Source organism: Gordonia sp. WA4-43, assembly GCF_020520305.1.
Lineage (GTDB): Bacteria > Actinomycetota > Actinomycetes > Mycobacteriales > Mycobacteriaceae > Gordonia > Gordonia hongkongensis.
Genome location: NZ_CP084736.1, coordinates 57,672 through 115,342, shown reverse-complemented (window position 1 = coordinate 115,342; position 57,671 = coordinate 57,672). Strand labels below are relative to the sequence as shown.

Genomic DNA, 57,671 nt, shown 5'->3' with positions numbered 1-57,671 from the left:
CCGCCCGGGACCCGCAGGCGCTCGAGTTCATCATCGGCCACGAGGTCGGGCACATCGCCGCCGGGCACACCTCGTACTGGCGACAGCTGTCGACGATCGTCGGCATGAACATCCCGGTGCTCGGCGCCGCCCTGTCCCGCGCGCAGGAGTACAGCGCGGACAACTACGGGTACTACGCCAGACCCGGTGGGGCGCCCGGGGCGATGGGGGTCCTGGCCGCCGGCAAGTACATGCTCTCGGCGGTGGACTTCGACCAGTTCGCCGACCGGGCGACCCACGAGCGCGGGTTCTTCACCTTCCTGACCAACGCGATGTCGTCGCATCCGGTGCTGACCTGGCGGGCAGCCGCACTCCGCGACCGGACCCGCGCGGGGGCGATGCTGCTGCGTCCGAGTCAGATCGTCCGGGGCGTCGGGAGTGGAAACGTGGTGGCGGTGCCGCCGCCTCCCCATCCGGCGACGCTCACGCCCGACGGACTGCCCAACGGCATCGAACCGCCACCACGCTTCTGACGTACTGAACCGCTGGCGTGCAACCGAAGCCGATCAGTCGAACTGCGGATCCTCGTTGCGCGTGCGCTTGAGCTCGAAGAAGTGGGGGTAGGACGCGAGTGCGCGCGCACCGTCCCACACCGTCCCGGCGTCCTCGCCACGCGGGATCCGCGACAACACGGGGCCGAAGAAGGCGACGTCGTTGACGTGGATGGTGGGCGTCCCGACATCGTCGCCCACCTTGTCCATTCCGGCGTGGTGGCTCTCGCGGATGACCTCGTCGAACTCGGTACGGTCGGCGGCCTCGGCGAGCGAGGCGTCGAGGCCGATCTCCTCGAGCGCGCCCGCGATGACCTCGTCGAGATCCTTGATGCCCTGGTTGTGGATGCGGGTCCCCATCGCCGTGTACAGCGGCGCCAGGATCTCGTCACCCTTCTGCGCCGCGGCGGCGGCGATGACCCGGACCGGACGCCAGGCGTGCTTGAGGCCCTCGCGGTACTCCTCGGGGATGTCCTTGCCCTCGTTGAGGACGGCGAGGCTCATGATGTGGAAATTGACCTCGATCGGCCGGACCTTCTCGGCCTCGAGGATCCAGCGTGAGGTGATCCAGCACCACGGGCAGAGCGGGTCGAACCAGAAATCGACGCGATCGGTGGGCTGGGCCTGCTCTGACATGGAACATCCTCTCGAGAGTCGACATTGAACACGTGCCGCCGACGATCGGCCGGTGGCGCCGTCGGACGGCTCAACACCCCGGCGGTTCGAACTGTTCCCGATGCGCGGAGCAGTCGCCGGCGCTGTGGATTCGCGGGGCCCGGTCCGGGCACGGTGTGAGATGGTGCAAGAACCGCCGAGGAAGAGGACCCGGGATGCCGTCGTCGCCACCGTCCGATCCGGACGAACCCGCCCGGGTGGTCGCGCGTCTCCGGCCGCTCGAACCCCGATCTCTCGGACAGCGCTCGGCACAGATCGTCCGGGCCGCCACAAGACTGTTCCAGGACGCGGGATTCCGAAACGTCAGCATCGAGCAGATCGGCGCCGCGGTCGGTCTCACCGGGCCGGCGGTGTACCGACATTTCCCCGGCAAACACGACATCCTCTCGCAAGCGCTGACGACGCAGGTGGAGCTCGTCGCGACACTCATGGCCGACGCCGAGGAGCACGGCCGCTCGCCGGTCGAGCAGCTCGCACTTCTGCTCGACGGGCTCGGTGACCTCACCGCCCATCGGGACGTGTCGACGCTGTGGCGTCGCGAGCAACGCCATCTGCAGCCGGCCGAACTCGATGTGATGAGAAGCTATTTCGGCCAGCTGAGCGAACACTTCGCCTCACTCATCGCCGCGGCGCGTCCCGACGTCGTGCCGTCGGAGGCGGCGATGCTGGGTGCCGCTGCACTCAGCGTGTACTCCAACACCTCCGAGATGCGGGGCTCGTTGTCGCCCGCCCGCCTCATGGAGGTCCAGCGCGCCGTGGCGGACTCCATCCTCGCGTGCCGGCTGCCGGGGCCACCGGAGCCGGACCCCGATGCCGAGCGCGCACCCGCGCACCGTCGCCCCGCCTCCCGTCGCGAGCGCATTCTCGACGCCGCCACCCAGTTGTTCTCCGAGCGGGGCTTCACCGACGTCCGCATCGACGAGATCGCCCGTACCGCCGATGTCTCGATCGCGACGCTCTATCAGGAGGTCTCTGGCAAATCCGATCTCCTGCGGGCGGTGCTGTGGCGCGGTGTGCAGGGCATCCTCTACGTCACCGCCCATGCGTTGAGCCGCGCCGGTTCCGACGACCCGCTCGACGTGCTCATCCGCGTCTTCGTCGAGTACGCACTCGACGTCCACGGCCGCATCATGCCCGTCTTCACCAGCGACCTCATGTATCTCCCGGACACCGAGCAGACGCAGCTCCGGAACGCGCAGATGGATTACCGGGCCGAATGGATCGACGCGATCCGGTCCCGTAACCCACTGCTGACCGCGGCCGACGCGAATGCGCTCGCCCAGGCGTTGTTCGGCTACACGTGCGAGATCATCGAGTCGCCGCAGCTGTGGTCCCGGCCCGGGGTCGCCGCCGAACTCGAGACGATCGCACGGGCGATCCTGAACCCCGCCGGACTGCGTGGAGCACCGCCGGAGTCCTGACCTGGATAAGCTGGCCTGCGTGACTGCTCCGAACCTCACCAGAGACCAGGCCCGCGACCGCGCAGCGATTCTCGACGTGTCGAACTACCAGATCGACCTCGACCTCACCGACGGTTCCGGGGCGCCCGGGACCGAGACCTTCCGCTCGACGACGACGGTGCGGTTCACCGCGACGGAGGGCAGCGAGACGTTCGTCGATCTCGTGGCACCCACGCTGATCTCGGCCACCCTCAACGGAGCCGACCTCGACGTCTCCGGTTTCGACGAATCAGTGGGTATCCCGCTGTCGGGCCTCGCCGCCGAGAACACGCTCACCGTGGTCGCCGACTGCGCGTACTCCAACACCGGCGAAGGATTGCACCGGTTCGTCGACCAGTCCGACGACTCGGTGTACCTGTACTCACAGTTCGAGACGGCCGACGCCAAGCGGATGTTCGCTTGCTTCGATCAGCCCGATCTCAAAGCGACCTACACGGTGACCGTCACCGCTCCCGCGGACTGGAAGGTCATCTCCAACGCCGCGCACGCGGAGGCTCCTGGCGAACCGGACGGCTCCACATCCGCTGTGGTGCACCGCTTCCGGGAAACAGTACCGATGAGCACCTATCTGGTCGCGCTCATCGCGGGGCCGTATGCGGAGTGGACCGACGTCTACTCCGACGAGCACGGCGACATCCCGCTCGGCATCTACTGCCGCGCATCGCTCGCCGAGCACATGGACGCCGAGCGCCTGTTCACCGAGACCAAACAGGGCTTCGGCTTCTACCACCAGAACTTCGGGATCCCGTACGCCTTCGGCAAATACGACCAGCTGTTCGTCCCCGAGTTCAACGCCGGCGCGATGGAGAACGCCGGCGCCGTGACCTTCCTCGAGGACTACGTCTTCCGGTCCCGCGTGACCAAGTACCTCTACGAGCGCCGCGCCGAGACCGTCCTGCACGAGATGGCCCACATGTGGTTCGGCGACCTGGTCACCATGCAGTGGTGGGATGATCTGTGGCTCAACGAGTCGTTCGCGACCTTCGCGTCCGTGCTGTGCCAGGCCGAGGCGACCGAATACGCCAGCGCCTGGACGACATTCGCCAACGTCGAGAAGTCCTGGGCCTACCGGCAGGACCAGCTGCCCTCGACCCACCCGGTCGCGGCCGACATCCCCGACATCGCGGCCGTCGAGGTCAACTTCGACGGCATCACCTACGCCAAGGGCGCGTCGGTCCTCAAGCAGCTCGTCGCGTACGTGGGTCTCGAGGACTTCCTCGCCGGGTTGCGCAGCTACTTCGCCGCGCACCAGTTCGGCAACGCCACCTTCGCCGATCTCCTCGGCGCATTGGAGAAGTCGTCGGGCCGGGACCTGTCGGACTGGGGCGACCAGTGGTTGCGCACCACGGGCATCAACGTCATCCGGCCCGACTTCGAGGTCGACGACTCCGGCGCCTTCACGCGGTTCACCATCGTCCAGGACGGCGCCGCCCCGGGCGCCGGCGAGACCCGGGTACACCGACTGCGCGTCGGTGTCTACGCCGACAACGGATCCGGTGCCATCGAGCAGACGCACAGTGTGGAACTCGACATCGAGGGCGAGCGCACCGACGTCGCCGACCTCGTCGGTGTGCATCGTGGAGATCTGGTGCTGCTCAACGACGGTGACCTCACCTACGCCTCGGTTCGGCTCGATCCGGAGTCGCTGGCGACGGCGACCGCCCGGATCGGCGACATCAGCGATCCGATGCCGCGCACCCTGGTCTGGTCGGCGGCGTGGGAGATGACCCGTCAGGCCGAGATGCGTGCCCGTGACTTCGTCGAACTCGTTCGGCAGGGCATCGCCGGAGAGTCGGAAATCGGTGTGGTGCAACGAGTTCTGCTGCAGGCGACGACCGCCATCGAATCCTATGCCGACCCGGAGTGGGCGGCCACCACGGGCCGTCCCGGATTCAGCTCGCGCATGCTCGAACTCGCCAGCGCGGCCGAGCCGGGTTCCGACCATCAGCTGGCGTTCGTCAACACCTGGCTCGGCGGCCGGATCAACGACGACCAGACCGAGGTGGCCCGGGCGCTGCTCGAGGGCGCGGATCCCGCCGACCACGGGCTCGAGGGTCTCGCCGTCGACACGGACCTGCGGTGGAAGCTGGTGACCGCGCTGGCCACCGCCGGGGCGATCGACACCGATCCGGAGTCGACCCCGGTCATCGACGCCGAGGCCGAGCGGGACAACACCGCCACCGGCACGCGTTCGGCGGCGCTGGCGCGGGCGGCGCGTCCGCTGGCAGAGGCCAAGGCGGACACCTGGACTCGCGCCATCGAGGACGACGCGCTGTCGAACGTGTACACCCGCACCATGATCGGCGGATTCGCCCGTCCCGGCCAGGGCGAACTCCTCGAGCCCTACGTGGAGAAGTACTTCGAGGCGGTTCCGAAGGTGTGGGCACGCCGGTCGAGCGAGGTCGCGCAGACCGTCGTCATCGGCCTGTACCCGAGTTGGGCGATGTCGCAGCAGGCCCTCGACCTCGCCGAGGACTTCCTGTCCGGGGACCATCCGTCCGCGCTGAAGCGGCTGATCTCCGAGGGCCGCGACGGCGTGGCCCGCTCGCTGCGGGCGCGCGCCTACGACGCGCAGGAGAGCTGAACCCCGCGGACGCCGGGTTCAGCGCCGTCGCCACCGGTAGCGCACCTGCGGGCGGCCCGCCGAGCCGTACTCGGTATCGCGTTCGAGTACGTGGTCGTCGGCGAGCCGCTCGAGGTAGCGCCAGGCGGTGACCCGCGACGATCCGAGGGCGCGCGCCACTTCCGAGGCGGTCAGCCCGTCGGGGCTGTCACGGACCGCCCTGCTGACCGCGTCCTCGGTCTGCGGCGCCGCACCCTTCTTCGCCGATCGACGGGTGTCGCTCGTGCGCAGCTCGGCGAGCGCCCGGTCGACGTCGCGCTGACTGACCGCGTCGGCGTCGCCGGTGAGGGCTTCGCGGTAGCGCAGGTACTGCTCGATCTTCTCCCGGAACGCGGCGAAGGTGAAGGGTTTCAGCAGGTAGAGCAGCACCCCGCGCGACATGGCGCTCCGGACGGTGGCGAGGTCACGCTGGGCGGTGATCGCGATGACGTCGGGCGCCGGGCGGACACCCGACAGCGCCGACGCGAGGTCCACGCCACGTGCGTCGGGCAGACCCAGGTCGAGCAGCACCAGGTCCACCGGTCCGGCGGTGGCCATCCGCAGCGCCTCCTGCGCGGTGGACACGGCACCGACGACCTCGAATCCGCCCAGCCGGAAGAGATAATCGCGATGCGCCTCGGCGATCACGGGTTCGTCCTCGACGATCAGGACGCGGATCATCGTCCGCGCTCTCCCGCGTCGGCGCGCACGCGTACCGAGATGACCGAGCCGTAGGTGTTCTCGGCGCTCATCGTCCCGTGCCGACGGGCGACGACCTGGGCGACGAGGGCGAGACCGAGGCCGCGCCCGGCGGCGTCACCTCCGGGCTTCGTCGAGTAACCCCGAGTTGTCGCCAGGGCGAGCAGGTCGGCATCCATGCCGCTGCCGCTGTCGGCGACGACGATGTCGAGTACGCGGTCGTCCCCGACGACCGTCACCTCCACCCACGGGTCCGCGGGGTCGCAGGCGTCCAGGGCGTTGTCGATCAGGTTGCCCACGACCGTGATCATCTCACCGGGCGTGAGGAGCCCGGTGGCGGCGTCACTCACCTGCGAATCCTCGGTCAGGGACAGCGCAATCCCGCGTTCGGCCGCCTGCGCCGTCTTCCCCAGCAGGAGGGCGACCAGCGCGGGCTCGGCCACCGCCTGGGTCATCCGGTCGATGAGGTGCTGGGAGAGCTCGAACTCGGTCGTCGCCAGCCGGATCGCCTCGTCGGGCCGGCCCATCTCCACGAGGGCGACGATCGTGTGCAACCGGTTGGCGGCCTCGTGCGCCTGCGATCGGAGGGCCTCGGCGAACCGCGTCATGGAGTCGAGTTCGCCCATCGCCTCCGAGAGCTCGGTGCGGTCACGGATGGTGACCACCGACGACGCGCGCCGGCCGGCCACCGGGGAACGACTCACCAGCAGTCCCCGGCCGCGGTCGGCGTAGGTCACGTCCGTCTCCTCGTCGCCGTCGGTGAGGAAGGCGGGCAGGTCCGCGGGGGCCGTGTCGGGTCCGATCTCGAGCAGGCGGTGCGCCTCGGCGTTGACGAGCGCCGGTCGTCCGTTTTCTACGACGACCAATCCTTCGCGTACGGAACGCAACACGGCATCGTGATGGTCGTACATCAGTCGTAACTCGTCGGGTGCGAGCCCGCCGGTCTGCCGCAGCAACCGTCGCCGGATCCGCCACACGCCGCCGACCGCGGTGAGCAGTGCCGCGAACGCGGCGAGGGCGATCATCGGCAACTGGCCACGCCACGCCGACGTCAGCGAGCGCTGGGTGATCCCGGCGGCGACCATCCCCACCACCCGGCCGTCGGCATCACGGACGGGGACGATCGTCCGGATCGACGGGCCCAGCGTGCCGGTGTAGTTCTCGGTCATGGTCTGCCCGCGCAGTGCCGCGTCGATGCTCCCCAGATACGGTTCGCCGATCCGCGCCGGGTCGGTGTGGGTGTAGCGGGTCCGGTCGGGCGCCAGCACGGTGATGAACGCGATCCCGGTTGCCGCGCGCACCCGCTCGGTGACCGGCTGCAGCACCGCGCTGGGATCCGGAGATGTGAGGGCGGCGACGGTCGACGGCGACTCCGCCAGGCTGACGGCCACCGCTGTCACCTCGGCCCTCGCCGCGCGGTCCGCGTCGATGCGGGCGTCGACGGCCGCCAGAACGCTCTCGGCGACGACGACCACCGCGAAGACCGCCAGTGCGAGCGCGGCGACCTGTCCGGCGAGCGTGCGCGGGTACCACCGCATCCCTGCCGACCTCGTTCCTGTCCGAAGTGATGACTCCGGACGTGCTGGGTATGAACGTAATGAACACAATCGTGACCCGCGTCACCACATCGGGCCACAATCCTCATCACTGTTGTCCGAGGTGTACGAGGAGAGAATCACCGATGAACATTCGAGGCAGGTCCGGCGACTCACCTTCCGGGGACGGTTCCGATCCCATCGTGACCACGCCCGACGATACGGCCGACACGCCATCCAAGACCAAGCGCGACCGCACCCATTGGCTGTACATCGGTGTCATCATCGCGGTGATCGCGGGCGTCGTGGTCGGGCTCGTCGCGCCGGGCGTCGGCAAGGACCTCGGAGTGCTGGGGACCATGTTCGTCAGCCTCATCAAGATGATGATCGCCCCGGTCATCTTCTGCACGATCGTGTTGGGCATCGGCTCGGTTCGCAAGGCGGCGACGGTCGGCAAGGTCGGCGGACTCGCGTTCGTCTACTTCCTGGCTATGTCGACGGTCGCGCTGGCCATCGGCCTGGTCGTCGGCAACATCATCCAGCCGGGCGACGGCCTGAACATCGATTCGGTGTCGGGCAAGGGCCAGGAACTCGCCGAGGACGCACACGAGTCCGGCGGAACCCTCGACTTCATCCAGGGCATCATCCCGGAATCGATGCTGTCCGCGCTGACCGAGGGCAGTGTCCTGCAGGCGCTGTTCGTCGCGCTGCTCGTGGGGTTCGCGATCCAGGCGATGGGCCGCACCGGCGAACCGATCCTCACCGCGGTCTCCTACTTCCAGAAGCTCGTCTTCAAGGTGCTCACCATGGTGCTCTGGGTGGCCCCGATCGGCGCGTTCGGCGCCATCGCCAGCGTCGTGGGACAGACCGGCTGGGCCGCGGTCCAGCAGCTGCTGACGCTGATGCTCGCGTTCTATCTGACCTGCCTGGTGTTCGTGTTCGGCGTGCTCGGAGTGCTGCTGCGCACCGTGTCGGGCGTCTCGATCTTCAAACTCGTCAAGTACCTCACCCGCGAGTACATCCTGATCTTCGCGACGTCGTCCTCGGAGTCCGCGCTGCCTCGCCTGATCGCGAAGATGGAGCACCTCGGCGTGGAGAAGACCACTGTCGGCGTCGTGGTGCCGACCGGGTACTCGTTCAACCTCGACGGCACCGCCATCTACCTCACGATGGCGTCGATTTTCATCGCCGACGCGATGGGCGACCCACTGTCGGTCGGTGAGCAGATCGGCCTGCTCGCGTTCATGATCATCGCGTCCAAGGGCGCCGCCGGCGTCAGCGGTGCGGGCTTGGCCACCCTCGCCGGCGGATTGCAGGCCCATCGCCCCGACATGCTCGACGGCGTCGGCCTCATCGTCGGCATCGACCGGTTCATGTCGGAGGCCCGCGCGGTCACCAACTTCTCCGGCAACGCGGTCGCGACGCTGCTCGTCGGCTCGTGGATCAGCACCATCGACAAGCAGCGCGTCGACGACGTGCTGTCCGGCCGGGATCCGTTCGACGAGAGCAACATGGTCGACGACGAACTCGACGACGACCCCACCGCTCGCGGCGCCCACGAGAAGGTCCTCACCCACTGACGACCCGCGACGACGAAGGCCGCCCCACCGGAATGGTGGGGCGGCCTTTCGTACGTCCGGGGTGTGCGAGCGATCAGCCGCCGGCGGCGGCGGTGGCCATCACGCGCAGCGAGGCGATCAGCCCGTCGATCAGATTGCCCTGGCGGAAGCCGGTGACCGCGGCGGTGACACCGAGAGCCGCGACGCGATCGTTCACGCGGGTGGACACCTTGTTGCCGGAGACGATGACCACGTCACGCGAGTTCGGCGAGACGGCGATGAGGGTGCCGTACGCGGGCTCGGGCGATTTCGCGAGGATCGCACGGGCGCTGGTCTCCAGCTCACCGTCGAGGTCGCCGATGTAGACCGAGAAGCGCACGAGGGCCTTCTCGCTGGCGGCCTTGAGCGTCTCGTCGAGCGCGATCAGATCCTTCTTGCTGAACGGCGGCGTCGTCGGAGCGTCGGCCGGGTAGCGTGCCGCGGAAATGCGACCGCTGTTGGTGAAGACGGCGCCCAGCGGCAGTTCGGCGGCCGACCGGGCCGCGACCTCGGCGCTCACATTTGCGTGCGTAACCTCACCATTTGCCACTGGCCGAGCTCCCATCGACGTCGCCGGGTTCCGCATGCCGCGGAAGTGCCATCGGTTCGATGTCGGTGGCACTGAAGAGAAGCGGAGCGTGTTCCCACTGCTGGTCGAGGGTGTATTCCTCGACCTTCGGGTACTTGACCCCGGAGGAGAACACCATCGCGACAACACAGAGCAGAACAGCAAGCACCGTGAGAATCGTGACTGGCACTCCGATGGGGACGATCAGGCTGTCGACGTCCATGTCACCCTTTCGATGGTCGCGCCGGACCCGCCCGGTTGTCGGCGCAGGTCATCGTTGATCAATCTAACCCACTGGCCGCCGCCCGGCCCACGGGGGCCTACAGCGCGTCGTAGACGTGTGAGGCGATCCCGTGCGACCGGATCACACCGTCACGCGGCGCCGGCATCGAGGTACTGCAGCCACGCCGGATCGATGTCCTTGATGGTGGCCAGCAGACGCCAGTGCCTGCCCTTCGGCACGGTCGGGACCGTCCGCAGCGTCCACCCCAGCTCCCCGAGCAGACGATCCGCCTTCCGGTGATTGCACGAGGCACAGCACGCCACGCAGTTCTCCCAGGTGTGCGTCCCGCCCCGACTCCGCGGGACCACGTGGTCGATCGTCGTCGCCCGCGCACCGCAGTAGCCGCACCTGGTCAGGTCACGACGCATCAGAGCGGCCCGGGTCATCGGCACGGTCGCCCGGTACGGCACGTGGACGTATCTGCGGAGCCGGATCACGGTCGGAACCGGGACCGCGCCACCCACGGAGTGCACCGCCTCGCCCTGTTCGTCGGCGTGCACCAGATCGGCGCGATCACGGAGGATGAGGACGACCGCACGCCGGACCGTCACGGCCGTCAGCGGCTCGTACGTGGCGTTGAGGAGCAGCACCCGGCGGCGTGTCCAGGCCCCGGCGCCGGGAGCGGAGCGAGCGGGCCGAATGTCACCCGCGACGGGAGCGCAGCGAGCGGGACGGATCTGCCCGCGTCCCGTCTTCCCGTGTGATCTGTGCGTCATCTCGCCTCCCGCCACCCCGACGAGCACAAGTCCACCACGGTGACGGTTCCCGTGACAGCTGTTTCACGGTGTCCGGCCAGCTCACAGGGTCGGCCCGGCGTCGGCGTTGAGACACCGCGCCCGGGTGAGGACAATGGCGAGGGTGACTGGCGAACCCAACACATCCCCTCCGACCCCACCGGCGCCGGCAACCCCCGCGCGGACCTTCTACGACGAGGTCGGCGGTGCCGAGACGTTCCGGCGACTCACGGCTGTGTTCTATCGCGAGGTGGCGCGCGACGAGGTGCTGCGCCCGCTGTATCCCGAGGAGGACCTGGGTCCGGCCGAGCGTCGGATGCGGATGTTCCTCGAACAGTACTGGGGCGGCCCGCGAACCTACTCCGATGAGCGCGGCCACCCCCGACTCCGCATGCGTCACAACCCCTTCCGCGTCGGGCCCATCGAGCGGGACGCGTGGCTGCGCTGTATGCACACCGCGATCGCCTCCATCGACGACGACACGCTCGACGCACCCCACCGCCAGGCGCTGATCGACTACATGGAGATGGCGGCGCAATCGATGATGAATTCACCCATCTGAGAGCGTTTTCTGTCCCGACACGCCGCCCGACTCGCCGACTGACCTGGATTTCTCCGAGAAAACTCAGGTAGGGCACAATGACCACGGTGAGCGATGAGACACCAGAGGTCGTCCCCGCCGAGCCATCCGCCGGGGGTCAGCCCGACGACGTCGCGTTCGACGACGGCGCGATCGAGTCCGACGTCGATGCGCTCGAGGAGCCGGCTGCCGGCGAGGCCGTCGTCGCCGCCGACGCACCGGTCGCACCACCCGTTGTGTCGCAGCTGGATCCGGCTGACACCACGTGGTGGAAGTCCGCGGTGTTCTATCAGCTCTATCCGCGCTCGTTCTCCGATGTCAGCGGTGACGGCGTCGGCGATCTCGCCGGTGTCATCGACAAACTCGGCTATCTCGAACTCCTCGGCATCGATGCGATCTGGCTCAGTCCGATCATGGCCTCTCCCATGGCAGATCACGGTTACGACGTCTCCGATCCCCGGGACGTCGATCCCCTCTTCGGCGACCTCGACGTCTTCGACGAGCTCATCGCCGAGGCCCACGAACGCGACATCCGGGTGACGATGGACCTCGTCCCCAACCACACGAGTGACCAGCACGAGTGGTTCCAGGCCGCGCTGGCCGCGGCCCCCGGCAGTCCCGAACGCGAGCGGTACATCTTCCGGGACGGCCTCGGTGACGACGGCGACGAGCCGCCGAACAACTGGCACAGCATCTTCGGCGGACCCGCCTGGACCCGGGTCACCGAGGCCGACGGCTCGCCGGGACAGTGGTACCTGCACATCTTCGCCAAGGAGCAGCCGGACCTGAACTGGGAGAACCCGGACGTCTTCGCCGATCTCGAGAAGACGCTGCGCTTCTGGCTGGATCGGGGTGTCGACGGCTTCCGCATCGACGTCGCGCACGGCATGGCCAAACCCGCGGACCTGCCCGACATGGACCTGTCGGCGACCAAACTGCTGCAGAACTCCGACGACGACCCGCGTTTCAACAACTATGCGGTGCACGAGATCCACCGCAAGATCCGCAAGGTCCTCGACGAGTACCCCGGGGCCGCCAACGTCGGTGAGATCTGGGTCAGCGACAACGAGCGATTCGCCGAGTACCTGCGTCCCGACGAACTGCACCTCGGGTTCAACTTCCGGCTCGCCAAGGCGCCGTTCGAATCCGGTGCGATCAGGGAGGCCATCGAGAACTCACTCGACGCGGTGTTGTCGGTGTCGGGTACTCCGACGTGGACGCTGTCCAATCACGATGTCGCCCGCGAGGTCACGCGATACGCCGTCGCCGACCCGGAGACCGGGGCACTCGACCTCGAGCGCGGCACGAGGCGCGCACGAGCGATGCTCGTCGTCGAAATGGCCCTGCCCGGAACGGTTTTCCTCTACAACGGGAGCGAACTGGGACTGCCGAACGTCGACGACCTGCCCGACGACGCACTCCAGGACCCGGTGTGGGAACGGTCCGGACGCACCGAACGCGGGCGGGACGGCTGCCGCGTCCCGATCCCCTGGGAGGGGACCGAGCCGCCCTTCGGGTTCAGTGCGACGCCCGAGACCTGGCTGCCGATCCCGGAGTCGTGGCGCGCGCTCACCGTCGAGGCCCAGCTCGAGGACGTGGGGTCGATGCTGTCGCTCTACCGCGCCGCCATCGACCTGAGGGTGACCCGTCCGGAGTTCACCGGTGAGCACCTCGAGTGGTACGGCGCGCCGGAGGGATGCCTGGCGTTCCGTCGTTCCGAGGGTCAGCTGGTCTGCGCGCTGAACGCCGGCGATGAGCCGGTGCCCCTTCCGCCCGGCGAATTGCTGCTCGTCAGTTCGCCTCTCGTCGACGGGATGCTGGCGCCGGACGCAGCGGCCTGGCTGGTGTGACTGAACTCGGGCAGCCGGCCGCGGACCACGTGAGGGGCACGCAGGCACCTCACCGCCGTCGATAGCAAGCAAGACAATCGTGAAACGCTGCTAGAAGGGCGGCGGGTTGGCGTCGTTCCAGCGCTTCTCGGCGCGTTGGTGGCGTCGGAAGTCGTTGTCGCGCTGCTTGGTGAGTCGGTCGCGGGCGGGGTGATCGGGTGATCGTCTGGGGAAGAGCTTGTTGAACAGGTCGCGTCCGCTGAAGGCGTTGCCGACGAACATGTGACCGGTGGGTGTGGTGAACCAGGCGGTGCGGGACTCGTCTTGGTGGTCCTGCCAGCTGGTGAAGGTCTTGATGCGGTGATGGAAGCGGCACAGCGGTTTGAGGTTGCGCGCATCGGTCGGGCCACCGCGCCGCGGGTCGGTGTGATCGAAGGGTTCGGTGTGGTCGAGGTCGATCTGCCAGACCGGGGCGTTGCAGCCCGGGAAGGTGCAGCACAGTTCGCCGGCACGCACCAGCGCCTGCAGCTTCTTCGACGGGGTGTACCGCGTTGTCGAACTGTCTGCCTCGGGAGCCGATGCCAGTGGCGCGGCGGGGGTCGGTGCGGGATGGATGTAGGTGCGTCGCGCTTCGGCGAGGAGTTCTCGCGCGGTGTCGGCGTCGATGATGCCATGGCGGTCGAGGAACGCGGGATCGTCGTCGAGACCGATCAGGGTCGACAGGTTCACCACGATGTGAAAGGTCGCGCGCGGCGCCAGCGAGTCCGACGCCGAGTCGGTCGGCGCGGCCGGGTCATCGGCAGCGGTGTCGGGGGCTGACGGGTCGACGAAGGTGTCCGCATCCACCATCTCAGCAGCTGGTGCAGGCGGCTCGGCGGTATCCACTGTCGCTGGGTCGAAATCTGGTGCTGTGTCGGGTTCGGTTGCGGCAGGTCGACAGTCGTCGCATAGGCAGGTGATGGCGGCTTCGCCGCGCGAAAGTGCTTTGAGGGCATCGACCCGGCGATTGGCCAACTTTCGAGGGTCACCGGCGTGGACCGCGGTGGCCATCGCCGTCAGGCGGGCGTCGAACTCGGCGGCATCAGCATCGGGCAGCGTCCCGGAGATCCGGGACTGCCCCGGCGTGAACCGATCGGGGGTGACCGTCACCTTGCGGTCGGACTTCACTCGCTCCTTGCGTCGGCGGATCGCGTCGGGTGCCCACTTGGCGACGATCGAATCGACCATGGCGGTGAACCGGGCCGTCGACATCGGTGGGCGGGCGAAGATCGCTTCGGCGAGATGGGCGTCGACGGTCTGCATCTCTTCGTCGTCGGTGATGAGATCGGTGCGCTTGAGAGCGATGAGGAAGCGGCGCTTGTCGATTCGACCGCACGCCAGTGCGTGCCCGGTGAAGGAGAGTCGGTAGCGCAGTGCGTCGCCGGCCTCGATGAGGTCTTTCGCCTCGGCCGGTGTCACGGTGAGGGTGGCGCCGACTTCGGCGATGGCTTGTTCGAGACCGTTGGGCCCGAACTGCTCGTAGGGGTTCTCGCCGGCGGCCACTCGCGCTGATAGGTGCTCGAAGGCTTCGATGGAGTCGAGTTCGCCGCTGTGCGTCTCGGCGCGGCGCTGCGCGTAATCCATCTCGCGTTCATCGTGAATGAGGCTGGCAACGACCATCATTCGATGCGCGGACGCTGCCGCCAAGCCCGCGCAGTGGTTGAGGACCTCGACGAGTTCGGATGCGGAGAGTTCATGGTCGGGACGAAAGCGCGGTTCGACGGACTCCTGTGATGGGTCCACCGCCGTGGATCCGGCCCCCGCCCCCGATGACATGACACCATCGTACTCGAAAATATGTTCGAGTCAAGGCTTGATTTTTCCAAGTCCCGGACGTCCTACAAATCGAACCACGACGTACTGACAGGCCTCCGACTTCGAGATAATCGTGTCTGCGTGGCGGCCAGTGCGAATCACCATGGCTGGAGCTCAGGCGACAAGAGAGATCATCGTGAGACACACCGTTTAGTTCAGGACGGTGACCGCGAGATCGCGGTGCCGGCGCTGGTACACCGAGCCGAAGCGTGCATCGATCCGAATCCACGCCGCCGACATCCGGATTCGTACCGGTTCGTCGGCTGCGATCGCCCCGGTGTCGGAGGTCTCGGTGACCGCTCGTCCGTCCGCGTCGCGGATGAATCCCATGCCGGTCAGGGCGAAGACCGATCGCATGCTCACCGCGGCCCGCAGCGCACCCTCCTCCGACGTGACCTCGAGGACATCCTGATCGAGCAGACCCGTTGCGGGACCGTGCCCGCTCCCCTCCTCGCGCGCCACCCGGGCGCCTTCCCGAGACAGTTCGACCACGCTGCGGGCGGGTACGTCGTCGATGTGCCGGAACCCGATCGCAGCGGGAAGCGCTCCGCGCCAGGCACTGTCGAGGGAGAAGCCGGGATCGACCGCGGCGCCCGGGCCGGCCGATTCGACGGTCGCACGCAGTGTCGAAGCGTCGCACACGATGTCGGTCGGCGCGATTCGTCCGGTCACCGATCGGGTGGCGAGGACGTCGAACCCGGTATGTGCCCACAAGGCCACCAGACCGTCCGAACGCGCGACCACCCGGACGACGGCGGCATCGTCGAGACGTACTGCGTGCGAGAGGAACGCGAGGGCGTTCGATCGGTCCGAGGACGCGAACTCGATGAACCGCTCCATCAACTCGGCCCGCCGCGTGTGGCCGATTCCCCGGCAGGGCGGCGGAATCCGGCGAGGTAGTCCTTCTGTTCCGGGGTGAGCCGGGCGATGCGCTGGGCCGCCACGTCGAAGGCGACGAGCTGCGTGCTGGCGACCACGGCGGGTCGAGAGGCGGGGTCGGCACCCGCCGCGCGCACTTCGTAGCCGACGGTGAAGTCGACGGCCCGCAGGCGTTCGACGAACATGGTGACCTCGATCGGCCCCTCGGAATGACGCAGCTGCGCTTGATATCTCACGTGTAGGTCGGCGACGAGGCAGCCGTCGCGCAGGGGCGCGGTCGGTCGGCCGTCGTAGAAGAGCCAGGGAATGCGCGCCTCTTCGAGCAACGTCACCATCCGGGCGTGGTTGATGTGCGCGTAGACATCCATGTCCGACCAGCGCACCGGCACCTTGACCAGGTATCCGTCAGCGGTCGTGGTCCCGGCGTCCTCGTTGAGCACGTGCGTCATCCCCTGTCTGATCGGCGTCGGCGTGCAGCCCTGGCGGCCACCCCGGCCCAACCCTACGCACTACCCGCCCCGGTCAAGCAGGCGCGATCTCCACCGGCAGACCGTTGAGGACGACGGTCCCCGAGAGCGGGTCGAGCAGGGCGCCGTCGTTCAGGTCGTTCACGTTCACACCCGGCTCGGCGGCGGCGACGCCCAGTCTGATGCCCTCGACATCATGGCCCCACCCGTGCGGCAGCGACGCGACCCCGGGTCGGATGTCGGTGGTGATCTCGACGGGCACGGTCAGCGAACCACCCGCACCACGGACCTTGGCGACATCGAAGATGCCGAGTCGGTCGGCATCGTCAGGATGCATGAGCAGGGTGCAGCGATTGGTGCCGCCGGTGAGGGCCGGGAGATTGTGCATCCAGCTGTTGTTGGACCGCAGGTGGCGGCGGCCGACCAGCAGCAGGCTGCCGTCGGCGGCCGGCGCCGGGTCGCGCCCGGCGTCCACCGCTGCACTCAGGCGCGCGAGGTCGCCGATGAGCGGGTCGGGAGCGAGTTCGATCTTGCCGGACGCCGTGCGGAGCACCCCGGGCAGGCGCGGCCGCATCGGCCCCAGATCGATACCGTGTGGCGCGGCCAGCACATCCGCGAACGTGAGGCCGTCGCGGGAGCCGAAGGCGTCGCCGTACGCCCCGAGGCGGAACAGCATGTCCAGACGACGCTGGTGCCCGGGCGCGTCGGGCAACATCGCGACGAGCGAGGCGACGTCACGGCCGGCGACGGGCGAATAGGGGTCGGTGACCTCCTTCGACAGCGTGGCCGCGATGACCTGTTCGTCGACGAGCCCCGGGTCGGCGTCGACCCCGGCCCCGGACAGGCCCAGGATCAGCCGGCAGACGATCTCGATCTCGTCGGGACGGCCCACCGGGAGCGGCAACACGGGCGGCGAGTAGCGGGCGGTGGCCCGGACCGCCAGGTTGTTCAGGATGGCGTCGAAATGCGGACTCTGCGATGGGCGCGGCGGCGGCAGCACGACGTGTGCGTGCCGCGTCGTCTCGTTCAGATAGGGGTCGACGCAGACCACGAACTGTGCGTCGTGGAGTGCGCGTCCCAGTCGTGCACCGTTGGGTGCGGACAGGACGGGGTTGCCCGAGACCGTCACCAGCGCCCGCAACCGCCCCTCGCCGGGCGTCTCGAACTCCTCGGCCATCGCGACGGCGGGGAGCTCTCCGCCGACCTCCGCGTGACCGGAGACCCGGCTGCGCCACCGCCCGGTACGGAACCCCCGGCCCGCACGGGCCGGGCGGGGCGACGGAGCGGTCGGTGCGAGCGGGAACATCACTCCCCCGGGCCGGTCGAAGTTGCCGGTGAGGATGTTCACCACGTCGATGAGCCAACTGCCGATGGTCCCGAATTGCACTGTGGTGGTGCCCATCCGGCCGTAGACGGCGGTCGATTCCGCCGCGGCGATCGACCGGGTGAGTGCCCGGATGTCGGCGGCCGCCACACCACAGAACGACGCCACCCGTTCGGGAGTGAACTCGCGCATCTCGTCGCGCAGCGCCTCCACACCGAGGACATGCGCGGCGATCCCGCCGAGGTCGTCGGCCACGAGATCCTCGTCGAACAGGCACTGCACCACCGCGCACAGCAGCGCCGCATCCGTTCCGGGCCGCGGCGCGATGTGGGTGTCCCCGAGCTTCGCCGTGCGGGTGCGAGCCGGGTCGATGACGGTCAGGCGGCCGCCCCGGCGGCGCAGCGCGGTCAGTTTTCCGGGGAAGTCGGCGGCGGTGGTCACACTGCCGTTGGAGACCACCGGGTTCGCTCCGATGATCACGAGATGATCGGTGCGGTCGAGGTCCGGGACGGCGAAGGTCCCGGCATGACCGACGAGGTAACCGGTGGCCGCCTGCTTCGGCATCTGGTCGAGGGTGCTGGCGCTGAACACGTTGCGGGTACCGAGTGCCCGGATGAGCAAGGGCGCGTACATCGTGCCGGCGACGGTGTGCGCGGACGGATTGCCGAGGTAGAAGCCGATCGACTCGCCGCCGGAGGTCGAGATCACCTCGCGCAGCCCGTCGACCGCAGCGGTGAGCGCTGTGTCCCAATCGGTTTCGATGAGCCGACCATCGCGCCGGATGAGCGGACGGTCGAGGCGATCGGGATCGTTGTCGAGCTGGGCGAAACTCGCACCCTTCGGACACAGGTAGCCGGCACTGAACACGTCGTCGGCGTCACCGCGCGCGGCGGTGACGATCTCGCCGCCGATCGCGCGGTCCCGGCCGATGGTGAGGGTCAGACCGCAGGTGGCCTCGCAGAGCGGGCAGATGCGCGGTGCGGTTCGGGTCATGTGCTCAGGCTAGGCGCTCGGCACACCTGACCGCGATGGATTCGACGACGGCAGCCGTCGCCTGCGCATCAGCGGATCACGCTCCGCAGCTGCCGGGCCGCGACGGAGAGCGTGGCCAGATCCGCGGTCCCCGTCTCCTCGATCTCCCGGAGCACGCTACGTACCCGGCTCAGCCGGTTCGACCGCGAGGACTCCCACTCGGCGATCTTGTCGGCCGTGCTCTCGCCGGGTTCGCTGACCTCCAGGATCCGCAGGGTCAGCGCACGGAGCGCACCGTGCATGTCGTCACGCACGGCCAACCGGGCCAGCGCATGCCATCGATCGCCGAATTCGAGTCCCGACACCGCCGTGAGCAGCTGTTCGAGACCGAAGTGCTCCATCACCCCGAAGTAGAGGTCGCCGACCTCGCCGGCGTCCCGGTCGGCGATCTCGGCCGCGTCGATGATGTCGAGCAGACAGAAGCGGTGCAGGCTAGCCGCGACGCTGTGGGCGAGGTCCTCGGGAACGCCGTGCTCGATGTAGGTGTCGGCGCGCTCGGCGACATCGCGTGCCGAGCTCGGCCCGTACCAGTCGTCGATGACCTCGGACAGTGCTGCCACCCGCTCGCCGTAACGGGTGATCTCGGCGGCCATGGCCAATGGTTGCGGCCGGAAGGCGAGCAACCACCGCGAGGCGCGGAACAGCAGACGGCGCGCGTACAGCATCATCTCGTCGACGGCCTCGACCGGAGCCGGTGCATGCCGGATGCCCTCGAACACCTCGTTCATGCCGAACACCTTGTTGGACACCACATACGCGCGGACGCCCTCCTCGGTACTGCAGCTGCTCCCCTCGCTCAACCGGAACAGGTGGGTCATCCCGGCGTGGTCGATCACGTCGTTGACGAGGGTCGTCGCCACGATCTGACGCCGCAACCGGTGTCCGCTGATCGCGTCGGAATACTCGGTGCGCACCGCGTCCGGGAAATAGCGCGCGACGCGGGGTGCGAACACGTCGTTGTCGGGGAGGTCGGTGGCGAGCAGGTCGGATTTGGACTCGAGCTTGACGTGCGCCATGAGCGTCGCGAACTCGGGCGACGTGAGACCGCGGTGGAGCTCACCGCCGACCCGCTTGCGCAGCTCGCGCGGCTCGGGCAGTGCTTCCAGGCGTAGGTCGACGCCCCGTTTGGCGGCGAGGTGTTCGAGCATCCGGGCGTGCACCTCCACCCGCAGCAGCTCGAATGTGCGGCAGAATCCGAGCTCGGAGTTCTGCGAGATGTTGTCGGCGAGAACGAGTTCGGCCACCTCGTCGGTCATCGACTCCAGCAGGGGGTCGCGTTCGTCGGCGTCGAGGTCGCCCGCCGAGACCGCCGCGTCGAGCAGGATCTTGATGTTCACCTCGTGGTCGGAACAGTCGACCCCGGCCGAGTTGTCGAGGGCATCGGTGTTGATCCGACCCCCGGCGAGGTCGAACTCGATGCGCCCGCGTTCGGTGACCCCGAGGTTGCCGCCCTCCCCGATCACCTTGGCACGCAACTCGTTTCCGTCGACGCGGATCGCGTCGTTGGACTTGTCGCCGACACTCGCATGTGATTCGGTCGACGCCTTCACGTAGGTCCCGATGCCGCCGTTCCACAGGAGGTCGACCGGAGCGAGCAGGATCGCGCGTATCAATTCGGGTGGTGAGAGTTCTGTCGTGCCGTCTTCCATGCCCAGCGCGTCCACCATCTCAGGGGTGATCGGGATCGACTTGCGGTCGCGCTCCCACACCCCGCCGCCGGCACTGATGAGGTCGGTGTCGTAGTCCGCCCACGACGACCGCGGTAGGCCGAACAACCGCTTCCGCTCGGTGAACGACGCCGCCGCCTCCGGATCGGGGTCGACGAAGATGTGCCGGTGATCGAACGCGGCGACGAGCCGGATGTGCTCGCTGAGCAGCATGCCGTTGCCGAACACGTCGCCGCTCATGTCGCCGATCCCGACGACGGTGAAGTCCTGCGACTGTGTGTCGGTCCCCATCTCGCGGAAATGCCGCTTGACCGACTCCCACGCGCCCCGGGCAGTGATACCCATGGCCTTGTGGTCGTATCCGGCCGACCCGCCGGAGGCGAAGGCGTCGCCGAGCCAGAACCCGTACGACTTCGACACGTCGTTGGCGATGTCGGAGAACGAGGCGGTGCCCTTGTCGGCCGCCACCACCAGGTAGGTGTCGTCGGAGTCGAGCCGGACGACCCCGCGGGCGGGGATGACCTCACCGGTCGCGAGGTCGATGTTGTCGGTCACGTCGAGCAGGCCGGCGATGAACTGCCGGTAGCACACGATCCCTTCCTCCCGCTGCGCCTCCCGGTCCCGCGCGGCGTCACCGGTCGGCGGCGGCGGCCGTTTGACCACGAAACCGCCCTTGGCGCCGAGCGGCACGATCACCGCGTTCTTCACCGCCTGCGCCTTGACCAGGCCGAGGATCTCGGTGCGGAAATCCTCCCGGCGGTCCGACCATCGCAGGCCGCCACGGGCGACCGAGCCGAATCGGAGGTGCACCCCCTCCACGCGCGGTGAGTAGACGAAGATCTCGTGCAGCGGACGGGGTTCAGGGGTCTGCGGGATGTCGCGCGGACGGAGTTTGAACGAGATGACCGGACAGTGATCGGAGTCCGACGACCCGCCGTCGACGAAGTAGTTCGTGCGGTCGGTCGCCGACAGCACCGCCGCGAACGCGGAGACGATGCGGTCGGCATCGAGGCTCAACACGAGTCCGATCTCCTCGTCGAGCTTGTCGCGTACCCGCTTTCGGCGCTGTTCGTCGGCGGTGTCGGGGTCGAACGACGCGACGAACAGGTCGACGAGGCCGCGGGTGATGGCGAGGTGCTGGCCGAGGACGCTGGCGACGTGGGCCGAACTGTACGAGAACCCGCATTGACGCAGGTACTACCCGTAGGCGCGCAGCATCGCCGCCGACCGCCAGTCCAGGCCCGACCTGATGACGAGTTCGTTGTAGGCGTCGACGTCCGCACCGGCGAGCCAGATCCGGCGGAACGCCTCGGTGAACCGGTCGGCGAGGTCGTCGGTGTGGTCGAGGTCGACGGTCATCCCGGCCGCGAGTTGGACGCTGAATTCGTAGGCCCAGCAGACGGTGTCGTCGAGCCGATGAATCTCGTACGGGTGCTCCTCGAGGACGTCGAGACCGAGACTGTGCAACACCGGCAGGACATCGGTCAGTGTCGCCGACGCACCGCAGAGGTACAGCGTGAAGATCCACCGGTCCGGTTCTCGCCCGTCGGTCGCCGTCTCGGCGGCGTCGAGGGTCACGTCGATCTCACCCGGTTCCAGACCCACGACGCGGATGAGGTCGGCGAGGGCCGCATGCGGCTCGCGGAGCTCCTTGTAGTCCTCCGACAACGAGGACAACTGGCGCAGCAGCACGTCCGGGCCGCCGTCGAGTGCCGGGACGTCTTCTGCGACAGCCAGTTCGCGCACCCGCTCGTCCCAACCGCGGATGGCGGCGACCAGCGCCGCCTGCACGCGTGCGTGGGCCGGTGATCCGGTGTCGACCGAGCCGAGTTCGGCCGCCGTCGTCGGGTCGATACAGACCAGCACCTGCAACAGTGCCAACGGCATCTCGCTGACACGCGCCGTGTACTCCAGCCCGGTCCCGTCCACCTCGGCGACGAGCGCGCGCTCGAGGGCGAGACGGGTGGACGTGTTGTAGCGGTCCCGGGGCAGGTAGATGAGGGCGACGGCGGTGCGTCCGTCGAAGTTGGTGCGCAGGAACAGCCGCAGCGACCGCGTCGCCACCGCGTCCAGCATCTCGGTCAGGCGGCGTTCGAGCTCGTCCTCGGTGGACGAGAACATCTCCACCAGCGGATAGTTCTGCAGCAGCTCGATCATGGACTGACCGGCGAAGGAATCCTCCTCGACGCCCGCCTGCGCGAGGACGTCGTGCACCTTGGCGCGCAGGACCGGGACGTCGAGCACCGCCTGATGATTGCCGGCGGAGGTGAGGGTACCCAGGAAACGATGCTCGCCGTCGTGTTCGCCATTCGCATCGAACGTCGGAACCTGCACGAGCACAGGGAAATTGGTGCGCTGGATGCCGGTCGCCACGAACACCCGGCTGACCCGCGGGACCAGCGGACGATCAGTCACCGACGGGAAGTCGCGGCTGACGGAGTCGGTTCGCCACACACCGAGACGGGCGGCGTCCCCGGCGGGCCCGTCCCCGCCCACCCGCACATGGCCCAGCGGGTGGAAGTGGTTGCCGGCGAACCACTCGAGCAGTGCGGCGTACTCACCACGGTCGGCGTCGGAGACTCCGGCCCCCGGCAGCGGCGCCTCGGCCATCCCGGCGGCGCACTCGGCCATCCGAGAGCGCATCGCCGACGCATCGGCGTCGACGTCGATGACCCGCGAGACGACCTCGCGGAGGTCGTCGCGCAGCGGTTCAGGATCGATGCCCGGGTGACGTGCGAGGCCGCAGACCGCGATCCAGGACTCCGGGGTCGTCTCGCCGGAGTCGACGGCGACGAGTGTGCCGTCGGGGTCCCGCTGAACGGGTATCACCGGGTGGTCCATGCGATCGACGGTGAGGTCGTGCGCCTCGACCGTGGCCAGGACGGCTTCGACGAGCATCGGCATGTCGTCGTTGACGACGAGGATCTCGACGGTGCCGCCCTCGCCCGCGGTCACTCCGACGAGCGCCTCTCCGCGGCGGCGGACCCGCGCGTCATCGAGATGTCTGCGCACCCGGTCGGCGGCCGACTCACCTGCCGACCCGTCGGTCCGCGACCTGAAGTAGTGGTCCACCGCGTCCGGAACGAGTGACGTCACATCTGCCGATGCTAGTCACCCGCGCCGGGCGGAACCGGGATTAATCGCGAGTCAGTTTGCGGTGCGTGACCCGGTGCGGGCGGGCGGCGTCGGCGCCGAGGCGATCCACTTTGTTGGCCTCGTAGGCCTCGAAGTTGCCCTCGAACCAGAACCACTGCCCCTCTTCGACGTTGCCTTCCCACGCCAGGATGTGGGTACAGGTGCGGTCGAGGAACCAGCGGTCGTGGCTGATGACCACGGCACACCCGGGGAACTGCTCCAGCGCGTTCTCCAGCGAGCCCAGGGTCTCGACGTCGAGGTCGTTGGTCGGCTCGTCGAGAAGGATCAGGTTGCCGCCCTCTTTCAGGGTGAGCGCGAGGTTCAGGCGGTTGCGCTCACCACCGGAGAGCACCTCCGAGCGCTTCTGCTGGTCAGGGCCCTTGAACCCGAAGGCGCTGACGTAGGCGCGCGAGGGCATCTCGTTCTGGCCGACCTCGATGTAGTCGAGCCCGTCGGAGACGACCTCCCACACCGTCTTCTTGGGGTCGATGTTGGCGCGGCTCTGGTCGACGTAACTCAGCTTGACCGTCTCGCCGACCTTCACCGTGCCCGAATCGGGCTGCTCGAGGCCGACGATCGTCTTGAACAGGGTCGTCTTGCCGACGCCGTTCGGACCGATCACACCGACGATGCCGTTGCGCGGCAGGGTGAACGACAGGTCCTTGATGAGAACCCGGCCCTCGAAGCCCTTGTCCAGGTGCGAGACCTCGACCACGACGTCGCCCAGGCGCGGCGGCGTCGGGATCTGGATCTCCTCGAAGTCGAGCTTGCGGGTCTTCTCCGCTTCGGCCGCCATCTCCTCGTAGCGTGCGAGGCGGGCCTTGTTCTTGGTCTGGCGGGCCTTGGCGCCGGAGCGGACCCAGGCGAGCTCTTCCTTGAGCCGCTTCTGCAGCTTCTGGTCCTTCTTGCCCTGGACCTCGAGACGCTCGGCCTTCTTCTCCAGGTAGGTCGAGTAGTTGCCCTCGTAGGGGTGCAGCTTGCCGCGGTCGACCTCACAGATCCACTGCGCGACGTGATCGAGGAAGTACCGGTCGTGGGTCACGGCCAGCACTGCTCCCGAGTAGTTCGCGAGGAACTGCTCCAGCCACAGCACCGACTCGGCGTCGAGGTGGTTGGTCGGCTCGTCGAGCAGCAGGAGGTCGGGCTTCTGCAGCAGCAGTTTGCACAGTGCGACGCGGCGACGTTCACCACCGGACAGGTGGGTGACCGGCGAATCGGCCGGCGGGCAGCGCAGCGCATCCATCGCCTGCTCGAGCTGGGAGTCGAGGTCCCAGGCGTCGTTGTTGTCCAGGTCCTCCTGGAGCTTGCCCATCTCTTCCATCAGCTCGTCGGAGTAGTCCGTCGCGAGCTGTTCGGCGATCTCGTTGAAGCGGTCGAGCTTGACCTTGATCTCACCCATGCCCTCCTCGACGTTCTCCTTGACCGTCTTCTCCTCGTTGAGGGGCGGCTCCTGCAGGAGGATGCCGACGGTTGCGTCGGGGTCGAGGAACGCCTCGCCGTTCGACGGCTGGTCCAGGCCGGCCATGATCTTCAGGATCGACGACTTGCCCGCGCCGTTGGGTCCCACGACGCCGATCTTGGCGCCCGGGTAGAAGGACATGGTGACGTCGTCGAGGATGACCTTGTCGCCGTGCGCCTTGCGAACCTTCTTCATCGTGTAGATGAACTCAGCCACGTGAAAACTCCTTCGGACCTGCTCGATGCCGTGTGATCTGTCTGCCGCGGACGCGGGGGGTGGGCGCCCGGGCGCACACACAATGGGGTCCAGCCTAGTCGCCGTCGCACGACGGGCGACGGTCCGGTGCGTCTGCGCCGGTTCGGTGCACCGTCTTTCGCGGGTTGACGCGCGGGTGGGCAGGTTTGTCGGCAGAATGTCGTGGGGACAAGAACGGGGGGATGGGTGAGCGCCGTGCCGGTGTGCGGCGGCGAGGCGATGGGAGCGGTCGATGGGTGCGGTACCCAGATGGACGATCGTGTCCGTGGTCCTGGGTGTCATGGTCGGGTCGATGGGCGTCGTCGCCTGCGAGCCGGCGCCGCGCGAATGTCCGCCGACCATCTCTCCCCTGCACGGCCCGGCCGGGGACTGCCTGCGGTTCGGTGTCAGCACCCCGAGCGGCCCGCTCCGCCCGGCCGAGGTCGCCGCGGTCACCGACCTCGTCGGGGTCCGGCCGACCGTCAACCTGTTCTTCGAGGACTTCACCGCGATCCCCCCGATCGCCGCACTCGACGCCGTGGTCGCCTCGGGTGCCGAACCGGTGGTCACCTGGGAGCCGTGGCGCCACCTCGGTGGTGACGACTACGACTGGGGCGCGTTCACGATGTCGTCGATCGTGGCCGGAGCCCACGACGACTACCTGTACCGCTGGGCCGACGAACTCGTCGCCTGGGGCGGGGTCGTCTACCTCCGGTTCGCGCACGAGCCGAACGGCGACTGGTACCCGTGGAGCCCCGCGGGCGGGACCTCCCCCGAGCTGTACATCGCCGCGTGGCGCCATGTCCACGACCTCTTCGCGTCCAAGAACGCGACCAACGTGAAGTGGGTGTGGGCCCCGAATGTCCCCCTTTCCGACGACGCTCCGCTGTCACGCTGGTACCCGGGCGACACCTACGTCGACGTCCTGGGGATCGACGGCTACAACTGGGGCGCGGTGCCCGGCCACCGATGGACTCCGCCGGCGGAGTTGTTCGCCGATTCGTTTGCACAGCTTCGTAACTTGTCCTCCGACACACCGATACTCGTCACAGAGGTCGGGTCGACAGAAGCCGGTGGTTCCAAAGCCGACTGGATCGCCGACCTGGTGACCTACCTCGACGACGCCGACGACGTCACCGGCTTCGTCTGGTTCGACCACGACAAAGAAGCGGACTGGAGATTGGGCAGCACGGCAGCAGCGGGCGCCGCGATGGCGCATGCACTCGAGAAAGCGGGACTGAGGTGACCCTGGTGGACGCGCACATCGATGCCGACATCGAAGAGGCACGACTGCATTCGATGCAGCAGTTGAACGTTCTCGACTCGCCCCCGGAGGATCGGTTCGCGCAGATCACCCGGATGGCGAAAGCCGTGTTCGGCGTACCGATGTCGACGGTGTCGCTGCTCGACCGGGACCGGCAGTGGTTCAAGGCGGTCGACGGCATCGAGCTGCAGAACCTGCCGCGGGAACAGACGGTGTGCCAGGTGACGGTCGCGCGCGCCTACGACCACCCCGACGATCCGGCGCTGATCATCCCCGACGTCTCGAAGGTCCCGGCCTTCGCCGCGATCCCGCAGATCGCCGCCGACGACGGAATCCGCTTCTACGCGGGATATCCGCTGTACGGCCCCGGCGGACATCCCGTGGGGACCTTCTGTCTCTATGACACCCGGCCGCGGGAACTCACCACCGATCAGGAGGCGGCGTTCCGCGAGCTCGCCGCATGGGCGCAGCGGGAGATCGCGAACAGCGACGACCTGGAACGCGCAGCACTGGTGCAGCGTCAATTGCTGCCGCCGCCCCTCGGAGTCGTCCCCGGATGGTCGATCGCGGCGATGTGCCTGCCCGCCTTCGCCGTCGGCGGGGACTTCTACGATCACTACCCCTGGAGCGACGGCCTGGTGTTCACCGTCGCCGACGTCATGGGGAAGGGACTCGGCGCGGCGATCCTCACGGCGACGGTTCGATCGGCGATCCGAGCCGCATCCCGCGCACTCGACGCCGCCGGACATGCCGCGGCCGACGCCGACCTCGCGAAGGTGGTCGAGACGGTGGCCGATCAGCTCGCCGACGACTTCGCCGGCACCGAGACGTTCGCGACCGCGTTCCATGCACGCCTGCACACCGACGAGGGGCAGCTCGAATACGTGGACGCCGGCCACGGTCTGTCGATCGTCCGCCGGGCCGCCGGAGGTGTGGAGTCGCTCCCCGGGGGCGGTCTGCCGATCGGCATCCTGCGCGACGACACCTGGGACTCCGCCCGGGTCCACCTCGATCCCGGCGACATGGTCGTCATCACCTCCGACGGGCTGCTGGACCTCTTGCCGTCTGGTGACGAGTCGGCGTTGCAGGCACTCTTCGCCGACACCTCGACCCCGTCGCAGGTGTGCTCGATGGTGAGCGAACTGGTCGCCTCACGGCCGCCGATCGACGATGTGACCGTCGTGGCCATTCGTCGAGACGATGCGGGATGAGCGAGAGCGTCGAGGAGGCCACCCTCGCACGCACGGCCCCGTCGCCGTGGCTGCGGCTGGTGATCGTCGCCGCCGCGATCCTCGGGATCAACTACATCGTGTGGCGCTGGCTGGCCTCGGTGAACTGGGACGCCTGGTGGATCGCGGTTCCCCTGGTCGTCGCCGAGACCTACAGCCTGATCGACTCGCTGCTGTTCGGGCTGACGATGTGGCGGCTGCAACACCGCCCCGATCCGCCTCCCCCGCCCGAGGGCGCCACCGTCGATGTCTTCATCACCACCTACAACGAACCCCTGGATCTGGTGATGAAGACCGCTGTCGCCGCGAAGGCGATCACCTACCCGCACACCACGTGGATCCTCGACGACGGTGATCGAGCCGAGCTCGCCGAGGCCGCGGCCCGGGCGGGCATCGGGTACATCACGCGATCGTCGAACTGGCTCGACAAACCGCGGCACGCCAAGGCCGGCAACCTGAACAACGCCCTGATGCAGACCGACGGCGAGTTCCTGCTCATCCTCGACGCCGATCAGATCCCCGAACCGCAGATCCTCGACCGCACGCTCGGCTATTTCCACGACGACAAGATGGCCCTCGTCCAGACGCCGCAGTATTTCGTGAACGTGCCGCCCGGCGACCCGCTCGGCAGCCAGGCCCCGCTGTTCTACGGACCGATCCAGCAGGGCAAGGACGGGTGGAACGCCGCGTTCTTCTGCGGATCCAACGCCGTGCTGCGCCGGGAGGCGCTGATGCAGCTCGGCATCACCCAGTATGTCTCCGCCGTCTCCGACGGCATCGATCGCGCCCTGCGCACCGCGCGTTCTGTCCTCAAGTCGACGCGCAAGCAGGTCGGGAAAGACAACCCCACCGCCTCGGCCGCGCTCGACGCCGTCGACGAGGCCGTGAAAGACGCTCGCGCGCAGCTGAAGAAGAAAGAGCCACTGGCCGAGATCACCTATCGCTTCCAGGCGCGCGTCGACGAGGCGGCACGCGGGCTCGTCGACGCCGACGTCGAGGCCATGCGCGCCGACCTCGAGGCCATCGAGGCGCTCACCGAGCTGAGCGAGCAGGAAGCCGGTGCCGGCGCCGTCGACTACGACGCGCTCGCGGTCCTCGCCGAGCGGGAGTGGTCGCCGCTCGGCGCCATCGAATCGATCCGCGCCATGGTCGCGGCGGTCGACGTCGGACGATCCGACGAGGCCCAGCCCATGTTGCCCCTGGCCACCATCTCGGTGACCGAGGACATGGCGACCTGTATGCGGCTGCACGCCCTCGGCTGGAACTCCGCCTACCATCACGAGAATCTTGCCTTCGGCCTGGCGCCCGAGGACCTGAAAACGATGGTCACGCAACGGCTTAGGTGGGCACAGGGCACGATCCAGGTCATGCTGCGGGAGAACCCGCTGGTACAGAAGGGCCTCACCCTCACCCAGCGACTCATGTACTGGGCGACGATGTGAAGCTACCTCGCCGGTTTCGCGGCCATCGCCTACATCGCGGCACCGGTGGTCTACCTGGTGCTGGGCATCCTGCCGGTCGAGGCCTACAGCTGGGACTTCTTCCTGCGGCTGATCCCGTTCCTGGTGGTCAACCAGATACTGTTCCTGGTGGTGGCACGAGGCACGCCGACGTGGCGCGGCCAGCAGTACAGCCTCGCTCTGTTCCCCGTCTGGATCAAGGCGTGCACCACCGCATTTCGCAACGTCTACATGAACCGTCCGCTCGGTTTCGCGGTGACCCCGAAGACCAAGCAGTCGCAGGATGCGTTGCCCTGGCACATCGTTCGGCCACAGCTGATCGCGATGGCGTTGCTCGTGGTGGCCTCGGTCATCGGTGTCGTGCAGCTGTACCGGGGCGCCGTCTCCGTTCTCGGCGTCGGCGTGAACCTGTTCTGGGTAGTGTTCGATCTGGTGATCCTGAGCGTTGTCATCACCGCGGTGCGGTACCGCGGTCCCGATGAGGAAGGGCAGTGATGGCGAATTTCGCAACACGTACCGTCGACGGCGGCGCCGTGGCGATCCGGCCCGAGGGCCGGCTCAACATGGTTGTCGCCCCGCGACTCCGAGACCAGTTGCACGAGTTGGTCGGGTCCGGTTCGGCCCGGATCGTCGTCGACCTGTCCGGCACCGACTTCATCGATTCCTCGGGCCTGGGCGCACTCGTCTCCGGGTTGAAGGTGGCACGCCAGGCCGGCGGCGACCTCCGGATCGCGGCCCCGACGCCGCAGGTGGTCACCGTCCTGGAGTTGACCAATCTCAATCGCGTTCTGCGCGTCCACCCGTCGGCCGACGACGCCTTCGACGGGGCCTGACGGGACCCGTCCCACTCACCCAGAGATCGAGGCCCCGGCGATGACCGAGAACACCGCGACCCGCACCCTCGAGGAGATCACCTCGCTCGAGACCATGGACCACATCCACGCACTCCTCGCCGATTTCCTCGCGGAGTGCCCCATCGACGACATGGACGCGATGCAGTTCGAGCTCGCCGTGGCCGAGATCGGCGCCAACATCATCGAACACGCCGGGGACGGCGCAACCGTCACCCTGCGCCTCGAGCTGGAGGTCGCACCGGACCGGATCGAAGCCCGCTACTCCGACGACGGCAGTCCCGCCCGCGTCGATCTCGACGCCGTGAACCTGCCCGACGACTTCGCCGAGCGTGGCCGCGGCCTGGCCATCGCGATCAACGTCCTCGACGAACTCGCCTATCGTCGTGCCGACGGCAAGAACCACTGGCGACTGGTCCGGAACCGTTCGGACTGAGTCGTAATCGGCTCAACCCCACGATCGTGCGTTCACGCCGCCGACTCGCGGGTCTCGGGCGCGGTTGCGACGACCGGCGCGTCGGCCGCGCGCCCCTGGGCGGGCGTGCCCCGATACGTGACGACGCAGCGACTCAGGTCGAGTCCGACGGCCACGGCCGTCATCTCGAGATCGGAGCGACGTGAGCCGTCCGCCGACGGGTACTCGTTGGTCTTGATCTGACCGTGCGCGATCACCGGTCGACCCTTGGCGATCGCCAGGCCGACCCCGGTCAGCAGGCGCCGCCAGCAGCTGACCGTCAGGTACAACGTGGGTCCGTCCGACCACTCGCCGGTGTTCTTGTCGATCCGCCGCGAGGTGCACGCCACGCGGAAGGAGATCACGTCCTCCCCGGTGGTCGTCTGCCGCCGACGGGGATCGGACACTACGGTTCCGATGACGGTCGTGTACGTCTCAAACATGGTCGTCTCCTACGGTTGTCGGCCACGGGAAGGTGTGGCCGCACCAGCATCACCCGCAGCGGGGCCGTCAACCGTCGAGGCCGCACGACTGTGGAGAACTCGACGGGTTACCCACAGATCGCGATGCACCTGACGCTCGCCGCCCATACACTTCGCAGGGTGCGCATCCGAAGGCTCCTGGTAGGTCTCATCTCAGCGGCAACAATGCTGGTTGCCCCGCCCCTCGCAGGCGCTGCGCCGGTCGCTTCGCCGACATTGACCGGTCTGACCGAGGCGATCGCGGGCCGGCTCGCACTGGCTGACACCGTCGCCGCGACGAAATGGGCGTCCGGCGCGGCCATCGACGACCCGGCGCGCGAACAGGTGGTCCTCGACACCGTGTCGCAGCTGGCCACCGACCGCGGTCTCGACCCCGCCTACGTACGCGGTGTGTTCCGCGATCAGATCGAGGCTAGCAAGACCGTCCAACGCGGACTGTTTGCGCAGTGGCGGCTGCCTGGGCAGACTGCTCCACCTGCGACGTCCGATCTCGGTCCGGTCCGGACCGCGATCAACGAGTTCACCGTGGCCATCGTCGACCAGCTTGCCGCCGCAGGCGAACTCGTGACGAGCTTCCGGTGTCCCCCAGAGCTGATCACTGCGACCGGCCGCACCGCTGCCGATTTCGGCTTCGATCCCCTGCACACCGGCGCCTTGATCCAGGCCGGGTCGTCGGTATGCACGGTGTCGACGGGGTCCGGCTGAGACCTGTTGCCGCTCAACCGCGCTTGTTGAGTTCCTTCAACATCTCGTTGTAGCTGCCGAGGTCCGCGTCGTGGTCGCGGTCCGCGTTGCGGTCGAAGCGTCGCGCCAGCTTCGTATCGCTGCGCTGCCACTGCACGAACAGCGCGAGCAGGACCACCACCAGGGGGATCTCGCCTGCGGCCCAGGCTATTCCGCCCCCGACACGTTGGTCGTCGAAGAGGCCGTAGTTCCACGGGAGATTGAGCCCGCGGTAGTAGGTCTCGGCGATGACCGCGGTCGTCATCATGAGGGCGATGCCGAAGAACGCGTGGAACGGGATCGAGGCCATCACGAGGCCCAGCTTTGCCACGGGTGACACCTGACGCGGGGCCGGGTCGATGCCGATCACCAGCCAGTAGAAGATGTAGCCGCTGATCAGGAAGTGCAGATTCATCAACAGGTGCGCCGCGTGGTACTGAACCACGGACTCGTACAGACCGCCGAGATAGAGAACGTAGAAGCTGCCGACGAACATGACCGCGGCGATCAGCGGATGCGTCAGGATCCGGGACGGCGCCGAGTGCACGCCCAGCTGAATCCACTCGCGCGGGCCCGGCGGATTGCCCCGACCGGCCGGCGGCAGTGCCCGCAGGGCGAGCGTGACCGGGCCACCGAGCACCAGCAGGACCGGCACCATCATCGACAGCAGCATGTGCGCGATCATGTGGATGCTGAACATCGCCGGGGCGTAGCGGCCCAATCCCGATGACGTCGCCAGCAACAGCAGCAGACACCCGAGGAGCCACGCGACGGTGCGACCGACCGGCCAGGCATCACCCCGGCGCCTCAGGCGGATGACTCCCCGGAGATACACGACGGCGAGCACGATCGCCGCGAGCCCGAAGATCAGGTCGAAGCGCCACTCGGTGAGAAGGCGGACGAACGTCGGCGGCCCGTCGAGGTCGTAACCGATCGCGTTCTCGGTCGCCGAGATCTGGGTGGTGTCCACGAGTGGAGGCGGCGTACGGCTCAGGCCGACGGCCAGGCCGAAGGTCGCGGCGAACACGGCGAGTTCGACCAGTCCGAAGCGGACGAACAGCGACGGCTTGTCGTCGGCGTCCAGTTGGGCGATGGTGACACGACGATGCCACGCGCCGAGTCCGCCGAGCACGACCAGGGCCACCACCTTGGCCACGACCAGACGGCCGTAGGTGTCGGTGAACAGGTCGCCGAGCGGCACCCGCACCAGGGCGTTGACGACACCGCTGGCCCCCACGACGAGGATGCACCAGAACGCGACGCGCGAGAACCGGCGCACCGCCAGGGCACGCCATCGTCCGTCGGCGAGGGCGTAGACCACGACCGCGGCGAGACCGCCGAGCCACAGGGTCGCGCCGATGATGTGCAGGATCAGGCTGTTGGTGGCGACGTCGTGGTTGCCACCCGACGAGGAGTGGCCCGCGAGCGCGGACGGCATCAGGCTGAACACGGAGAACGCGATGACCGCGATGGTCGGACCCCAGTGCAGGGTCATCCGGGCGATGATGGCCGCGACCAGTGCGAACACCGCGGTCCAGAACCAGGTGCGCACCTCCGCGACCTGGCCGTAGGCGGTCAGCAGGTTCGCCGGGCGGATCGCCTCCGCCAGCGGCGCCCCACTGACCTCCGACGCCGAGAACGGCATCGACAGCAGAGCGGAGACCGACCACGTCAGCGCGCTCGCCGCCGCGATCCGGATGGCGCGGTAACCCCCGACGTCGAGGACGCCGCTCGCCTGGGGCGGCACGAAGAACGCGGCGAACACGGCCGACCCGAGCGCGATCGCCGCGGCGAACTCGCCGATCGCGGTCAGAGCAGGTGCGCCGTAGGTGGTCAGCGGCCCCGGATCGGGCACACCGGTCAACCGGAGCGCCGACGCCGCGGAGATCGCGGTGACGGCGACGGCGACGATCGCGGCGAGCCAACCCGATGCCCACAGGATCGCGGTGACGACGCCGCGCGGTTCGTTCATCGCGTCGCGATGCTGCTCCGCGGAGGCGGGCGTCGACGTGCGGGTCATCCTCCAACTGTAGGACCGGCCACTGACGTGATCCCAATTCGACCTGGCCCGCCGTGGCGCACGGCATAGCGACGACGGTGTCGTAGACTCTCTCTGCCCGGCCGCTCGTGCGCCACGTCACGCTCGCCGGTCAGCCTCCGTAGCTCAGGTGGATAGAGCAAGGGCCTTCTAATCCCTAGGTCGCAGGTTCGAGTCCTGCCGGGGGCACGTCATGTGCCTGTCGCCGATCGCTCGAAGTGGATCGGGAACCGTTCGGGGCACGCCGTGCGTCATAGTCCTGCCCCACACCTCGGTGGGTCGCGACTCCCTGGAGGATCATGACGCTCCCCCGCTCTCTGTCCGGTTTTCCGCCCCTGTCATCTGGTCGACGAGACCAGACGGGTTCAGAGGCATCGCTGTTCGGTGTCCATCCCGCCGAGGTCGAGGGCATCGCGCGCACCTGGCAGGCCGCCGCGATCGCGATCCACGCCGCGGATGTCGAGGCCGTCGGAGCGGCGCTCGGACCCTCGAGTCGCGTCGTGCGTGCCCTCGCCGCCACGATCGGACCCGCACGGCTGGCGGTGGACTCCATCGGTGAACGCCTGATGACGATGAGCCAGATGCTGCGGGCGTTCGACGCGACGACGGCAGACGCCGACGCGCGGTCGGGCACTCGGTTCCGCTCGCTTCGGAACCGCTGATGCGACCCACCCTCTCGCAGTTGCGCGCGTGGGATCCGCAGTCGATCGCCGCCGCCGGGTCCGCTGCCTCGACGCTCGCCGAGCGCATCGACACCGGCATCGGTCGCGCGGTGCGTGCCTTCGACAACGCCTCGAGGTGGTCGGGCGGCACGCACGATGCTGCGCACCACGCCATCTGGGCGGAACACGATCATGCCGGCGAGGTCCGCAACGTGGTGCAGATGATCGCCGACGAGGCCACCGATGCCGCCGCCGACCTCGGCTACGCCCGCGACTTCGCCCTTGGTGTCGTCCGGGGAGCCGAGGGGCTGGGCTTCACCGTCTTCGACGACGGCGAGGTGACACATCCAGAGCACGAATTCGACGGTCAGGCCGCCCTTCTCGCGGAATCCATCGCCGAGGCGCTCGACACCGTCGACGCCCTCGACGAGCGCTACGGTGCACGACTCGAGACCTTCGCGGCCGACCTCGCGTCGATGACGGCGGGTCAACCCGACGTCACGCTGCCCGGCGGCGCCGAGATGGACGCGGATCAGGCAGTCCGCATGTTGGAGACGCTCACGCCGACCCAGGTCCGCGATGTCATCGAACAGATGGGTGCCGACGACGTCCGACGCCTGGTGCAGGCCGACCCGCACGTCGTCGGGAACCTACCGGGCGTCCCGTTCGCGATCCGCGCCCAGGCCAACGAGATCAACATCCGCAACGCACTTCTCGACGAGATGGCGGCCGGTCGCGCGCACGGGCGAAGAGCTCGGACCCTGCGCGGACTCCTCGAGCCCAGCCCCGACCCGATCGCCGACGAGAAACCCCGCGGCGACGACGGACTCGTCGAGCGGACCTTCATCACCTTCGTCAACACTCCGCGCGGACGCATGGTCGAGATGATCGGATCGTTGCGGCCCGGCACCCCGAACACGGCGACCTACGTCCCCGGGACCGGCACGAACCTCGACACCGTGGTCGGCCACAACCGCACGGCCGCAGCCGAACTCGCGGCACGCACCGGCGGTCCGGTCTTCCTCTACCTCGACGGCGACCTCCCGCCCGACCTCCGCGCGGCGGCGAGTCCGAGCTTTGCCGCGGCCATGGCGCACCGCCTGGAGTTGTTCGGAGCCGAACTCGACGCCGAGATCGCGCACCTCGCACCCGGTGCGACCACCACCTACATCGGTCACAGCTACGGCGGGTCGGTCGTGGGATCGGCCGAACAACTCGGCCTGTCCCCCGACCGCGTCATCTACGCGTCGTCGGCGGGCACCGGAATCTACGACACCCCGCATCCCGACGGCGTGGATCGATACTCGCTGACCTTCCCGGGCGACCCGATCCACTACGTCCAGTCCTTTCCCGGGAACCCGCACGGCCACGACCCCGACACCGCGCCCGGCGTGATCAGGCTCGACACCGGCACAGTCGAGCTCGACGAGCGCACAGTCGACGGGGGTCTGGTCACCCACGGTGCCTATTGGAACGACCCGGAATCCACGGCCTTCCAGAACATGGTGAAGGTCATCGTCGGCGCCGAACCCGACCTCTACGTCCCCCGCAAGCCCGACATCGCCGAACTCCCGCCACCGGTCGGCGCACCTGCTCCCCTGTGGTGGCTCTATCTCTTCAACGATCGCGCCGACGGGGACATCGACCTACCGGGGCCGATTCCCGACATCCCGCTACGGCTGCCGTGGTGAGCCGCGACTCGAACACACGCCAGGCTTTCGAGTAGTCGTCCGTTTGATCCCGGTCCTCTCGCGACCGTCCACCTGCGAACCTCAACTCGACTCCTGGACCTCGATCGAAGTCCATCAGTCGAGTTGAGGTTCGTCGGTCGGACACCTATGCGTCGCCGTGGTGAGTGTCCGTCCGGCCGACGTCGACCGTTCCCCGCCACCCGCCGATGAGGCGCATGGAGTGATAGATGACCAGTGCCGCGACCGAGCCCAGCGAGATGCCGGCGAACACGAGGTCGCCGACCTGCCAGGTGTAGTCGGCGATGCCGATGATGAGCGGGATCGCCGCGGTGAACTGGTTGATCGGCTTGGAGAAGTCGACCTTGTTGGTCACCCAGATCTGGACGCCGATGACACCGACCAGACCGTAGAGCGCGGTCGTGACACCGCCGAGCACGCCGGGCGGGATCGCGGCGATCACGGCGCCGACCTTGGGCGACAGTCCGAGCAGGATCGCCGCGCCGCCGGCCACCCAGTAGGCCGCCGTCGAGTACACCTTGGTCGCCGACATCACACCGATGTTCTCGGCGTAGGTCGTCGTGGCCGACCCGCCGCCGCTGCCGGCCAGCATCGTGGCCACTCCGTCCGCGGCCAGCGCGCGACCCATGGTCGCGTCGTAGTCCTTGCCGGTCATCATCGCGACCGACTTCACGTGGCCGATGTTCTCGACGACGAGCACCAGCACCACGGGGAGGAACAACGGCAGGACACCCAGGTCGAACGTGGGCGTCTGGAAGTCGGGCAGTCCGATCCAGGCGGCGTCACCGATGGCGGAGGTGTCGATGTAGTCGTTGTCGCTGTCGGTCCGGTCGAGGATCAGCGCGAGGACATATCCGGCCACGACGCTCAGGAAGATCGCCAGGCGCCCGAGCAGCCCGCGGAACAGCACCGCGGAGGCCACCAGCAGCACCAGCACGATCGTCGCAAGGACGGGATCGGCGACGAAGTTGTTCTTGGCCGCCGGCGCTAGATTGAGCCCGATCAACGCAACGATCGCGCCGGTCACGACGGGTGGCATCAGGGTCTCGATCCATCGCACACCCGCGAAATGACTGATGAGCCCGATGACGACGAGCAGAGCGCCGACCGCCACGAGCCCGCCGAGCGCCGACGACGCCCCGTCGGAGGCGACGGCGGCCGTCACCGGCGCGATGATGGCGAAACTCGAACCCAGGTAACTGGGCAGGCGGTTGCGGGTGATCAGCAGGAACAGGATCGTGCCGACGCCGGAGAAGAACAGCGTCGTCGACGGTGGGAACCCGGTCAGCACCGGGACGAGGAAGGTCGCGCCGAACATGGCGACCACGTGTTGCAGGCCGATGCTGACCGTCCGAGGCCAGGTCAGCCGTTCCTCCGGTGCCACGACCGCGTTGTCGGTCAGCTTCCAGGACAGCAGATTCCGAGACGTCGTCTCCGGTTCACCCATGCCGAACAGTGTGCGGCACGGATGCTGACGACGCCTCACTTCGGGTCTCCTCCGCCGATGCTGCACGGACGGCATATGCAACTCGACTCATATACACCTTGTTGCATAGTGCGTTGTTGCAGTGTTAGCTTGCTCTCATGGCGCTCGAACACGCGATTCTGGTGTCGCTGGCCGAGCGACCGGGAACGGGCTATGAGATCGGTCAACAATTCGACCGCAGCATCGGCTACTTCTGGTCAGCCACGCACCAGCAGATCTACCGGACGCTGAAGAAGCTCCTCGACGACGAACTGGTCAGCGTCGAGTCGATCAGTCAGGACGGTCGTCCGGACAAGAAGGTCTACACGATCTCCGATGCGGGGCGAGACGCCGTGGCCGACTGGGCGATGAGTCCGACCCCACTGCAACCGCTCCGCAGCGACATCGGCGTGAAGCTGCGGGCCGCGGAGTTCGGCGACCTCGCCGCCATCATCGGCGAACTCAAGGCCCACCGCGACGAGCACCTCGCGCAGCTGAAGCTCTACACCGGTTTCCAGGCCGACTACTACCCCGATCCCGACACGCTCACCGGCCGCAAGCTGCACCAGTACCTCGTCCTCCGCGGCGGTATCCGCCAGGAGCAGGGATACATCGAATGGTGCGACGAGGTCATCCACGGACTCGAACGGGAATTGACCCAGAGCTGAGTTCGCCGGTCCCGCAACACCTTCGATACCGCCAATCCGTCCACCCAGGTTCACCGAGATGAAAGGTCGCGCCATGTCAGCCCCGACGGCACAACCGAACCAGCACTATCCGCACCTGTTCACGCCCCTGCAGATCGGCGGCATGACCATCGAGAACCGACTGGTCATGGGTTCGATGCACACCGGTCTCGAGGACCGGTTCTGGGACACCGACAAGCTGGCCGCGTACTTCGCCGAACGCGCCAAAGGCGGTGCGGGACTGATCATCACCGGCGGCTTCGGCACCAGCCGGACGGGTTTGCTCGCCTTCGCCGGCGGCAAGATGACCAACGTCGTCGACATGACCCGCCACAAGCGCGTGACCAAGGCCGTGCACGACGAGGGCGGCAAGATCGCGATGCAGCTGATCCACGCCGGCCGCTACGGATACACGCCGTTCAAGGTCGCTCCCGGCACCGATCCGTCGCCGATCCACCCCTTCAAGCATCTGAAGATGACCGAGCCGATCATCCGCCACGTCATCAGGTCGTTCGGGCAGTCCGCCAAGCTGGCACGCAAGGCCGGCTACGACGCCATCGAGATCATGGGCGGCGAGGGCTACCTCATCAACCAGTTCCTCTGCCCCCACACCAACGACCGCACCGACAAATGGGGCGGCAACACCGAGAACCGCCAGCGTTTCCTGGTCGAGGTCATCAAGGAGATCCGCCGTCAGGTCCCCCGCGACTACCCGGTGATCCTGCGTCAGTCGATCGCCGACCTGATCCGCAAGGGACAGACCTGGGACGAGGTCGCGCTGATGGCCCGCAAGGCCGAGCAGTACGGCGTCGACGCCATCAACACCGACATCGGCTGGCATGAGGCCCAGGTTCCCACCATCGTCACCTCGGTGCCGCGCGGGGCATTCGTGAAGTTCACCGAACGGCTCCGCGACGAGGTCTCGATCCCGCTGATCGCGGCCAACCGCATCAACACCCCGGAACTCGGCGAGGAGATCCTCGCGAACGGACGCGTCGACGCCATCCAGATGGCCCGGCCGTTCCTCGCCGATCCCCACCTGGCGAACAAGGCCCGCGAGGGTCGCTCCGACGAGATCAACACCTGCATCGGCTGCAACCAGGCCTGCCTCGACCACGCCTTCGTCGGCAAACACGTGTCGTGCCTGGTGAACCCGATCGCGGGACGCGAGACCACGCTCATCCTGGGTCCGACGCGAAAGGCCAAGCGCCTCGCCGTGATCGGCGCGGGCCCGGCCGGCCTGTCGGCCGCCGTCGCCGGCGCCAAGCGCGGCCACAAGGTCACCCTGTTCGAGGGCGGCGACTCCATCGGCGGCCAGTTCTCCATCGCCGCACGCATTCCCGGCAAGGAGGAGTTCAGCGAGACGATCCGCTACTTCGCCCGTCAGATCGAGGTGCTCGGTATCGAGGTCCGGCTGAACACCCGGGCCGACGCCGAGCAGATCATCGCCGAGAAGTTCGACGACGTGATCGTCGCGACCGGCGTCGTGCCGCGCATCCCGAGCTTCCCCGGCGTCGATCACCCGATGGCGATGTCGTACGCCGACGCCGTGCTCGGACATCGGGAGATCGGCAAGCGCGTGGCCGTGATCGGTGCCGGCGGCATCGGTTTCGACGTCAGCGAGTTCCTCACCACCGACGAGTCGCCGACGATGAATCTCAAAGAGTGGGAACAGGAATGGGGCGTGACGGAGGATCCGGAGAAGCCCGGCTTCGTCACCAAGCCGCGGCCGCTTCCGCCGGTGCGTCAGGTCTACCTGGTCCAGCGCAAGGTCGGTAAGCAGGGCAAGTCCCTCGGCAAGACCACCGGATGGGTCCATCGCGCGACGATGAAGATGAAGGGCGTCGAGCAGATCAGCGGCGCCACCTACGACAAGATCGACGACCAGGGGCTGCATCTGAGCTTCCGCGACGACGAGGGCAACGTCACCGACACCCGCGTGCTCGAGGTCGACAACGTGGTGATCTGCGCGGGCCAGGAGTCGGTACGCGATCTGGTCGATCCGTTGACGCTGGCCGGGGTCACGACGCATGTGATCGGCGGGGCCGATTACGCCGGCGAGCTCGACGCCAAGCGCGCGATCCGGCAGGGCACCGAGGTCGCCGCCGGCATCGACTGACGCTCGGCCTCGGCGCGAGAGGCGGCGGCTACCATTGCGACATGCCGGTACCGCCGCCCTCCGCCACCGTCCGTGCCGTCGTCACCGGGGCCTCGTCCGGGATCGGGCGGGAACTCGCACGCGCGCTGGCCGCCCGGGGTCATTCGGTCATCCTCGTCGCCCGCCGGGGCGACCTTCTCGAGGAACTCGCCGGCGAACTCCGCACGGCACACGAGGTCTCGGTCGAGGTCCGCGCGGTCGACCTGTCGGACCCGACGAAGGTGGAAGTGCTCGCCGCCGAATTCGCGGGCCGCGAGATCTCGATCCTCTGCAACAACGCGGGCATCGCGACCTTCGGACCGGTCGCCGACCTCGACGCCGACTACGAACGCGCGCAGGTCCGCCTCAACGTCAACGCCGTCCACGACCTCACTCTGGCGGTGCTCCCGCAGATGGTCAGGCGCGGCTCGGGCGGCATCCTGATGGTCGGGTCGGCCGCCGGAAACATGCCGATTCCCAACAACGCGACGTACGCGGCATCGAAAGCCTTCGTGAACAGCTTCAGCGAGTCCCTGCGCGGCGAGGTGTCCGGGCAGGGCGTGCATGTCACCCTGCTCGCGCCCGGCCCGGTCCGCACGCACACTCCCACCCCGGACGAGGCGTCCATCGTCGACAAGGTCGTCCCGGACTTCCTGTGGCACTCCTCGGCCAAGGTCGCCGAGATGAGTCTGGACGCGTTGGCGCACAACAAGATGCGCGTCGTGCCCGGCACCCTGTCCAAGGCGATGTCGGTGGCCGGCGGGTACACACCGCGCGGGGTGGTGGCCCCGATCGTCGGTGGGTTCTACCGCAAGTTCAGCGCGGAGTAGGTATCGCCTGGGCGCCGTTCAGCGCCGCCGGCGACGCCCCGTGCCGAAGATCGCGCGACTGAACTCACGTCCGGCCGCGCTCGCCGCCGATCGCAGGAAACTCTGCATCGGCTTGCTCGTGAGCACCTCGGTCAGGAGCCCCGGCTCCTCCGGCATCGGCTCCGGGGCGGGCGTCGGCGGCACGGGTGCCGGTGCGTCGGCGGGCTCCCCCGGTGCGAGGGTGTTCGCGGCCAGGATCTCGTACGCCGACTCGCGGTCGATGGGCGTGCCGTACTTCGCGTACAACGGCCCGGCTTTCGCCGCCGAGGTGACGACGTCGGCGCCGATGGCCTCCATCGCCGACCGGGGCGCTCGGACCACCGTCCACGCGACCGGGGTCGGCGCACCGCGCTCGGACAGCACGGTCACGACCGCCTCGCCCGTACCGAGAGAGGTCAGCACCTGCTCGAGGTCGTAGACCTCCGACACTGGGTAGGTCTTGACCGTCGTACGCAGCGCCTTCTGGTCGTCAGGGGTGAAGGCCCGCAGCGCGTGCTGGATCCGGGCACCCAGCTGGGACAACACTTCTTTCGGGATGTCCGTCGGCAGCTGGGAGCAGAAGAACACGCCGACGCCCTTCGACCGGATCAGTTTCACCGTCTGGACGACCTGGTCCACAAAGGCTTTCGACGCATCGTCGAACAGCAGATGCGATTCGTCGAAGATGAAGACCAGCTTTGGTTTGTCGAGGTCGCCCACCTCCGGCATAAATTCGAACAGATCGGCCAGAATCCACATGAGGAAGGTCGAGAAGAGCGCGGGGCGGGCCGCCTGGGTACCGAGCTCGAACAACGTGATGATGCCGCGTCCGTCGGGCGCCGTCCGGATGAGGTCGGCGGGATCGATCTCGGGTTCGCCGAAGAACGTGTCACCGCCGTCGGCCTCGAGATTCGACAGCGCCCGCAGGATCACGCCGGCGGTCTGCCGCGACACCCCGCCGATCCCCTTCAGTTCGGCCTTGCCCTCGTCGCTGGTGAGGAAGGCGATGACCGACCGCAGATCCTTCAGATCGAGAAGCGGCAAGGCCTTCTTGTCCGCCCAGTGGAAGATGAGGCCCAGCGTCGACTCCTGGGTGGCGTTGAGCCCCAACACCTTACTGAGCAGGATCGGCCCGAACGAGGTGATGGTCGCACGGATCGGTACCCCGATTCCCTCCGCACCCAGCGAGACGAACTCGACCGGGTGCGCTGCCGGTTGCCAGTCGTCGCCGGTCTGGTGGGAGCGTTCGGCGATCTTGTCGTTGCCCACGCCCGCTCGGCTGAGTCCGGACAGGTCGCCCTTGATGTCGGCCATGACGACAGGAACGCCGTTGCTCGACAGTTGCTCGGCGATGAGCTGTAGCGTCTTGGTCTTTCCCGTCCCGGTCGCGCCGGCGACGAGACCGTGCCGGTTCATCATCGAGAGCGGGATTCGGACCTTCGCCGCGGGATCCACCTGCCCCGCCACCGAGACGGCGCCCAGTTCGAGTGCGGCGGTGCTGAACGCGTATCCGGCGGCGATGTGCTGCGCCGGACTGGAGGCTTCGGTCACGAGCACACGATAGACCTCGGGGGCCGATGTCCCACGGATTCGCGCGCGAGGTTGGCTAAGGTTGTCGGGTGCAGGACAAACTGGTGTGGATCGACTGCGAGATGACCGGACTCCGACTCGAGTCGGACAAACTCATCGAGATCGCGGCCCTGGTGACCGACGGCGACCTCAACATCCTCGGCGACGGCGTCGACGTCGTGATCCACGCCGACGACGAGGCGCTGGCGTCGATGCCCGACGTGGTGACCAAGATGCATGCGGCCTCGGGTCTCACCGAGGAGGTGCGGGCGTCCACCGTCACCCTCGCCGAAGCCGAGAAGCTGGTGCTCGACTACATCCGCAAGCATGTGACCACCGCCGGCGCGGTCCCCCTCGCGGGCAACTCGATCGGTACCGACCGTGGATTCATCACGCGGGACATGCCCGAACTCGACGCCTACCTGCACTACCGCATGGTCGACGTCAGCTCGATCAAGGAATTGTGCCGGCGCTGGTACCCCAAGGTCTATTTCGGCCAGCCCGAGAAGGGGCTCGCGCACCGGGCCCTCGCGGACATCCGCGAGTCGATCCGGGAACTCCGCTACTACCGGGCCGCGGCGTTCGTGCCCGCCCCCGGCCCGGACACCGATACCCTCGCCGAGATCGTCAAAGACCTCGGCCCCGCATGAACACGCAGGTCGGGTTACCGATTGGAGTTCTGCGGCACCGACCCGCTAGAGTGTTGATGGCTCTGAGACCCGGCGCTGACGCCCAGGTTTCCGACGCCGATGGTGGATGTAGTTCAGTTGGTAGAGCACCAGGTTGTGATCCTGGCTGTCGCGGGTTCGAGTCCCGTCATCCACCCCGACGAAGCCCCGTCTGCGATCCGCAGGCGGGGCTTTTTCGTGGCCGTGATGCAACACGCTGTGCATCAGAGCGATCCGGATGACACCACACGTGGGCCTGGTTCTAAGATTCCCGGCACCCGGTGGACCAGCGTCTGGGTGATGGCCGCCGTAGCTGCCGCACGGTATCCCCAACATCGACGTTCGACGCACGCACCCGCTGGGTTGCGCGCGTGGGAGAAGGTCTCAGCCGCTTATGAGGTCGCCGTACCCGCGACGCTCGAAACTTCGGACGAGGCGCTTCGACGGTTCATGGTTCGCGAGCCAGTCACTCAGAGCGTGGCGGCGTTCGCGCTCGTCGGCGCGTCCCAGGCCGAGGTCGGCGAGGAGCGCGTCCAGTGAGGCGGGAGGCTGCGGGGTTCGTCCGACAGGGGTGAACGCGGAATCGTCCCAGAGTCGTTCGTTGGACATCACGCTCACCTCACTTCCACGGTCACTTCGGTCAGTCCTTCTTCAGTGGCCTGTACACCCACAATGTACAGCGCGGACGCTCCAAGCAGGAGTTCTCGCTGATTCGCAAGCTCCGGGTGGCCCACCGGTGGCACCCACAGGGCTCGTGTTCCTCGTGTGGCTAGCACTCGCAGGAGCACCGGGGCGCTGCCGGGGTCCGTGAACCCCACGTGATCGGCTTCGTCGTCGTCGAACTCCCCAAGTTGTTCGCGCATCCGCATCTGTACGCGCTGGTAGAAGCGGTCCGTACCCTGCCAGCGTCTGACCGCTTCTAGCTCATCGCCGGTCAGATCGAACTCGAAGTCGTCGTTGAGCACCTGTTCGAGTTGGGCGGCGTCTTCGTGGGTGGGGCCGCCGAGCGGGGCGCCTCCGGAATGAGTAGAGGACGGCTCGCCCGGGGGCGGAAGGGTGGGCGGTGCGTCGTCGGCTGCGGTGTCGATCTGTGGATCGTAGTCCGCGCCGTCGCCCGGTGTGGGTTCCTCGACCGAGTTGTTCGTCAATCTCATTCGGCGTTTGTCTGCTCCCACAGGACCATGTCGTTGACGTCGTTCGCGCGCTACGTCTCATGTCCCGAATCTCTTTTCGCAGCGCTGTCGATATCCGGAATCGCCGTACGTCACCATGGTGTCGGACCGATCCGGTTCGGCATCATGGCCACATCAGTCGGCCGAGACTGGAGGAACGATGAAGTACGCATTGCTGCTCATGGGACATGTCAACGATCCGGCCTGTGGTGAGGACGGTGGCGCCAGCCCCGAAGAGTTCTTCGCCTTCGACGAGGAGATCACCAAGGCCGGTGTCGTCGTCAACTCCTTCGCGCTGGAGGACGAGCGCGCGGTGGTGCACACCGACGACAGCGGCGAGCGGGTGGTCGCGTCGTCCGGGCCGTTCGCCGAGGTGCGGGAGTTCGTCGGCGGGGTGTACGTCATCGACGTCGCGAACGTCGACGAGGCGATCGAGTGGGCCCGCCGCAGCCCCGGTTCGGCACCCGGCGGCCATGTCGAGATCCGGCCGCTCGCACCGTACTGAGCGATGACGAACAATTCACACCGTTCGGCGGCCACGGATTCCGCAGGGTCCGTGGTCCGCCGGGCGGTGTCGGCCGTCGATCGCGACGTCCGTTCTCGTGTACTCGCCACGCTCACGAAGAAGTTCGGCGATCTCGACCTCGCGGAGGACGCGTTGCAGGACGCGATCGCGCAGGCCCTGATCACCTGGTCGCGTACCGGAGTCCCGGATTCACCGGAGGCATGGCTGACGACGACGGCCAAACGCAAGGCGCTCGACGTGGTGCGGCGTGAATCCGTCCTCGCCGGGAAACTGGCCCGCCTGCACACCGAGAGCGAACGTGCCTCCACCCCTGCGGAGTTCGCAGACCCGGCCGAGGCGCCGCCACCGGGGTTGCCGGACGAACGCCTCGGCATGTTCTTCGCCTGCACCCATCCCGTGCTACGCGCCGAGGACCGGATCGCGCTCACCCTCCGGTTCGTCGCCGGGCTGACCACCGCGGAGGTCGCGCATGCACTGCTGATCCCGGTACCGACGACCCAGCAGCGAATCGTGCGCGCCAAGAAGCGGATCGGCGCGCTGGGTGTTCCGTTCGCGCCGCCGCGCGAGGGCGATCTCCCGCGTCGGCTCGGCGGGGTCCTGCGAGTCATCTACCTGCTGTTCTCCGAGGGGTTCGCGCGCTCGACCGGGGACGCGCACATCCGCGACGATCTCACCGGAGAGGCCGTCGCCCTCGCGCGCACCCTGCGCGCACTGCTCCCCAACGCCGAGACGACCGGACTGCTCGCCCTTCTGTTGCTCACCCAGTCCCGCCGGCCGGCTCGACTCGACTCCGACGGCCGACCGGTTCCGCTGGATGACCAGGATCGCCGGCTCTGGGACCGGGCGCTCGTCGCCGAGGGCGTCGCGCTCGCCGAACAGGCTGCGGCACAAGCAGACGCCGGTCTGTACACGATCCAGGCGGCGATCGCGGCCGTGCACGCCGAGGCCGCCACCGCGGACGAGACCGACTGGACCCAGATCGCCGTCCTGTACCGACTCCTCGAAGTGCACGATCCCGGACCCGTGGTGCGCGTCGGTCGCGCAGTCGCCGTCGGACGCGCGTACGGCCCGGCGCGCGGTATCGCGTTGCTCGATCGATTGCAGTCGGACACACAACTCGACCGGTTCCGGCCCTTTCACATCGCCCGTGCCCTCACGCTGAGCGAACTGGGCGACGACCGCGGCGCGGCGATCGCGTACCGTCGCGCGCTCGAACTGCCCGGCAACGGCGCCGAGGACGACTATCTCGCCGACGCCCTGTCCGGGCTGGATGTCTGACCGGCAGACTTCGGCCTCGACACCACCGGGGGACCTTCGTCCCCGAAAGTCCTCGAAGCCGGGCGCATGGGCATGCCTCGCAGTAACGTTCACCACATGCCTTCCTACTGGGTCATGCCTGCCGTTGCCCTGATCTCGTGCATCATCATCGGGATCGGGTTCATCATCGGGATCCCGGGCGGCGACGACAACGACTGAGTTCGACGTCCTGAACTGATCTCGACCACACGGCCGCGCCGTCAGGGTGTGTGCCGCGATGACACCGCACGTCTGCCGGTGTCGTCCGACGCCCGGAAGGACGGCACGTGGACCTCACGCGCAGACAGTTGATGGCCGGTGCCGCGGCGACCGCCGCCGCGGCCGGGCTCGGGTCCGGCCTGTCCGCCGCCCCGGCCGGCGCGTCGCCCCCGGGGTCGACGAGTTACCTCGTCGGCTGCGGCATCGGAGATGTCACCGGCGCGGTCGCCGGCCAGGGCATGATGGGGTATTCGAATCCCGAGCAGGTCGCGGCCGGGCTCCTGCAGCGTTGCTGGGCGCGGGCCTACATCATCGTCGATCCCGCCACCGGGCGGCGCGTCGTCTTCCTGACCGCCGACCTCGCGTGCCTGTTCCAGTCGCACCACATGGGCCTGATGGCCAAGCTGCGCAACCGATTCGGCTCCTTGTACACCGAATCGAACGTGAATCTGAACGCACAGCACACGCACGCCTCCTGCGGCGGCACGTCCTGGGACTACGCGTATTCGCTCGCCGCGTTCGGGTTCAAGAAGAACTCCTACGACGCCGAGATCGACGGCATGTTCGCCGCGATCGTTCGCGCGCACGAGAATCTCGCGCCCGGCAGCGTCACGATCGGCCGCGAGGAATTGCACAACGCCAGCCGGAATCGATCCCGGGTCGCCTTCGACGCGAACCCGTCGGCAGACAAGCGGCACTTCCCCGATGCGATCGACCCTCAGGTCACGGTGCTACGACTGCGGCAGCACGACACCTCCGGCGGCCGGGATGTCGGTGCCATCACCTGGTTCCCGACACACGGCACGTCTCTCACCGACCGCAACGTCCTCATCGCCGGCGACAACAAAGGTTACGCAAGCCACCTGTGGGAGCGCACCCAGCCCGGGTTCGTGGCCGCCTTCCCGCAGACCAACTCCGGCGACATGACGCCGAACCTCGCACTCGCGCAGTTCGATCCGCGCGGACCGACATCGGACAACAGACGCAACTGCGAACTCATCGGCGAGCGTCAGTACATCGCCGGACGGCGAGGCTTCGAGGCGGCCCGTCCGATGACCCGGGGCGGCGTCGACTCCATCGTGCGGTACGTCGACATGTCGGCGGTCCGGATCTCCGGTACCTACACACCCGACGGCCGACCGGCGTCGACCACCCCCGCGATGATGGGCGCCGGCGCGGTGGCCACCAGCAGCGAGGACAACTACGAGAAACCGCTCCCCTTCCTCGTCGAGGGCATGACCAATCCCCTCGTCACCGCGCTCGGCGGAGACCGCGTCCCGCCGATCGCGCCGTGGATGCGAGACATGCAGGCGCCCAAGCTGATCGCGTTCCCGCTCGGTCTGCTGCCGCCCTCGGGCTGGATCCCGTCGGTGGTGCCGCTGCAGCTCATGCGCATCGGCGAACTCGTGCTCGTCGCCGTACCCGCCGAGGTCACCATCGTCGCGGGTCTGCGGCTGCGTCAAGTGGTCGCCGGCGAACTGCGGACCGACGTCGACAACGTCCTCGTGCAGGGGTTCGCGAACGCCTACACCCAGTACGTCACGACGCCCGAGGAATACGACCTGCAGCACTACGAAGGCGGCGAGACCCAATTCGGGCGGTACACCCTGTCCGCCTACCTGCAGGAGTTCGCCGCGCTCGCCGCGGCCATGTCGTCCGGACGCCGGATCGGCCGTGGTCCGGCGCCGGTCGACAAGTCCGGACCGCAACCCGACCTGGTGCCCCCGGTCCCCGCCGACCGTCCGATACCGGGCCGACGCTACGGCGACGTCCTGCGTGAACCCGACGCCACGTACCGCCCCGGTTCGATCGTGACCGTGCAGTTCGTCGGCGCGCATCCCAACAACGACTTCCGGCACGGCCGGACCTATCTCGAGGTGCAGCGGCGTACCGGCAGCGAGTGGACGACGGTCGCCGACGACAACGACTGGTCCACGGAGTTCCGGTGGGCGCGCCCGGCCGGCAGCACCGACACGTCGCGGATCACGATCACCTGGCGGTCGCCGACGGACGCGTCCGGGATGTACCGCATCCGCTACTTCGGGGACAGCCGCGATGCGAACGGGTCGACGAGGCCCGTCTCCGGGACGAGTCGCACGTTCCGCGTCGGGTCCCGCTGACGCACGGACGCCACCGACCGCGCTGCGGTTCGGTGGCGTCCGAAGGCGTGCTGAGCGTCAGGCGTTGTCGGCGTTGCCCTTGCGCCACACCGACCACGGGATGTTCCAGTCGCCGAGACCATCGGTGCCCGACAATGTTCCGCCCGTGGTGTTCTTCACGATGACCGGGTCGCCGCGGAGGGTGTTCTCCATGACCCAGAGAGCGTTCTCCGGACTCAGGTTCAGGCAGCCGTGACTCGTATTGGTGTTCCCCTGCGCCCACACCGACCATGGTGCGGAGTGGAAGAAGATGCCGCTGTAGGACATCCGGGTCGCGAAGTCGACCGGGGTGCGGTAACCGTTCGACGAGTTGACCGGCACGCCGTACGTCGACGAGTCCATGATGATGTGGTCGTGCTTGTCCGAGACCAGGTAGATGCCGTTGTCGGTCTCGTCCCCGGCCTTGCCCATCGACGTCGGCATGGTCCGGATGACCTTGCCGTCGCGTTCGAAGACGACCTGCTTGGTGTTGTCGTCGGCCGTGACGATCATCGAGCGTCCGACGGTGAAGTTGGTCCGCACGTTCTCCTGGCCGAAGAGTCCGTCACCCAGGTCGATGCCGTAGGTGTTGACCGCGACCCGCACCTTGGTGCCCGGCTTCCAGTACTCCGCCGGCCGCCACCGGACCTCGCTCGGGCTGATCCAGTAGAAGGCCCCTTCGACCGGAGGGTCGGTGGTGATCCGGATGGCGCGCTGCGCCGCACGACGATCCGCGATCGGCTCGTCGAACTTCACCGCGACCGGCTGTCCGATACCGACGGTCTCGCCGGGACTCGGTGTCAGATACGCCTGCGTCAGGTTGTTGGGGCTGCTCGTGGTGAAGGTGACCTTCTTGGTGACCGCACCACCGATGCCCACCGCGTCGGTCTCCAGGGTGTAGGTGCGGTTGTAGCCGAGGGCCTCGTTGCTGACCCACACCGTGTCGTTGTCGGCGAGGGTGCCCTTGACGGGGGTGCCGTCGGACTTCTTGATCAGCACCCGGCTGATGGTGCCCTCACTGGTCTTCACCTTGATGGGCGCACCCGGCTGCACGCCGACGGCGTTGTCGTTCAGGGGACGTTCGGCCCACTCGGTGATCTCGAGACCCGGCTTGAGCAGGTCGTCGAAGAGACTCGAACTGCTGACGTTGTCGGAGTACGACGCCTCCTGCGTGCACGACGTCACCAGCGCGACGATTGCCAACATCACACCGCTGACGATCAGCGGCATCCGCCGAGTACGACCGATCCCCATCTCACTCCCGCCTGTCGACGCCCCGACCCCGAACCGGTCGGTCACGCTGCCCCGCAACCTTGAGAACACTGCACACCCCGAATCCGAAACGGACATTCCGAACCCCGATGTCGCGGACCAGTGTACGAGAAATCGGACCGAACACTTCGGCCGTCATCCATTCGAGCGGCGTGTTGCGCACCCGAAACGCCGAACGTACACCTGCCGTTCATCGACCACCGGCCGCGGTCGAAACCGTCTGAGACGCCACAAGACGCCTCGCTCGATGCGAGGCGTCTTGAGTACTCTGTGCGCCATCAGGGACTCGAACCCCGAACCCGCTGATTAAGAGTCAGCTGCTCTGCCAATTGAGCTAATGGCGCTTGGCGGTGCGAGATGGAACCTTACAGGACCCCCGCGGCAGAAGTGAAATCGCCTGGTCGGAGCGGCTTCTGCCGTTCGACGGGCCCGTGCGGACGAGCTCGCGCCGCCGATTGCTGGATCAGCGGGTCATCTCGAGGCGACCTTGCGGACGACGACGAGCAGGACCAGGGCGCCGACCCCGGCGAGTGCGTACTTCACCGCAGGCGTCTGCAGTGTCGCGAGAGCCTTCGACTTGGCGTCGTCGGCGAGCCGCTGGGGGTTGGCACGCTCGGCCAGCGCGTCGAGCGTACTGGCGAGGTCCTCACGGGCCTTGGCGATGTCCTGCTCGATACGTTCGGTATCTCCGGCCACGTTGCATCCTTCCGGCGCTTCTCGTTGGTCTTCTCACTTCCCGGCCGCCGCACGACCTCTCGGCGCCGGGGACGAACCGCCAGATGGCAGCGTCTCGATGCTACGACATCCCGGCATCCGGGCATGTCGCCATGCACTAGCCTGGCTCTCATGGCTGAGACCACCACCCGACTGTCCGTGGGCGACACGGCGCCGTCGTTCACGCTGCCCGACGCGAACGGCGACCCGGTCTCGTTGTCGGACTACGCCGGCCGCAAGGTCGTCGTCTACTTCTATCCCGCAGCGGCCACCCCGGGGTGCACCAAGCAGGCGTGCGATTTCCGCGACAACCTCGGCGAGCTGAACGAGGCCGGGATCGCGGTCCTCGGCATCTCCCCCGACAAGCCCGCGAAGCTGGCGAAGTTCGTCGAGGCCGAGGGCCTGACGTTCCCGTTGCTCAGCGACCCGGAGAAGAAGGTGCTCACCGAGTGGGGCGCATTCGGGGAGAAGAAGATGTACGGCAAGACCGTCACCGGCGTCATCCGGTCGACGTTCCTGGTCGACGCCGACGGCACGATCGAACTCGCGCAGTACAACGTCCGGGCCACCGGACACGTCGCCAAGCTGCGCCGCGACCTGTCCGTCTGAGCCGGCCCCGATGCCCGAGTCCGCCGAACCGCTGGTGCCGCGCAAGCGGCCCACTCAGGAACGCAGCAAGCGCAAGTTCCAGGCGATGCTCGAAGCAGCACGCGAGCTGTTGATCGACGTCGGGTTCGAATCGCTGACCTGCGAGGAGATCGCGACCCGGGCCGAGGTCCCCATCGGCACGCTCTATCAGTACTTCGCGAACAAGTACGTCATCGTGTGCGAGCTGGACCGCCAGGACACCGTCGACGTCCGCGAGGAACTCACGGCGTTCTCCTCGGAGGTGCCGTCCCTGGAGTGGCCCAGCCTGCTCGAGAAGTTCCTCGATCACCTGGCGGCCCTGTGGCGCACCGACCCGTCGCGGCGGGCGGTGTGGCTGGCCGTCCAGTCGACACCGGCGACCCGCGCCACGGCGTCGCTGAACGAACGGGTGCTCGCCGAACAGGTCGCGCGGATCATCGCGCCGCTCACGCCGTCGCAGCGCGAACGCCGCGAGATGATGTCCCAGGTGCTCGTCCACACGGCCTACTCGCTGCTGAGCTTCTCCGTACAGGACGGCCACGACCACGACGAGACCGTCGCCGAACTCAAGCGGATGCTCGCGGGCTATCTGCTGCTCGAGGAGTCGACGACGGTCTGAGAGCCGTGCGGGCTACCTGCCCTCGAGGATGGCCACCGCCGCAGCGGTGTCCCCGTCGTGGGTCAGCGACACGTGCACGGTCGTGTCGCGCAGATGCTCGCCGATCTCGCCGGACAGGCGGATGGCCGGACGGCCCCACGTGTCGGTCACGACCTCGATGTCGCTGTGCCGGATCAGCGGCAGCAGCGGAGACCGCGAGAAGCGGCTCACCGACCACGCCTTCACGACGGCCTCCTTGGCCGCCCAGCGGGCGGCCAGATGCCGGGCGTCGTCGCCGGTCCCGGCGGCCGAGTCCCGACGCTCGCCGACCGTGAACCGGTCGGCGAACGTCGTACCCGGCTGCCGGAGCTGCTCGCCGAACTCCGGGATCGACACGATGTCGATGCCCACACCGAGCACGCTCATCCCTTGGGAGTCACTCGCGCCGTTCGCGTCACCGGGTGTCACCGACCACCCGCCACCGGCTCACCGGCGACGTAGACGTCGGCGCCGTCCAGACGGGTCTGCGGGTCGAGGAGCATGCCCGCCTCGGCGTCGTGCTCGTCGACCGACTCGTCGAAGCGACGGTTCGGCGGACGCTGGTAGGCAGGCTCGCCACCGCAGATCGACTGCAGGAAGCGCTGACTGCCCTGGCGGGTCCGCTCGTCGGCGCGCTGACGATAGGCATCGCGCTGCTCCGGGTTCAGCGAGGCGATGAACGCCTCCGGGTGCACCACCGCGATCAGTCCGGACACGTGACCGAAGCCGAGGCTGGTCAGCAGACCCGCCTTGAGCGGGAACCGCTCGCCGAGCTGCAGGGTCTCCCGCGGCCAGACCAGGTGCGGGTACTCCGCCATCTTGTCGTCGACACAGTCGAGGCTGCGGTTGGGCGGGATCACGCCGTCACGCAGGATCTGGCACAGGCCGATGAGCTGGAAGGCCGCCGCGCCGCCCTTGGCGTGACCGGTCAGCGACTTCTGCGACACCACGAACAGCGGTGCGCCCTTGCCGCGGCCGATGGCCGCCGCGAGCCGCTCGTGCAGTTCGGACTCGTTCGGATCGTTCGCCTTGGTGGAGGTGTCGTGCTTGGACACGACCGCCACGTCGTCGGCGCTGACGCCGAGCGAACCGAGCGCACGTGCCAGCGGCGAGGACAGCGAACCGCGAGCCGCGCCCAGGGCACCGAGACCCGGAGCCGGGATCGAGGTGTGCACACCGTCGCCGAAGCTCTGCGCCCACGCGACCACACCGAGCACCGGCAGACCCATCTCGGCCGCGACATCGCCGCGGGCGAGCAGGATCGTGCCGCCGCCGGCCGACTCGACGAACCCGCCGCGTCGGCGGTCGTTGGCACGCGAGAACCGGCGATCGTCGATGCCGCGCGCGGTCATCTTCGCCGAGTCGGCGGTCGCCGACATCGCGCCGAAGCCGACGATGCCCTCGATACCCAGGTCGTCGAAGCCGCCCGCCACCGCGAACAGCGCCTTGCCGAGGCGGATCTTGTCGACGCCCTCCTCGACCGACACCGCTGCGGTCGCACATGCCGCCACCGGGTGGATCATCGCGCCGTAGCTACCGACATACGACTGGACCACGTGTGCCGCAACGATGTTCGGCAGGGCCTCCTGCAGGATGTCGTTGGCGTTGGCCTCGCCCAGCAGGGTGTTGACGTACAGGTCGCGCATGGAGGTCATGCCGCCCATACCGGTGCCCTGCGTGTTGGCGACCAGACCGGGGTGCACCCAGCGCATCAGTTCGCTCGGCGTGAAGCCCGACGACAGGAAGGCGTCGACCGTGGCCACCAGGTTCCACAGGGCGACCCGGTCTATCGACTCGACCATGTCGGGGCTGACGCCCCAGCGGGTCGGGTCGAAACCGGTCGGGATCTGCCCGCCCACGGTCCGGGTCAGCGCGAACTGACGCGGGACGCGGATCTCGGTGCCCGCCAACCGGGTGACCTGCCAGTCGCCGTCGGCGTTCTGCGTGACCCGGGTCTTCTCCGGGTTGGCACTGGCGAATGCTCGCGCCTCGGCCTCGGAGTTGACCGTGAAAGTCAGGTCCTCGTCGACGAAGACCGAGGTCAGCAGCGGCGAGGTGTTGTCGACCATCGCCCCGTCGTCGGCGTAGCGGCGGATACCGCAGCGGGCGACGACCTCGTCGTGGTACCGCTCGGCGATCTCGCTCTCCGGCACCGGGTCTCCGGACGCGGTGTCGTACCAGCCCGGCTTCGGCGCCGAATCCCAGTGCACCAGTCCGGTGTTCCAGGCGAGCTCGAGAACGCCTGCGGCCGACAGCTTCTCGTCGACCTCCATCTCGAAGCGGGTGCGGGCCGAACCGAACGGACCGAGCTCGCCGGCACCCACGATGACCACGAGGTCCTCGGGTCGGGCGTCGATCGACGGCCACTGCGGACGCATCGCCTTCGGGGCGCGCGCCGGTGCCGGCAGCGCCGCGACGGTCGTCGCCGACTCCTCGTCGGCGTCCGCGGACTCCTCGGCGGCCGCCGCCGCGGTGGCCGCGAGCGCCTTGAGGTCGGTCGAGCTGTCCAGGCCACCGGTGAAATCGGCCAGGATCGGCGCACTGAACGCGGCCGACCGCTGCTCGGGGCTGCACAGGGTCAGCAGGTTCGCCGCCATCTCGTCGGTGCTCCAGGTGCGCACACCCGCCGCCTCGACCGCGTCGACCATCCCGTCGTTGTGACCCATCAGCCCGGTGCCGCGCACCCAGCCGATCAGTGCGTGGGCGAGTGTCGTCTTGGAACCCCAGGACTCCTCGGCCGACCAGCGCTGTACGAGCGCGTCGAGCGAGGCCTTGCTCTCGCCGTAGGCACCGTCGCCGCCGAACATGCCGCGGTTCGGCGAACCGGGCAACACGACGTGCACGCGGGCGGCGATGTCGTGATCGGAATGGGCGTCGGCGAGACCGCCGATGAGCCGCTCCACCGACCAGAGGAGCACCTTCATCTCCAGCTCGGCGCGACCGCCGGCGTCGGTGAGATCACCGGCGACCCGAGGTGCGGCGAACGGGAACAGCAGCGTCGGCTTCATCGCCGGCTTCACCACTGCCGTTGTGCCACCGAGGTTCTCCGTCTGCTCCCCCGCGATCCAGCCGACGAGGTCGTCGACGTCGGCGTACGACGCCATGTTCGCGGGAGCGATCCACAGCGCGGCACCGGCCCGTGCGTTCTCGCGGTACAGCTTCTTGTAGAAGGCGAGACGGTCGGAGTTCAGGCGCGACGTCGTGGCGATCACGGTCGCGCCACCGGCCAGCAGCCCGGCGACCACGCCGGCGGCGATCGACCCCTTGCTGGCACCGGTCACCACGGCGATCTCGCGGCTGTAGGCACCCTTCTCGGGATTCTCCGCAGCGTGCGCGATCGCGCCGAAGACGCGGCCGTGCACGGCGTTCCCGTTCGCGAGGGCCTTGCCCTGCCACCAGGTGGCATGTTCGGCGACGGTGTCACCGGCTCCGGCGAACCCGCCGACGACCTTGTCGAAGTCGGCGTCGAGGTCCTGCTCGTCGGTCAGCCAGAGTCGGACGAGATCCTCACGGGCGGTTGCCCACCGGTCGTCGATGAGGACGACCTTGGCCGCGTCGAAGGCCGGCGCCACGGTACGGGCCCAGTCCGATCCGAGTTCGGCGCTGACCAGCTCGGCAAGCTCGGCGTTCGGGTCGGCCGCGGCCTCGGCGAGATCGGCGACCTCGGCGAGTCCGAGCTTGTCCAGCAGGGTGTACGCGGCCGAGGCCAGCGCGCCGGACCGGCCGGTGATCTGCTCGGTGAACTCTCCCAGCGCCGCGGCGTCGACCGTTGCGCCACCACCGGATTCGGCGGCCGGCTTGCCGACCGGGATGCCCTTGATCGCACCCACCGCGGACACGGCCTTGTCGATGAGGGCGTCGAGGGAATCGGTGTTCGTCAGCGGGCCGTCGAGCAGATTGCCCAGCGCCTCGCCGCGGACGGACGCGCCGTCCCTGGTGCCCAGCGCCAGCGCGACCGTGGTGTGCAGACCCCACCCCGGACCCAGCTGCCAGACACCCGACACGCGGTCGGTGATGTAGTTCTGGCGCTTGCCCAGCGGGCCGAGCACCTTGCGGACCTGGTCGCTGACCGCATCGGTGAGCACCGCACCCAGCGGCCGGTAGCCACGGGCGAGGGTCTCCACGGTCGACGACAGCGCGGTCATGTCGGCTTCGGCGGCACCGTCGATGGCGCCGAGCCCGAGCTCACCGCCGATGTCGAGGAGCAGCTGGTTACGACGCGACGACACACCGTCGCAGAGCGCCTCGATCGTGTCCGCGGACCCGATCTGGTCGACGCGCATCTTGGTCCACAGCGCGATCACGGACTTCACCGCATCCGACGGCGTGAACCCGATGTCGTCGGGACGCGGGCCGCCGGCTGGTGCCGCCGGTGCCGCGGGAGCAGCAGGCGCGGGCGCCGCCGCGGCGGCCGGAGCCGCGTCCGCCGCCGACGTCTCGGCCGCTGCGGGAACGTCGAGCTCGTCCTCGTCGGGCTCGTGACCGGCGTCCTTGGCCAGGATCGTGTCGGTGTCGCGCTCGACGTTGAGCACCTCGGTGGTGGCCGCGGCGTAGTCGTCGAGCTTGAGGGTGTTGGTGGCCAGACCCGACAGCGTCGGGGCGCCCTTCAGACCGATCTCGACGAAGCGCTGGACTCCCAGCCCGTTCCGTTCGGGACCGCTGAACAGCAGTTCCTGGGTCTCGATCCACCGCACCGGGCTGGCGAACTGCCAGGCGAGCAGCTCGATCAGGATCACCCGGGCCAGTTCGTTCGGGGTCGCCTCCCAGGCGTCCCAGTCGGCGAGGACCTCGTTCAGCGGATCCGACGGCACCAGCGCCGCGATCTCCTCCACGAAGTCGCGTCCGAGGTTGAACAGGCGCGGCACCAGGTTGGGGATGTACCGACCGATCAGGATGTCGATGTCGATGTCGGCGGGCAGCAGCTCGGCGAGCTTGCCGCGGAACTCCGGGACCCCGGCGCGCAGCACGCTCGAGTGGAACGGGACGTCGATGCCCGGGATCAGGATGAATGCGCGCTTGCCCCCGAACTCCGCACGCCGCCGGTCGATCTCGGCCTCGAGCAGTTCGAGACCGCGAACCGTGCCGGCGATCGCGTACTGCGAGCCGAGGAGGTTGAGGTTGACGACCTCGAGGAACTCGCCGCCCGCGGCGCCCACGCCGGACACGAAGTCGGTGACCTCGGCGTCGGCCAGACCGAACTGGCTCGGCCGGATGGCGGCCATCCGATAGTCACTGCGCCCCTGCTCATCTCGCGGGACGAGGTGATGCATGGCCTCGCCGCGCTGGAACACGACTTCGAGGACGGCCTCGAGCGGGAGGACGCCGGCACATGCGGCGAGCGCGTTGTACTCACCGACCGAGTGGCCACACGTGATGGCACCCTCGACGAAGCCACCGGACTCCTTGAGCTCGGCGATCTGCGCGACACCGAGCGTCGCCATGGCGACCTGGGTGAACTGCGTCAGGTACAGCACGCCGTCGGGGTGGTTGTAGGTGGTCCCGTTGGCGACGAGCGTCGTCGGGTTGTCGCGGACGACGGCGAGGATCGAGAAGCCCAGCGCCGCACGGGTGTGCTTGTCGGCACGATCCCAGATCTTGTGGGCGGCCTTCGACCGCGAGCGGGCGTCGAGTCCCATGCCCTTGCTCTGGATGCCCTGGCCGGGGAACGCGTACACGGTCCG

43 protein-coding genes, 3 tRNA genes and 2 pseudogenes (2 of these 48 cut by a window edge) are annotated in these 57,671 nt (G+C 68.2%); 25 read left to right on the top strand and 23 right to left on the bottom strand.

Annotation, left to right across the window (positions count from 1 at the left end):
• Nucleotides 1-512, top strand: the end of a protein-coding gene (locus tag LEL84_RS00475; RefSeq protein ID WP_165630203.1) for a M48 family metallopeptidase. Its footprint begins 535 nt before the window's first position; only the last 512 of its 1,047 coding nucleotides appear in the window; its start codon lies beyond the left edge, outside the window; its stop codon occupies nt 510-512.
• 33 nt (nt 513-545) lie between these two features.
• On the opposite strand, the gene LEL84_RS00470 is transcribed toward LEL84_RS00475, so the two are convergent.
• Nucleotides 546-1,166 (bottom strand): DsbA family protein, encoded by a 621-nt coding sequence (locus LEL84_RS00470; RefSeq protein WP_226513052.1) that lies wholly within the window; start codon nt 1,164-1,166, stop codon nt 546-548.
• 194 nt (nt 1,167-1,360) lie between these two features.
• Here LEL84_RS00470 and LEL84_RS00465 point away from each other — a divergent pair, with 194 nt between their 5' ends.
• Together LEL84_RS00465 and pepN are read left to right on the top strand one after the other, a co-directional pair.
• Nucleotides 1,361-2,626: a TetR/AcrR family transcriptional regulator gene (locus LEL84_RS00465; protein WP_226513051.1), complete on the top strand. Its 1,266-nt coding sequence runs from the start codon at nt 1,361-1,363 to the stop codon at nt 2,624-2,626.
• Nucleotides 2,627-2,645: 19 nt separating this feature from the next.
• Nucleotides 2,646-5,249, top strand: a complete 2,604-nt coding sequence (gene pepN, locus LEL84_RS00460) for an aminopeptidase N (protein ID WP_226513050.1) — start codon at nt 2,646-2,648, stop codon at nt 5,247-5,249.
• An 18-nt stretch (nt 5,250-5,267) separates the two neighbouring features.
• On the opposite strand, the gene LEL84_RS00455 is transcribed toward pepN, so the two are convergent.
• The gene (locus LEL84_RS00455) at nt 5,268-5,948 is read right to left on the bottom strand and encodes a response regulator (RefSeq protein ID WP_226513049.1); all 681 of its coding nucleotides are present in this window, start codon (nt 5,946-5,948) and stop codon (nt 5,268-5,270) included.
• Entirely contained in the window at nt 5,945-7,504 is a 1,560-nt protein-coding gene (locus tag LEL84_RS00450; RefSeq protein WP_226513048.1) for an ATP-binding protein, read from the bottom strand. Before LEL84_RS00450 ends, LEL84_RS00455 begins: the two co-directional genes overlap by 4 nt.
• Before the next feature lie 143 nt (nt 7,505-7,647).
• Between LEL84_RS00450 and LEL84_RS00445 the strand changes: the two genes are divergently transcribed.
• Entirely contained in the window at nt 7,648-9,081 is a 1,434-nt protein-coding gene (locus tag LEL84_RS00445; protein ID WP_226513047.1) for a cation:dicarboxylate symporter family transporter, read from the top strand.
• A 73-nt stretch (nt 9,082-9,154) separates the two neighbouring features.
• On the opposite strand, the gene LEL84_RS00440 is transcribed toward LEL84_RS00445, so the two are convergent.
• The 3 genes from LEL84_RS00440 to LEL84_RS00430 all read right to left on the bottom strand — a co-directional run bounded on the left by LEL84_RS00440 (nt 9,155) and on the right by LEL84_RS00430 (nt 10,666).
• A complete protein-coding gene (locus tag LEL84_RS00440) occupies nt 9,155-9,649 on the bottom strand; it encodes a DUF5130 family protein (protein WP_171011575.1) in 495 nt (164 codons plus the stop codon).
• Complete coding sequence (locus LEL84_RS00435; RefSeq protein WP_058250036.1) at nt 9,636-9,890, bottom strand: hypothetical protein; 255 nt, start codon at nt 9,888-9,890, stop codon at nt 9,636-9,638. The genes LEL84_RS00440 and LEL84_RS00435 overlap by 14 nt, the downstream gene beginning before the upstream one ends.
• Nucleotides 9,891-10,039: 149 nt before the next feature.
• On the bottom strand, nt 10,040-10,666 hold the full coding sequence (locus LEL84_RS00430) for an HNH endonuclease (RefSeq protein WP_226513046.1): 627 nt from the start codon (nt 10,664-10,666) through the stop codon (nt 10,040-10,042).
• 133 nt (nt 10,667-10,799) lie between these two features.
• On the opposite strand from LEL84_RS00430, the gene LEL84_RS00425 reads away from it, so the two are divergent.
• On the top strand, nt 10,800-11,246 hold the full coding sequence (locus LEL84_RS00425) for a globin (RefSeq protein ID WP_226513045.1): 447 nt from the start codon (nt 10,800-10,802) through the stop codon (nt 11,244-11,246).
• A gap of 77 nt (nt 11,247-11,323) precedes the next feature.
• Nucleotides 11,324-13,114, top strand: coding sequence for a glycoside hydrolase family 13 protein (locus tag LEL84_RS00420; RefSeq protein ID WP_226513044.1), 1,791 nt, complete (start codon nt 11,324-11,326; stop codon nt 13,112-13,114).
• A gap of 90 nt (nt 13,115-13,204) precedes the next feature.
• On the opposite strand, the gene LEL84_RS00415 is transcribed toward LEL84_RS00420, so the two are convergent.
• The 6 genes and pseudogenes from LEL84_RS00415 to ettA all read right to left on the bottom strand — a co-directional run bounded on the left by LEL84_RS00415 (nt 13,205) and on the right by ettA (nt 25,126).
• Nucleotides 13,205-14,908 (bottom strand): HNH endonuclease signature motif containing protein, encoded by a 1,704-nt coding sequence (locus LEL84_RS00415; RefSeq protein WP_068972481.1) that lies wholly within the window; start codon nt 14,906-14,908, stop codon nt 13,205-13,207.
• A gap of 189 nt (nt 14,909-15,097) precedes the next feature.
• Nucleotides 15,098-15,787, bottom strand: a complete 690-nt coding sequence (locus LEL84_RS00410; protein WP_226513043.1) for a hypothetical protein — start codon at nt 15,785-15,787, stop codon at nt 15,098-15,100.
• Nucleotides 15,787-16,275, bottom strand: coding sequence for an acyl-CoA thioesterase (locus LEL84_RS00405; RefSeq protein ID WP_226513042.1), 489 nt, complete (start codon nt 16,273-16,275; stop codon nt 15,787-15,789). The genes LEL84_RS00410 and LEL84_RS00405 overlap by 1 nt, the downstream gene beginning before the upstream one ends.
• A 73-nt stretch (nt 16,276-16,348) precedes the next feature.
• Complete coding sequence (locus tag LEL84_RS00400) at nt 16,349-18,610, bottom strand: molybdopterin-dependent oxidoreductase (RefSeq protein ID WP_226513041.1); 2,262 nt, start codon at nt 18,608-18,610, stop codon at nt 16,349-16,351.
• A gap of 68 nt (nt 18,611-18,678) precedes the next feature.
• Nucleotides 18,679-23,412: pseudogene (locus LEL84_RS00395) on the bottom strand (NAD-glutamate dehydrogenase).
• Between the two features lie 40 nt (nt 23,413-23,452).
• Nucleotides 23,453-25,126 carry an energy-dependent translational throttle protein EttA gene (ettA, locus tag LEL84_RS00390; protein ID WP_065629023.1) on the bottom strand — a complete coding sequence of 558 codons (1,674 nt, stop codon included), beginning with the start codon at nt 25,124-25,126 and terminating at the stop codon, nt 23,453-23,455.
• Between the two features lie 271 nt (nt 25,127-25,397).
• Between ettA and LEL84_RS00385 the strand changes: the two genes are divergently transcribed.
• The 5 genes and pseudogenes from LEL84_RS00385 to LEL84_RS00365 all read left to right on the top strand — a co-directional run bounded on the left by LEL84_RS00385 (nt 25,398) and on the right by LEL84_RS00365 (nt 30,384).
• On the top strand, nt 25,398-26,390 hold the full coding sequence (locus LEL84_RS00385) for a glycoside hydrolase family 26 protein (RefSeq protein ID WP_065629024.1): 993 nt from the start codon (nt 25,398-25,400) through the stop codon (nt 26,388-26,390).
• Complete coding sequence (locus tag LEL84_RS00380; protein WP_226513040.1) at nt 26,387-27,619, top strand: PP2C family protein-serine/threonine phosphatase; 1,233 nt, start codon at nt 26,387-26,389, stop codon at nt 27,617-27,619. The genes LEL84_RS00385 and LEL84_RS00380 overlap by 4 nt, the downstream gene beginning before the upstream one ends.
• Nucleotides 27,616-29,592 (top strand): annotated as a pseudogene (locus LEL84_RS00375) (glycosyltransferase family 2 protein). Before LEL84_RS00380 ends, LEL84_RS00375 begins: the two are co-directional and overlap by 4 nt.
• Nucleotides 29,592-29,930 carry an STAS domain-containing protein gene (locus LEL84_RS00370; RefSeq protein WP_226513039.1) on the top strand — a complete coding sequence of 113 codons (339 nt, stop codon included), beginning with the start codon at nt 29,592-29,594 and terminating at the stop codon, nt 29,928-29,930. The pseudogene LEL84_RS00375 and the gene LEL84_RS00370 overlap by 1 nt, the downstream one beginning before the upstream one ends.
• Before the next feature lie 40 nt (nt 29,931-29,970).
• Nucleotides 29,971-30,384, top strand: coding sequence for an ATP-binding protein (locus tag LEL84_RS00365; RefSeq protein ID WP_226513038.1), 414 nt, complete (start codon nt 29,971-29,973; stop codon nt 30,382-30,384).
• Between the two features lie 32 nt (nt 30,385-30,416).
• Here LEL84_RS00365 and LEL84_RS00360 read toward each other — a convergent pair whose 3' ends face one another.
• Complete coding sequence (locus tag LEL84_RS00360; protein ID WP_058250025.1) at nt 30,417-30,845, bottom strand: single-stranded DNA-binding protein; 429 nt, start codon at nt 30,843-30,845, stop codon at nt 30,417-30,419.
• 159 nt (nt 30,846-31,004) lie between these two features.
• Between LEL84_RS00360 and LEL84_RS00355 the strand changes: the two genes are divergently transcribed.
• On the top strand, nt 31,005-31,589 hold the full coding sequence (locus LEL84_RS00355; protein WP_226513037.1) for a chorismate mutase: 585 nt from the start codon (nt 31,005-31,007) through the stop codon (nt 31,587-31,589).
• A 13-nt stretch (nt 31,590-31,602) separates the two neighbouring features.
• Here LEL84_RS00355 and LEL84_RS00350 read toward each other — a convergent pair whose 3' ends face one another.
• Nucleotides 31,603-33,627, bottom strand: coding sequence for a cytochrome c oxidase assembly protein (locus LEL84_RS00350; protein ID WP_137809308.1), 2,025 nt, complete (start codon nt 33,625-33,627; stop codon nt 31,603-31,605).
• Nucleotides 33,628-33,760: 133 nt separating this feature from the next.
• On the opposite strand from LEL84_RS00350, the gene LEL84_RS00345 reads away from it, so the two are divergent.
• The 3 genes from LEL84_RS00345 (at nt 33,761) to LEL84_RS00335 (ending at nt 35,998) form a co-directional block, all read left to right on the top strand.
• A tRNA-Arg gene (locus LEL84_RS00345) sits at nt 33,761-33,834 on the top strand.
• A gap of 110 nt (nt 33,835-33,944) precedes the next feature.
• Nucleotides 33,945-34,307: a hypothetical protein gene (locus LEL84_RS00340; RefSeq protein WP_226513036.1), complete on the top strand. Its 363-nt coding sequence runs from the start codon at nt 33,945-33,947 to the stop codon at nt 34,305-34,307.
• A complete protein-coding gene (locus LEL84_RS00335) occupies nt 34,307-35,998 on the top strand; it encodes a hypothetical protein (RefSeq protein WP_226513035.1) in 1,692 nt (563 codons plus the stop codon). The genes LEL84_RS00340 and LEL84_RS00335 overlap by 1 nt, the downstream gene beginning before the upstream one ends.
• Nucleotides 35,999-36,143: 145 nt before the next feature.
• On the opposite strand, the gene LEL84_RS00330 is transcribed toward LEL84_RS00335, so the two are convergent.
• A complete protein-coding gene (locus LEL84_RS00330; RefSeq protein ID WP_226513034.1) occupies nt 36,144-37,463 on the bottom strand; it encodes a uracil-xanthine permease family protein in 1,320 nt (439 codons plus the stop codon).
• Between the two features lie 137 nt (nt 37,464-37,600).
• On the opposite strand from LEL84_RS00330, the gene LEL84_RS00325 reads away from it, so the two are divergent.
• The 3 genes from LEL84_RS00325 (at nt 37,601) to cmrA (ending at nt 41,134) form a co-directional block, all read left to right on the top strand.
• Nucleotides 37,601-38,149, top strand: coding sequence for a PadR family transcriptional regulator (locus LEL84_RS00325; protein ID WP_226513033.1), 549 nt, complete (start codon nt 37,601-37,603; stop codon nt 38,147-38,149).
• A gap of 73 nt (nt 38,150-38,222) precedes the next feature.
• Entirely contained in the window at nt 38,223-40,286 is a 2,064-nt protein-coding gene (locus LEL84_RS00320) for an NADPH-dependent 2,4-dienoyl-CoA reductase (RefSeq protein ID WP_226513032.1), read from the top strand.
• A 41-nt stretch (nt 40,287-40,327) separates the two neighbouring features.
• Complete coding sequence (gene cmrA / locus LEL84_RS00315; RefSeq protein WP_226513031.1) at nt 40,328-41,134, top strand: mycolate reductase; 807 nt, start codon at nt 40,328-40,330, stop codon at nt 41,132-41,134.
• Between the two features lie 18 nt (nt 41,135-41,152).
• Here the strand turns inward: cmrA and LEL84_RS00310 are convergent, their stop codons facing one another.
• Entirely contained in the window at nt 41,153-42,709 is a 1,557-nt protein-coding gene (locus tag LEL84_RS00310) for a helicase HerA-like domain-containing protein (protein ID WP_413466904.1), read from the bottom strand.
• A gap of 62 nt (nt 42,710-42,771) precedes the next feature.
• Here LEL84_RS00310 and orn point away from each other — a divergent pair, with 62 nt between their 5' ends.
• Together orn and LEL84_RS00300 are read left to right on the top strand one after the other, a co-directional pair.
• Nucleotides 42,772-43,371: an oligoribonuclease gene (orn, locus tag LEL84_RS00305; RefSeq protein WP_226513030.1), complete on the top strand. Its 600-nt coding sequence runs from the start codon at nt 42,772-42,774 to the stop codon at nt 43,369-43,371.
• Between the two features lie 102 nt (nt 43,372-43,473).
• Nucleotides 43,474-43,546, top strand: a tRNA-His gene (locus LEL84_RS00300).
• 227 nt (nt 43,547-43,773) lie between these two features.
• On the opposite strand, the gene LEL84_RS00295 is transcribed toward LEL84_RS00300, so the two are convergent.
• Nucleotides 43,774-43,998, bottom strand: coding sequence for a hypothetical protein (locus tag LEL84_RS00295; RefSeq protein ID WP_137809299.1), 225 nt, complete (start codon nt 43,996-43,998; stop codon nt 43,774-43,776).
• Nucleotides 43,999-44,003: 5 nt separating this feature from the next.
• The gene (locus LEL84_RS00290; protein ID WP_159370600.1) at nt 44,004-44,543 is read right to left on the bottom strand and encodes a hypothetical protein; all 540 of its coding nucleotides are present in this window, start codon (nt 44,541-44,543) and stop codon (nt 44,004-44,006) included.
• A gap of 178 nt (nt 44,544-44,721) precedes the next feature.
• Here LEL84_RS00290 and LEL84_RS00285 point away from each other — a divergent pair, with 178 nt between their 5' ends.
• From LEL84_RS00285 to LEL84_RS00275, 3 genes are all read left to right on the top strand, one after another.
• Complete coding sequence (locus LEL84_RS00285) at nt 44,722-45,066, top strand: YciI family protein (protein WP_010841666.1); 345 nt, start codon at nt 44,722-44,724, stop codon at nt 45,064-45,066.
• 3 nt (nt 45,067-45,069) lie between these two features.
• On the top strand, nt 45,070-46,365 hold the full coding sequence (locus tag LEL84_RS00280) for an RNA polymerase sigma factor (protein ID WP_226513029.1): 1,296 nt from the start codon (nt 45,070-45,072) through the stop codon (nt 46,363-46,365).
• 305 nt (nt 46,366-46,670) lie between these two features.
• Nucleotides 46,671-48,722, top strand: coding sequence for a neutral/alkaline ceramidase (locus LEL84_RS00275; protein WP_226513028.1), 2,052 nt, complete (start codon nt 46,671-46,673; stop codon nt 48,720-48,722).
• Between the two features lie 57 nt (nt 48,723-48,779).
• Here the strand turns inward: LEL84_RS00275 and LEL84_RS00270 are convergent, their stop codons facing one another.
• From LEL84_RS00270 to LEL84_RS00260, 3 genes are all read right to left on the bottom strand, one after another.
• Nucleotides 48,780-49,970 carry a L,D-transpeptidase gene (locus tag LEL84_RS00270; RefSeq protein ID WP_226514207.1) on the bottom strand — a complete coding sequence of 397 codons (1,191 nt, stop codon included), beginning with the start codon at nt 49,968-49,970 and terminating at the stop codon, nt 48,780-48,782.
• A gap of 313 nt (nt 49,971-50,283) precedes the next feature.
• Nucleotides 50,284-50,356 (bottom strand) — tRNA-Lys (locus LEL84_RS00265).
• Between the two features lie 127 nt (nt 50,357-50,483).
• Nucleotides 50,484-50,708: a DUF3618 domain-containing protein gene (locus LEL84_RS00260; protein WP_058250014.1), complete on the bottom strand. Its 225-nt coding sequence runs from the start codon at nt 50,706-50,708 to the stop codon at nt 50,484-50,486.
• 150 nt (nt 50,709-50,858) lie between these two features.
• On the opposite strand from LEL84_RS00260, the gene bcp reads away from it, so the two are divergent.
• On the top strand, nt 50,859-51,335 hold the full coding sequence (gene bcp, locus LEL84_RS00255; protein ID WP_055474734.1) for a thioredoxin-dependent thiol peroxidase: 477 nt from the start codon (nt 50,859-50,861) through the stop codon (nt 51,333-51,335).
• Nucleotides 51,336-51,345: 10 nt separating this feature from the next.
• Nucleotides 51,346-51,972, top strand: coding sequence for a TetR family transcriptional regulator (locus LEL84_RS00250; RefSeq protein ID WP_055474733.1), 627 nt, complete (start codon nt 51,346-51,348; stop codon nt 51,970-51,972).
• A 12-nt stretch (nt 51,973-51,984) separates the two neighbouring features.
• On the opposite strand, the gene LEL84_RS00245 is transcribed toward LEL84_RS00250, so the two are convergent.
• Together LEL84_RS00245 and LEL84_RS00240 are read right to left on the bottom strand one after the other, a co-directional pair.
• Complete coding sequence (locus LEL84_RS00245; protein WP_055474732.1) at nt 51,985-52,377, bottom strand: holo-ACP synthase; 393 nt, start codon at nt 52,375-52,377, stop codon at nt 51,985-51,987.
• A 38-nt stretch (nt 52,378-52,415) separates the two neighbouring features.
• A protein-coding gene (locus tag LEL84_RS00240) for a type I polyketide synthase (protein ID WP_226513027.1) crosses the window boundary here: on the bottom strand, nt 52,416-57,671 show its 3' portion. 4,008 nt of this gene lie beyond the right edge of the window; the window shows 5,256 of its 9,264 coding nt (coding positions 4,009-9,264); the start codon falls outside the window, past its right edge; its stop codon occupies nt 52,416-52,418.

What these genes read in the sequence shown, in the direction of transcription:
- LEL84_RS00365 (WP_226513038.1), top strand. Translation starts at nt 29,971, where the DNA reads ATGACCGAGAACACCGCGACCCGCACCCTCGAGGAGATCACCTCGCTC.
- LEL84_RS00385 (WP_065629024.1), top strand. Translation starts at nt 25,398, where the DNA reads ATGGGTGCGGTACCCAGATGGACGATCGTGTCCGTGGTCCTGGGTGTC.
- cmrA (WP_226513031.1), top strand. Translation starts at nt 40,328, where the DNA reads ATGCCGGTACCGCCGCCCTCCGCCACCGTCCGTGCCGTCGTCACCGGG.
- LEL84_RS00370 (WP_226513039.1), top strand. Translation starts at nt 29,592, where the DNA reads ATGGCGAATTTCGCAACACGTACCGTCGACGGCGGCGCCGTGGCGATC.
- LEL84_RS00435 (WP_058250036.1), bottom strand. Translation starts at nt 9,890, where the DNA reads ATGGACGTCGACAGCCTGATCGTCCCCATCGGAGTGCCAGTCACGATT.
- LEL84_RS00425 (WP_226513045.1), top strand. Translation starts at nt 10,800, where the DNA reads ATGGCGAGGGTGACTGGCGAACCCAACACATCCCCTCCGACCCCACCG.
- LEL84_RS00450 (WP_226513048.1), bottom strand. Translation starts at nt 7,504, where the DNA reads ATGCGGTGGTACCCGCGCACGCTCGCCGGACAGGTCGCCGCGCTCGCA.
- LEL84_RS00470 (WP_226513052.1), bottom strand. Translation starts at nt 1,166, where the DNA reads ATGTCAGAGCAGGCCCAGCCCACCGATCGCGTCGATTTCTGGTTCGAC.
- LEL84_RS00295 (WP_137809299.1), bottom strand. Translation starts at nt 43,998, where the DNA reads ATGTCCAACGAACGACTCTGGGACGATTCCGCGTTCACCCCTGTCGGA.
- LEL84_RS00430 (WP_226513046.1), bottom strand. Translation starts at nt 10,666, where the DNA reads ATGACGCACAGATCACACGGGAAGACGGGACGCGGGCAGATCCGTCCC.
- LEL84_RS00420 (WP_226513044.1), top strand. Translation starts at nt 11,324, where the DNA reads ATGACCACGGTGAGCGATGAGACACCAGAGGTCGTCCCCGCCGAGCCA.
- LEL84_RS00360 (WP_058250025.1), bottom strand. Translation starts at nt 30,845, where the DNA reads ATGTTTGAGACGTACACGACCGTCATCGGAACCGTAGTGTCCGATCCC.
- LEL84_RS00340 (WP_226513036.1), top strand. Translation starts at nt 33,945, where the DNA reads ATGACGCTCCCCCGCTCTCTGTCCGGTTTTCCGCCCCTGTCATCTGGT.
- LEL84_RS00405 (WP_226513042.1), bottom strand. Translation starts at nt 16,275, where the DNA reads ATGACGCACGTGCTCAACGAGGACGCCGGGACCACGACCGCTGACGGA.
- LEL84_RS00445 (WP_226513047.1), top strand. Translation starts at nt 7,648, where the DNA reads ATGAACATTCGAGGCAGGTCCGGCGACTCACCTTCCGGGGACGGTTCC.
- LEL84_RS00290 (WP_159370600.1), bottom strand. Translation starts at nt 44,543, where the DNA reads ATGAGATTGACGAACAACTCGGTCGAGGAACCCACACCGGGCGACGGC.
- LEL84_RS00245 (WP_055474732.1), bottom strand. Translation starts at nt 52,377, where the DNA reads ATGAGCGTGCTCGGTGTGGGCATCGACATCGTGTCGATCCCGGAGTTC.
- LEL84_RS00335 (WP_226513035.1), top strand. Translation starts at nt 34,307, where the DNA reads ATGCGACCCACCCTCTCGCAGTTGCGCGCGTGGGATCCGCAGTCGATC.
- LEL84_RS00400 (WP_226513041.1), bottom strand. Translation starts at nt 18,610, where the DNA reads ATGACCCGAACCGCACCGCGCATCTGCCCGCTCTGCGAGGCCACCTGC.
- bcp (WP_055474734.1), top strand. Translation starts at nt 50,859, where the DNA reads ATGGCTGAGACCACCACCCGACTGTCCGTGGGCGACACGGCGCCGTCG.
- LEL84_RS00250 (WP_055474733.1), top strand. Translation starts at nt 51,346, where the DNA reads ATGCCCGAGTCCGCCGAACCGCTGGTGCCGCGCAAGCGGCCCACTCAG.
- LEL84_RS00465 (WP_226513051.1), top strand. Translation starts at nt 1,361, where the DNA reads ATGCCGTCGTCGCCACCGTCCGATCCGGACGAACCCGCCCGGGTGGTC.
- LEL84_RS00285 (WP_010841666.1), top strand. Translation starts at nt 44,722, where the DNA reads ATGAAGTACGCATTGCTGCTCATGGGACATGTCAACGATCCGGCCTGT.
- LEL84_RS00280 (WP_226513029.1), top strand. Translation starts at nt 45,070, where the DNA reads ATGACGAACAATTCACACCGTTCGGCGGCCACGGATTCCGCAGGGTCC.
- LEL84_RS00410 (WP_226513043.1), bottom strand. Translation starts at nt 15,787, where the DNA reads ATGGAGCGGTTCATCGAGTTCGCGTCCTCGGACCGATCGAACGCCCTC.
- LEL84_RS00455 (WP_226513049.1), bottom strand. Translation starts at nt 5,948, where the DNA reads ATGATCCGCGTCCTGATCGTCGAGGACGAACCCGTGATCGCCGAGGCG.
- LEL84_RS00415 (WP_068972481.1), bottom strand. Translation starts at nt 14,908, where the DNA reads ATGTCATCGGGGGCGGGGGCCGGATCCACGGCGGTGGACCCATCACAG.
- LEL84_RS00350 (WP_137809308.1), bottom strand. Translation starts at nt 33,627, where the DNA reads ATGACCCGCACGTCGACGCCCGCCTCCGCGGAGCAGCATCGCGACGCG.
- LEL84_RS00330 (WP_226513034.1), bottom strand. Translation starts at nt 37,463, where the DNA reads ATGGGTGAACCGGAGACGACGTCTCGGAATCTGCTGTCCTGGAAGCTG.
- LEL84_RS00270 (WP_226514207.1), bottom strand. Translation starts at nt 49,970, where the DNA reads ATGCCGCTGATCGTCAGCGGTGTGATGTTGGCAATCGTCGCGCTGGTG.
- LEL84_RS00325 (WP_226513033.1), top strand. Translation starts at nt 37,601, where the DNA reads ATGGCGCTCGAACACGCGATTCTGGTGTCGCTGGCCGAGCGACCGGGA.
- LEL84_RS00320 (WP_226513032.1), top strand. Translation starts at nt 38,223, where the DNA reads ATGTCAGCCCCGACGGCACAACCGAACCAGCACTATCCGCACCTGTTC.